The following is a 53,732-nucleotide window of genomic DNA, read 5'->3' as shown; positions in this document are numbered from 1 at the left end:
CGGCCCCACGAGGAGGACGTCGGCCTCGGGGAGGGAGTGGTCGAGACCGGTGAGGGTCTCGGAGCGGAACACGGCATCCATGCCGCGCTCCTTCGCGCCCGCTCGCAGCCGGTGGGCCAGGAACGTGCTCGACGCGCCTGCACCGCAGACGATCAGGATCTTCCGCACCTCGTTCGCCTCCTCGCGTCCGGGTCGTGATTCATCCAAGCATCCCCTCGGAGGGGCGGCACCCTCCAGCAGACAATCTTCCGCGGGGGCGGAAGACGGCCCCTTCCGCCCGCGGCGCGGGGGCTCCCGGGCGCGTCGCCGGGGTGATTGACTGACGGGACGTACGACTCGCCGCCCGCGTCCTGCGGGCCCGCGGCAGGGTCGTGGCGCTCCCGGCGCCCGCCCCGACCGCACGCCTGGAGCCTGATGCCTGACAACCGCGAACGACTGCTGGAGTACCTCTCCCGCGCCGACGGCTGGGTGACGGCGCACGAGCTCGCCGACAGGCTCGGAGTCACCACCCGCAGCGTCCGGAGCTACGTCACCGCGGTGAAGGCGCAGGCCGCCCCGCTGGAGCCGGTCGAGTCCTCCGCGAACGGCTACCGGCTCGCGCGCGAGGCGTACGCGGCGTACCTGGAGGCGCAGCGCAGCCGCGACATCGAGCCCGACACCCCGCGCGACCGGCTGTACAGCATCGTCCGCCGCCTGGTCGACTCCGACGAGGGCCTGGACGTCTTCGCCCTCGCCGACGCGCTGTCGGTGAGCGAGTCGACCGTCGACGCCGATCTGCGCCGGGTGAAGGCCCTCGCCGACGAGGCCGGCCTCGGGCTGGTCCGGCGCGGCCCGTCGGTGCGCCTCGAGGGCAGCGAGGAGGCCCGCCGCCGCCTGATCTCGCGGATGTTCCGCGACGAGAGCGCGCAGGGTGTCTTCACGCTCGACGACGTCCAGCGCGAGTTCGCCTCCCCCGGCCTCGGCGCCTTCAAGACCGAGCTGCTGGCCGAGCTCGAGACCCGCGGCTACTACATCAACGACTACGGCGTGAACAGCGTCCTCCTCCACATCGCGATCGCCGTCGACCGCGTCGCCCGGGGCATCGGGGACCCCTCCGGCTCCCGCCCCTCCCCCGCGATCCACGGCGAGCTCGCGGCCCTGCTGGCGGAGCTGGTGGAACGGCACTTCGCGACGCGCCTGACCGACGCCGAGCTCGCCCAGCTCGCGATCCTGATGACGACGCGGGTGGCGACGCCCGGGCAGAACGAGCCGGTCGCCGCCGTGGTCGAGAACTACCTCGACCCGGAGGACCTCGCCGTCGTCCGCGAGCTCGTCGCCGACGTCAACCGCGAGTACCTGGTCGACCTCGACGACGAGGGCTTCATCGTCCGCCTCGCCCTGCACGTGCGCAACCTGATCGCCCGGGCCGCCGAGGGCGGCTACTCCCGCAACCCGCTCACCCGCTCGATCAAGACCAGCTACCCGATGACCTACGAGATCGCCGTGTTCCTGGCGAGCGGGCTGCAGCGCCGGCGGGGCGTCGTGGTCAACGAGGACGAGATCGCCTACATCGCCCTCCACGTCGGCTCGTTCCTCGAGCGGGTGTCCCGGCGGGAGGAGCGTCTGTCCTGCGTGATCGTCTGCCCCAACTACTACGACCTCGCTCACATGCTGCGCCTGCGCGTCGAGCGCTCGCTCGGCACCGAGGTGGAGGTGCGCTCGCTGATCACGCGGAGCGACGTCGACTGGGACCGGCTCACCGCCGACCTCGTGATCACCACGATCGACGAGCGCCCCGCGTCAGACGACGTCGTGGTCGTGCAGCCGTTCCTCACCGACCACGACGTCGAGACGGTGCGCCGGGCCATCGCCCGCGTCCGCCGGCACCGCCGCCGCGCGCAGATCAAGGACGAGCTGCTGCAGTTCTTCGACGAGGAGCTGTTCTTCCGCAACGTGCACGCGCGCGACGAGGCGGCGATGATCCGGATGCTGGGCGAGCGGATGATCGCCGGCGGCATCATCGACGAGGACTACGTCGACGGCGCCATCGAGCGCGAGCGGATGAGCTCCACGGCGTTCACCGACAACCTCGCGGTCCCGCACGCGATGGCGATGAGCGCCCGCCGCACCTCCATCGCGATCGTCGTGAACGACACCGCGATGGAGTGGGGCGAGCAGCGGGTGAACGTGATCGCGATGATCGCGTTCGCCTCGGCCGGCCGCAGCACCTTCCAGTCGGTGTTCGACCAGTTCGTCGAGGTGTTCGCCGACCGGGCGGAGGTGCAGCGCCTCATCCGGCGCTCCACGGACTTCGGCGGCTTCATCGAGGAGCTGGTGCGGGTGATCGACAGCTAGCCGACACCCGCACTCCGGGTGGAGCCGGAGGGCGCTGTCGTCCTCCCGCTCCCGCGCTTCGTGGGCGCCCGACGCACCCCCGCCGGGCGCGAGAGGCCACGAGGAGCCTCCTCCGCATCGGATCGGAGGAGCTCCGCGTTGGGGCCTCTAGGCGAAGGGCGTCGGCACGATCCCGTAGGGGGCGAGGCCGGCCGCGCCGCCGTCGGCGAGCGTGGTGACCCAGATGCCGTCGTGGTGCACGGCGACGGAGTGCTCCCAGTGGGCGGCCATGCTGCTGTCCTCGGTCGCGACCGTCCACTCGTCCTCGCGGACGAAGGTCTCGGCGCTGCCCGCGGTGACCATCGGCTCGATCGCGACGACGAGTCCCGGCTTCACCTCGGGGCCGCGCTGGCGCACCCGGTAGTTGAAGACCGGCGGAGCCTCGTGCATGGTGCGCCCGATGCCGTGGCCGATGTAGTCGGTGAGGATGCCGTAGACGCGGCCCGAGCGCTCGGCCTCGTCCTCGATGTACTCCTCGATCGCCGCGCCGACCTCGTTGAGATGGCGGGCGGAGGCGAGGGCGGCGATCCCCCGCCACAGGGATCCCTCGGTCACCCGCGAGAGCTCGGCGCGTGCCGCGACCTCCTCCGGGCGGGAGGGATCGGGCAGGACCACCGTCATCGCGGAGTCGCCGTTCCAGCCGTCGATCTCGGCGCCGCTGTCGATGGAGACCAGGTCGCCCGGCTCGAGCACGCGCCCGCCGGGGATGCCGTGGACCACCTCGTCGTTGACCGAGGCGCAGATCGTGTGCCGGTAGCCCGGGACGAGCTGGAAGTTCGAGTGGCCGCCGAGTGCGACGATCGCCGACTCGGCGATCGCGTCGAGCTCGAGCGTGGTGACGCCCGGGCGGATCGCCGCGCGGACCGCATCGAGCGAGGCGGCCGTGGCGAGGCCCGGAGCGAGCATCGACCGCAGCTGCGCGGGCGTCTTGTAGAGCGAGGAGCGGAACGCCACGGCTCAGGCGGCCGGGGTGTCGAGGCGGCCCACGCGGTGGCCCTCGAGGGCGACGACGATCCGCTCGGTCACCTCGTCGACCGGCCCGAGGCCGTCGACCACGACCACGAGCCCGCGGGCCGCATAGACGTCGATGAGCGGAGCGGTCTGCTCCTCGTAGAGCGCGAGTCGGCGCCGGATGACGTCCTCGGTGTCGTCGCTGCGCCCCTGCTCGAGCGAGCGCTTGAGCAGGCGGCCGACGACCTCGTCGGGATCGGCCGTCAGCTGGACGACCGCGTCGAGCCGGTTGTCGTCCGCGGCGAGGATGCGGTCGAGCTCGTCGACCTGCTCCGTGGTGCGCGGGTAGCCGTCGAGCAGGAACCCGGTCGACGCGTCCGCCTCCTGGAGGCGGTCGTGCACGATCGCGTTGGTCAGCTCGTCCGGCACGTAGCGCCCGTTGTCGAGGTAGGCCTTCGCCTGGAGACCGAGCTCGGTCTCGTTGGCGACGTTCGCGCGGAAGATGTCCCCGGTCGAGATGGCGGGCACCCGGAGGATGTCGCTCAGCCGAGCGGCCTGGGTCCCCTTGCCTGCGCCGGGAGGGCCGATCAGCAGGAGACGGAAGCCGATCGGATGCGACGTCATCGGAGGAGTCCTTCGTAGTGGCGCTGCTGCAGCTGGGAGTCGATCTGCTTCACCGTCTCCAGGCCGACTCCGACGATGATCAGGATGGACGTGCCGCCGAAGGGGAAGTTCTGGTTCGCACCGACCAGCGCGAGGGCCACGAGGGGCACGAGCGCGATGAGGCCGAGGTAGACCGATCCGGGCAGCGTCACCCGGGTGAGCACGTAGTTGAGGTACTCGGCGGTCGGGCGGCCGGCGCGGATGCCGGGGATGAAGCCGCCGTAGCGCTTCATGTTGTCGGCGACCTCGTCCGGGTTGAAGGTGATCGCGACGTAGAAGTAGGTGAAGCCCACGATCAGGAGGAAGTACAGCGCCATGTAGAGCGGGTGATCGCCCTTGGTGAGGTAGTTCGTGATCCAGGTGACCCAGACCGGGGCCTCCTGGCCAGCGGCGGGCTGGTTGAACTGCGCGATGAGCGCGGGCAGGTACAGCAGCGACGAGGCGAAGATGACGGGCACGACGCCGGCCATGTTGACCTTGATCGGGATGTAGGTGTTGTTGCCGCCGTAGGTGCGGCGGCCGACCATCCGCTTGGCGTACTGCACGGGGATCCGCCGCTGCGACTGCTCCACGAAGACCACGGCGACCACGAGCACGAGGCCCACGCCGAGGACGAGGAGGAAGGTCTCGAAGCCGCGCGACTGCGCGATCGACCACAGGGAGGTGGGGAACTGGGCGGCGATCGAGGTGAAGATCAGCAGCGACATGCCGTTGCCGATGCCGCGCTCGGTGATGAGCTCGCCCATCCACATGATGATCCCGGTGCCCGCAGTCATGGTGATGACCATGAGGAGGATGGAGTACCACTCGTCGGTGATGATGAGCGCCGAGCACTCCGGGACGCCGGAGTTGCCGAAGAGGGCGCCCGAGCGGGCGACGGTGATCAGCGTCGTCGACTGGAGGACGCCGAGCGCGATGGTGAGGTACCGCGTGTACTGGGTGAGCTTGCCCTGACCGGACTGCCCCTCCTTGTACAGGGTCTCGAAGTGAGGGATGACCACGCGCAGCAGCTGCACGATGATCGACGCCGTGATGTACGGCATGATCCCGAGCGCGAAGATCGACAGCTGGAGCAGTGCTCCACCGCTGAAGAGGTTCACGAGCTCGTAGAGACCCGAGGTGCCCTGGTTGCCGGCGAGACAGGCCTGCACGGCGCTGAAGTCGACGAACGGAGCAGGGATGAAGGATCCCAGCCGGAAGATCGCCACGATCGCGAGGGTGAAGCCGATCTTGCGGCGGAGGTCGGGGGTGCGGAAGATCCGCGCAACGGCGCCAAACACTACCTAAGGTCTCCTGCTCAATTCTGTGGTGCGGGATACAGGTCGAGCTTGCCACGCGCTCCCGGAGGGAGTCGGCGTGGCAAGCTCGACCGACAAGCTGCTGGTGCTACTTGATGGATCCGCCCGCAGCGACGATCTTCTGCTCGGCAGAGCTGGAGACCTTGTCGACCGCGACGTTCAGCTTAACCGCAATGTCGCCGTCCCCGAGGACTTTGACCTTCTCGTTCTTGCGGACAGCACCCTTGGCGACCAGGTCGCCGATGGTGACGTCGCCGCCCTGGGGGTAGAGCTCCGCGAGAGCGGACAGGTTCACGACCTGGTACTCGACCCGGAACGGGTTCTTGAAGCCGCGGAGCTTCGGGGTGCGCATGTGCAGCGGCATCTGCCCACCCTCGAAGCCGACGCGCACCTGGTAGCGGGCCTTGGTGCCCTTGGTGCCGCGACCAGCGGTCTTTCCCTTGGAGCCCTCACCGCGACCCACGCGGGTCTTGGCCTTCTTGGCTCCGGCAGCGGGGCGGAGGTGGTGGACCTTGAGCACGTGCTCCTTGGTCGCCGGCGCCGCCGCGCCCTTCGTGGTGGTCGCCTGCGCGGGAGTCGTGGACTCCGCGGCGGCGGCCTTCTTCGTCTCAGCCATTAGTCAATCTCCTCGACCTTCACCAGGTGGGCGACGGTCTTCACGTATCCGCGGTTCTGGGCGTTGTCCTCGCGGACGACGCTCTGACCGATCTTCCTGAGGCCGAGCGAGCGCAGCGTGTCGCGCTGGTACTGCTTCTCGCTGACCTTCGACTTGATCTGGGTCACCTTGAGCTGGGCCATCAGGCACCTGCCTTCGCGTTGGACGCGGCGGCGAGGGCGTCGGCCTCGGCACGGACGAGACGTGCCGGCGCGACCTGGTCGAAGTCGAGACCACGACGAGCGGCGACGGCGCGCGGCTCCTCGAGCTGCTTCAGAGCCTCGACGGTCGCGTGGACGATGTTAATGGTGTTCGACGAGCCGAGCGACTTGCTCAGGACGTCGTGGATGCCGGCGCACTCGAGGACGGCGCGGACGGGACCGCCGGCGATGACACCGGTACCCGCGGCGGCGGGGCGCAGGAGCACCACACCGGCGGCGGCCTCACCCTGGACGGGGTGCGGGATGGTCGAGGCGACGCGGGGGACGCGGAAGAAGTTCTTCTTCGCCTCCTCGACGCCCTTGGAGATGGCGGTCGGGACCTCGCGGGCCTTGCCGTAGCCGACGCCCACCAGTCCGTTGCCGTCTCCGACGACCACGAGCGCGGTGAAGCTGAAGCGACGACCGCCCTTGACGACCTTCGACACGCGGTTGATGGTCACGACGCGCTCGAGGAACTGGCTCTTCTCGGCGTCACGGCCACCGCGGTCGCGGCCACCCTGGTTGCGGTCGCGGCCGCCGCGGCGGGGCTCACGAGCCTCCTGCTGCGGCTGCGTGGACGCAGCGGTCTCGACGGGGGCCTCCGACACAGCGGCGACCTCGGGTTCCTTGTTCTCTGCGGCGCTCACAGGTTGAGCCCTGCCTCTCGTGCTCCATCGGCGATCGCGGCGACGCGACCGGCGTACTTGTTGCCTCCGCGGTCGAAGACGACCGCCTCGACACCGGCGTTCTTGGCGCGCTCGGCGACGAGCTCGCCGACCTTGCGGGCCTTGGCGGTCTTGTCGCCGTCGAACACGCGCAGGTCGGCCTCGAGGGTCGACGCCGACGCGAGGGTGCGGCCCTGAGCGTCGTCGACGACCTGCACGAAGACGTGGCGGGCCGAGCGGTTGACGACGAGGCGGGGGCGCTCGGCGGATCCGACGACCTTCTTGCGCAGACGGTCGTGACGACGACCGCGCGCAGCGGACTTGCTCTTTCCTCTGGTTCCGAGTCCCATGATCACTTACCGCTCTTTCCGGCCTTGCGGCGAACGACCTCGCCGGCGTAGCGCACGCCCTTGCCCTTGTAGGGCTCGGGCTTGCGGATCTTACGAATGTTGGCGGCCACCTCACCGACGGCCTGCTTCGAGATGCCGTGCACGGTGAGCTTGTTGTTGCCCTCGACCGTGAACGAGATGCCCGCGGGCGGGGTGACGACGACCGGGTGCGAGAAGCCGAGCGCGAACTCGATGTCCGAGCCCTTCGCCAGCACGCGGTAACCGGTTCCGACGACCTCGAGGCCCTTGGAGTAGCCCTGCGTGACACCGATGATGTCGTTCGCGATGAGCGTGCGGGTGAGGCCGTGGAGCGAGCGCGACTCGCGCTCGTCATCGGGACGCGAGACCAGCACCTGGCCGTTCTCGACGGACACCTGGATGGGGCTGGCGACCGAGACGGTCAGCTCGCCCTTGGGGCCCTTGACGGTCACAGCGGATCCGGCGACGGAGACGTCGACGCCCGCCGGGATCTCGATGGGGAGTCTTCCAATACGCGACATGAGGGGTTACCACACGTAGGCGAGGACTTCCCCACCCACGCCCTTCTTCTCGGCCTGGCGGTCGGTCAGGAGACCGCTCGAGGTGGACAGGATGGCGACGCCGAGGCCGCCGAGCACGGTGGGGATCTCGGCCGACTTCGCGTACACGCGGAGTCCGGGCTTCGAGACCCGCTTGATGCCGGCGATCGAGCGCTCGCGGTTCGGGCCGTACTTGAGGGAGATGGAGAGCGTCGTGCCGACGCGCGCCTCCTCGACCTTCCAGTCGGCGATGTAGCCCTCGGTCTTGAGGATCTCGGCGATGTTCGCCTTGAGCTTCGAGCCCGGGAGGGTGATGGAGTCGTGGTGCGCGGAGTTCGCGTTACGGATTCTGGTCAGCAGATCTGCGACCGGATCAGTCATGGTCATGGCTGATGGTGCCTTTCTCGCCTGGTTTCGGCACCCTTTACAAGAGTGACGACCTGTGGTGTGGGACGGCGCCGACGACGTCGACGCCCATGCGGCCGCGCGAACGCAGGCCAACGAGCCATGCTACATGGCCGAGGTCCTGCGGTCGAGGGCCGATCGTGCACGGGATCCGGGGATCCCGCGTGGCGCCCGCCGCCCGCTCCGGACGGACCGGTCCGGCGGCGGACGCACGACGAGGCCGGAGGGCGGTTCTCACCGTCCCCCGGCCTCGAGGCTTGCTGCTTACGCGTTGTCCGACGACTTGAACGGGAAGCCGAGCTGCTTGAGCAGCGCGCGACCCTCGTCGTCGGTCTTGGCGGTGGTCACGACGGTCACGTCGAAGCCGCGGACGCGGTCGATGCGGTCCTGGTCGATCTCGTGGAAGATCGACTGCTCCGTGATGCCGAAGGTGTAGTTGCCGTTGCCGTCGAACTGGCGGTCCGACAGCCCGCGGAAGTCGCGGATGCGGGGCAGCGCCACCGAGAGCAGGCGGTCCAGGAACTCCCAGGCGCGGTCGCCCCGGAGGGTGACGTGAGCGCCGATGGCCTGACCCTCGCGCAGCTTGAACTGCGCGATGGACTTGCGGGCCTTGGTGACCTGCGGCTTCTGACCGGTGATGGCGGTGAGGTCCTTGACCGCGCCGTCGATGATCTTGCCGTCGCGGGCGGCCTCACCGACACCGGTGTTGACGACGACCTTGACCAGGCCGGGGACCTGGTGGACGTTGCCGAAGCCGAACTGCTCCTTGAGAGCGGGGATGATGTCGGCCTGGTACTTGGCCTTGAGCCGCGGCTGAACCTTCGCAGCCACTGCGGTGGTGTCAGTCATTACAGTTCCTCACCCGACGCCTTCGCGTAGCGCACGCGAACGGTCTTGGTCACGCCGTCCTTGGTGACGGCCACGTTGCGGTGGCCGACCCGGGTCGGCTTCTTGGTCTTCGGGTCGACGAGCGCGACGTTGGAGATGTGGATCGAGGCCTCGACGGTCTCGATGCCGCCCTCCTTCGAGCCGCGCTGCGTCTGGCCGACGCGGACGTGCTTCTTGACGAAGTTCACGCCCTCGACGACGACGCGGTTGCGCTCGACCAGCACCTCGAGGACCTTGCCCTGCTTGCCGCGGTCTCCGCCGCGGGCCTGGGTAGCGCCCGAGATGACCTGGACGAGGTCACCCTTCTTGATCTTGGCCATGACTAGATAACCTCCGGTGCCAGCGAGACGATCTTCATGAACTTCTTGTCGCGGAGCTCGCGACCGACCGGTCCGAAGATGCGGGTGCCACGGGGGTCCCCGTCGTTCTTGAGGATGACGGCGGCGTTCTCGTCGAACTTGATGTACGAGCCGTCGGCGCGACGGGTCTGCTTGATGGTGCGGACGATGACGGCCTTGACCACGTCGCCCTTCTTCACGTTGCCACCGGGGATCGCGTCCTTGACGGTGGCGACGATGATGTCACCGAGGCCCGCGTAGCGGCGGCCGGAGCCTCCGAGGACGCGGATGGTGAGGAGCATCTTGGCGCCGGTGTTGTCGGCGACCTTGACTCGGGATTCTTGCTGAAGCATGTGTCTCTCCTGCTAACTCAAGTAGGCCGCGGCCTACTTGGCCTTCTCGAGGATCTCGACCAGGCGCCAGCGCTTGGTGGCGCTGAGGGGACGGGTCTCGCTGATGACGACGGAGTCGCCGATGCCGGCGGAGTTCAGCTCGTCGTGGACCTTGACCTTGGACGTACGGCGGATGACCTTGCCGTACAGCGGGTGCTTCACCCGGTCCTCGACCTCGACGACGATGGTCTTGTCCATCTTGTCGCTGGTGACGTAGCCGCGACGGGTCTTGCGGTATCCGCGAGCGCCCGCCTCCTTCACGTCGTGGGCGGCCGACTCGTGGCCGGCGCTGTCATTGACGGTTGCCATTACTTGGCCTCCTCGTTCGACTCGGTCGCCTCGACCTCGGCCTTGGCGGCCTTCTTGGTCTTCGGCTTCTTCTCCGCCTTGGCCGGGGCCTCGACGGGTGCGGGGGTGGCGCGGATGCCCAGCTCGCGCTCACGGATGACCGTGTAGATGCGGGCGATGTCGCGCTTGACGGCACGCAGGCGGCCGTTGGTGTCCAGCTGACCGGTGGCCGACTGGAAGCGGAGGTTGAACAGCTCCTCCTTGGCCTTCTTCAGCTCGGTGACGAGACGCTCGTCCTCGTAGGTGTCGAGCTCGGCGGGGGCGAGCTCCTTGGATCCGATCGCCATTACGCGTCTCCCTCCTCGCGCTTGATGATGCGTGCCTTGAGGGGCAGCTTGTGGATGGCACGGGTCATGGCCTCGCGAGCGAGCTGCTCGTCGACGCCGGCGACCTCGAAGAGGACGCGACCCGGCTTGACGTTCGCGACCCACCACTCCGGCGAGCCCTTACCGGAACCCATGCGGGTCTCGGCGGGCTTCTTGGTGAGCGGACGGTCGGGGTAGATGTTGATCCACACCTTTCCGCCGCGCTTGATGTGACGCGTCATCGCGATACGAGCGGACTCGATCTGACGGTTGGTCACGTAGGCGGGGGTGAGGGCCTGGATGCCGAACTCACCGAACGACACCTTGGTGCCACCGGTGGCCTGGCCGGACCGGCCCGGGTGGTGCTGCTTGCGGTGCTTGACTCGACGCGGAATCAACATGGTTATGCCTCAACTCCTGCTGCGACGGGCGCCTCGCTCTGCTGGCGGGGTGCACGGCGCGGACGGTCGCTGCGCTCGGGGCGCGACGACTTGCTGTTCGCCTGCTCGCGGGCGAGCTCCTTGTTGGTGATGTCGCCCTTGTAGATCCAGACCTTCACGCCGATGCGGCCGAAGGTGGTCTTCGCCTCGTAGAAGCCGTAGTCGATGTTCGCGCGGAGGGTGTGCAGCGGCACGCGTCCCTCGCGGTAGAACTCCGAGCGGCTCATCTCGGCGCCGCCGAGGCGGCCGGAGACCTGGATGCGGACGCCCTTGGCGCCGGCGCGCTGGGCGCCCTGCAGGCCCTTGCGCATCGCGCGGCGGAAGGCCACGCGGGCGGAGAGCTGCTCGGCGATGCCCTGGGCGACCAGCTGAGCCTCGGCCTCGGGGTTCTTGACCTCGAGGATGTTCAGCTGGATCTGCTTGCCCGTGAGCTTCTCGAGGTCGGCGCGGATGCGCTCGGCCTCGGCGCCGCGGCGGCCGATCACGATGCCCGGGCGGGCGGTGTGGATGTCGACGCGGACGCGGTCACGGGTGCGCTCGATCTCGATGCGGGCGACGCCCGCACGGTCGAGCTGCGTGGCGAGGAGTCGGCGGATCTTGACGTCCTCGGCGAGGTAGTCGCTGTACCGCTGGCCCTTCTTGGTGCTGTCGGAGAACCAGCGCGACACGTGGTCGGTGGTGATTCCCAGACGGAAACCGTAGGGGTTTACTTTCTGACCCATTACTTGGTCCCCTCCTCAGGAGTGGCCAGCACGACGGTGATGTGGCTGGTGCGCTTGTTGATGCGGAAGGCACGACCCTGAGCACGGGGCTGGAATCGCTTGAGGGTGGTTCCCTCATCGACGAAGGCGCGGGACACGATCAGGTCCTGGTCGTCGAGGTACTCGTTCGAGGCATCGGCCTTGACGCGAGCGTTGGCCATCGCCGAGGCGACGAGCTTGTAGACGGGCTCGGACGCACCCTGCGGCGCGAACTTCAGGATGGCCAGTGCCTCCTGAGCCTGCTTCCCGCGGATCAGGTTCACGACACGGCGAGCCTTCTGGGGGGTGACGCGGATGTGTCGCACGCGTGCGATCGACTCCACCATTTCTCTCCTCCTTCTCGTCGCCGCGTCAGCGGCGACGGCCCTTCTTGTCGTCCTTCTCGTGACCGCGGAAGGTCCGAGTGGGGGCGAACTCGCCGAGCTTGTGGCCGACCATGGTCTCGGTCACGAACACGGGGATGTGCTTGCGACCGTCGTGGACCGCGATGGTGTGACCCAGCATCGCCGGGATGATCATCGAACGGCGCGACCAGGTCTTGATGACGTTCTTGTTGCCGGCTTCGTTGGCCGTGAACACCTTGCGGAGCAGGTGGTCGTCAACGAAGGGGCCCTTCTTGAGACTGCGAGGCATCTTCTACAACTCCTACTTGCGCTTCTTACCGGCGGTGCGGCGGCGAACGATGAGCTTGTCGCTCTCCTTGTTGGGGCGACGGGTGCGTCCCTCGGACTGACCCCACGGGCTGACCGGGTGGCGTCCACCGGAGGTCTTGCCCTCTCCACCACCGTGCGGGTGGTCGACCGGGTTCATCGCGACACCGCGGACAGTCGGGCGGACGCCCTTCCAGCGCATGCGGCCGGCCTTGCCCCAGTTGATGTTCGACTGCTCGGCGTTGCCGACCTCGCCGATCGTGGCGCGGCAGCGCGCGTCGACGTTGCGGATCTCGCCCGACGGCAGGCGGAGCTGCGCGTAGGGGCCGTCCTTGGCGACGAGGCGGACCGAGGTGCCGGCCGAGCGGGCGAGCTTGGCGCCGCCTCCCGGCTTGATCTCGATGGCGTGGATGACCGTACCGGTCGGAATGTTGCGCAGCGGCAGGTTGTTGCCGGGCTTGATGTCGGCGCCGGCGCCCGACTCCACGACGTCGCCCTGCGAGAGCTTGTTCGGGGCCAGGATGTAGCGCTTGGTGCCGTCCACGAAGTGGAGCAGCGCGATGCGCGCCGTGCGGTTGGGGTCGTACTCGATGTGAGCGACCTTGGCGTTGACGCCGTCCTTGTCGTTGCGACGGAAGTCGATCAGACGGTACTGGCGCTTGTGGCCACCGCCGATGTGACGCGTCGTGATGCGGCCGGAGTTGTTGCGGCCACCGGTCTTGGACAGCGGGCGCAGGAGCGACTTCTCGGGCGTCGAGCGGGTGATCTCGGCGAAGTCGGCAACGCTGGAGCCGCGGCGACCGGGGGTCGTGGGCTTGTACTTACGAATAGCCATTGTCTGTTTCCTCTACGCTTCTTCGGCTCAGCCGACGCTCGTGAAGATGTCGATGGAGCCGGACTTCAGCGTGACGATCGCGCGCTTGGTGTCCTTGCGCTTGCCGGTGCCGAACTTCGTGCGGCGGGTCTTGCCCTGGCGGTTCAGCGTGTTGATCGACGCGACCTCGACGCCGAAGATCTTCTCGATGGCGAGCTTGATCTCGGTCTTGTTCGAACGCGGGTCGACCACGAAGGTGTACTTGCCCTCGTCGATCAGGCCGTAGGACTTCTCCGAGACCACCGGGGAGATGATGACGTCGCGGGGGTCCTTGTTGAACGCGGCGGACTGGCTCATGCGTTCACCTCTTCCTTGTTGGACTCGACGCCCGACTTGGCCGCGATGAACGCGTCGAGCGCGCCCTTCGAGAACACGATGTCGTCGGAGACGAGCACGTCGTACGCGTTGAGCTGGTCGGCCGGCAGGATGTGCACGAACGGCACGTTGCGGAGCGAGAGCTCGGCGATGTAGTCGTCGCGCTCGAGCACCACGAGGACGTTGCGCGACACCGAGAGGGCGTCGAGCAGGACGAGGACGTCCTTGGTCCGGGGGGTGTCGCCGAGGGCGAGGGACTCGACCACGTGGATGCGGGCACCGCGGGCGCGGTCCGAGAGAGCACCGAGCAGAGCCGCGGCGATCATCTTCTTGGGGGTGCGCTGCGCGTAGCTGCGGGGGGTCGGTCCGTGGACCACGCCACCGCCGGTCATGTGCGGGGCGCGGATCGAGCCCTGACGAGCGCGACCGGTTCCCTTCTGCTTGAACGGCTTGCGACCGGCTCCGGAGACCTCACCGCGGTTCTTCGTCTTGTGGGTTCCCTGGCGCGCCGCGGCGAGCTGGGCCACGACGACCTGGTGGATGAGGGGGATGTTGGTCTGGACGTCGAAGAGCGCGGCGGGGAGCTCGACCGAGCCCGCCTTCTGGCCCTTGACGTCGATGATGTCGACAGAGGTAGCCATGGAACTACGCTCCCTTCACGGCGTTGCGAACGAACACGAGGCGACCGCGGGCACCGGGGACGGCGCCCTTGACGAGCAGCAGGCCCTTCTCGGCGTCGACGGAGTGCACCTTGAGGTTGAGCACGGTGACGCGCTCGCCACCCATGCGACCGGCCATGCGCATGCCCTTGAAGACACGGCTGGGGGTCGAGGAGGCGCCGATGGAGCCGGGCTTGCGGTGGTTGCGGTGCGAACCGTGCGAAGCCGAGACGCCCTTGAAGTTGTGGCGCTTCATGACACCGGCGAAGCCCTTGCCCTTGCTGGTGCCGACGACGTCGACCTTGGTGCCGGCCTCGAAGACGGCGTCCACGGTCAGCTCCTGGCCGGCCGAGTAGTCGGCGGCGTCGGAGGTGCGGACCTCGGTGAGGTGGCGGCGGGGGGTGACGCCCGCGGCGTCGAAGTGACCGGCGGCGGGCTTGTTCACCTTGCGCGGGTCGATCGCACCGGCGGCGAGCTGGACGGCGGTGTAGCCGTCCTTCTCCTCCGTGCGGACCTGGGTCACGACGTTGGGGCTGATCTCGATGACGGTGACCGGCACGAGCTTGTTGTTCTCGTCCCAGACCTGGGTCATTCCGAGCTTGGTGCCGAGGAGGCCCTTGCTGGTCTTCAGCGTGGGGGAAACAGTGACAGACATGGTGGCACTCCTCCTTAGAGCTTGATCTCGATGTTGACGTCGGCCGGCAGGTCGAGGCGCATGAGCGAGTCGACGGCCTTGGGCGTCGGGTCGATGATGTCGATGAGGCGCTTGTGGGTGCGCATCTCGAAGTGCTCGCGGCTGTCCTTGTACTTGTGGGGAGAACGGATCACGCAGACCACGTTCTTCTCGGTCGGCAGCGGCACGGGGCCGACCACCGTTGCACCGGCACGGGTGACCGTGTCGACGATCTTGCGCGCCGACGTGTCGATGACCTCGTGGTCGTACGACTTCAGTCGGATGCGGATCTTCTGTCCCGCCATGTGTGATCTCTCACTCTCTTGTTATTGCGTCGTACGCGACTCCCCCGGCCGGAGCCGGACTCGTCTCGCATTGGACGCGCTCGCGAAGGAACTCCGGTGACCCGGAAAAGTGCAACCAGTGTTCTTCTGTCAAAAGCACCGCACCCCTGGGGCGCTCCGATCGGCGTACAGAACGCACGACGCACGGAGAACCCGTTGAGATGTCGGTTGTTGTCGTTCTGCTACCCGCCGCCTCGACGTCGCATCCGCGTGGCCGCCCTCTCGGGTCGAGCCTCCGCGATGCCGTCTCGGCACTGCCTGGCAGTGTCCCCCTCCGAGCAGCACGCCGCCCGAGAGGAAATTTTGAACTAGAAGAGTCTCCCACAGATGCCCCACCCCTGCAACCCGGGCGTGTCGCGCCGGAGGGCTCCTCCGCGAGCACGTCGTGACGGCCCTGGGGAGCCGGTCGTTCCGAGCAGCAGCGCGGGTCGGAGCGCCTCCCCCGCTACTCGAAGAGCAGTGCCCGGACGGCGGTCTCGGCCGACGCGGGGCGCGACGCGTCGATGGTCTCGCCGGCGCGGAAGTGGTCCAGCAGCCGCGGGTCGACGTAGCTGGCGCGGGCGACCGTCGGCGTGTTCCCGAGCACGTCCGAGGCGTCGCGCATCGCCTGGGCGATCGCGGAGTTCCGAGCGCGCTGCGTGGCCTGCGGGCCCGACTTCGCCAGGCTCAGCGCGGCCGCGACCGTGCCGTGCAGAGTGCGGAAGTCCTTCGCCGTGAAGTCGTCGCCGGCGCGCTCGCGCACGTAGTCGTTGATCTCGGGCGCCGAGATCGGCCGCCACTCCCGCCCGTCCTTCCAGGCGAGCAGGCGGGCGTTCGGCCCGCGACGCTTGAGAGCACGGACGACGCGCGAGAGGTCGTGGTCGAGGATCTCGCTCGTCCACGCCTGATGGCTCTTCCCGGGGAAGGCGAGGGCGACCCGGTCCCCGTGGGTCGTGGCGTGCGCGCACAGGAGCGTCGAGAGGCCGATGCTGCCGTGCTCCTTCGCGTACCTCTCGCTGCCGACGCGGAGCGATCCGGTGTCGAGCATCCGGAAGGCGGTGGCCAGCGCGCGCTCGCGGCTTGGGCCGTCCGAGCGGAGGGCGATGGTCACGGCCCGGCGCGCCCCGGGCAGGGCCTCCGCGAGCCGCAGCGCCCGGTCGAACTTGATCCGGTCCTTCTGCTCGCGCCAGGTCGGATGGTAGATGTACTGGCGGCGGCCGGCGGAGTCGACGCCGGTGGCCTGGATGTGCCCGTTGGGATACGGGGCGATCCAGACGTCCGTCCAGGCCGGCGGGATGCCGAGACGGTCGAAGCGCGCGCGCAGCTCCTTGTCGGCGACGGTCGCGCCCTTCGGGTCGCGGTAGCTGAAGCCGGAGCCCGCGCGCACCCGGGTGTAGCCGCGCCCGCTCGAATCGGTCCTGCGGAGTCGTTGCGCGCGAGTGTCAGCCATCGATCCGACGATAGGACGGCGGATCCGAGGCCCGCACCCGCTTGACGGCGGGGAGGAGCAGTCGGACGGCAGCCGCTACTCGTTGCCGATCCGCTTGTCGGCCTGGCGCTTCAGGTCCTCGATGCGGTCGTCGTACTTGCCGTTGGTGAGGCGGCTGGCGATCTCGCCCGCCTTCTCGAGGGTCTGGTCGGAGACCTGCTCGGCCTTCTCGCTCCGCAACGCGTCCTGGGCCTTCCGGCTGTTGAGCAGTTCGCCGGCCTGGCGTCCGAGCTTCCCGAGATCCACGATGATGCCTCCTTGTAAACGCGCACAGGGCGGCGCGTGCCTCAGTGTGGCGCTCCCGGCTGGGGGAACGGTGCGGGCGCGCCGGTCAGCCGGCCAGTGCGATCACCTGCTCCGCTGCGTCTGCCAGGGCGCGGCCGTAGGAGGGACCGTGACCGGCGGCGTGGACGGCGAGCGGGTGCAGCTGGTGGAGTGGCACCCGCTCCTCGTAGCCGGCCCCCAGCGGATGCTGCTCGCGGTAGCCCTCGAGGACGGCGTCGAGGTGCGGAGCACCGAAGAGGGCCAGCATCGCCAGATCGGTCTCGCGGTGTCCCCCGTGAGCGGCGGGGTCGATCAGGACGGCGCCGTCCGCCGACCAGAGCACGTTGCCGGTCCAGAGGTCCCCGTGGATCCTGGCGGGCCCCGCACCGTCGTCGAAGGCTCCGGTCGCCACCCGGTCCAGAGCCTGCTCGACGAGCCGCGACTCGGCTGCCGTGAGGTTGCCCGCCTCCACGGCGGGGCCGAGGAACGGCCGCACCCGCTGCTCCGCGTAGAAGCGCCCCCACGAGTCGTCCGGGCGGCACGGCATCCCGCGGCGGCCGATGTAGGCGGGGCCGGTCCATCCCGGGGGCGGCGCTCCGAAGGCCGCGGCTCCGGCGTCGTGCGTCCGGGCGAGCGCGGCGCCGAAGGCCCGAGCCGACTCGGCGGAGGGTCGCGCGGAGCGGATCTCCTCCAGCTCGATGCGCCCGGGCGACACCCTCTCCACCCCGACACAGCGCGCACCGCCGTCCGCCGCGCGCAGCCAGTCCAGGCCGGCCGCCTCCCACTCGAAGAACTGCGGGAGGGCACGGGGGTCGCTCTTCACGAAGGGCATGCGGCCACGCTAGCCGGGCGTCCCCGGGAACGACGAGAGGGGCCGCCCGCCGAAGCGGACGACCCCTCTCGAGAGATCGGTAGGACGGACCTACTTGATGATCTTGGTGACCGTACCGGCACCCACGGTGCGTCCACCCTCACGGATGGCGAAGCCGAGGCCCTCCTCCATGGCGATCGGCTGGATCAGCGCGACCGTCATGTCGGTGGTGTCGCCGGGCATGACCATCTCGGTGCCCTCGGGCAGCGTGATGACGCCGGTGACGTCGGTGGTGCGGAAGTAGAACTGCGGACGGTAGTTCGCGTAGAACGGGTTGTGACGCCCACCCTCATCCTTGGACAGGATGTACGCGGTGCCCTCGAAGTCCGTGTGCGGCGTGACCGAACCCGGCTTGACGACGACCTGGCCGCGCTCGACGTCCTCGCGCTTGGTGCCGCGGAGGAGCAGACCGCAGTTCTCGCCGGCCCAGGCCTCGTCGAGCTGCTTGTGGAACATCTCGATTCCGGTGACCGTGGTCTTCTGCGTCGGGCGGATGCCGACGATCTCGACCTCGGAGTTCAGAGCGAGGGTTCCACGCTCCGCACGGCCGGTGACGACGGTTCCACGACCGGTGATCGTGAAGACGTCCTCGATCGGCATGAGGAACGGCTTGTCCTTGTCGCGCACCGGGTCCGGGATGGACTCGTCGACCGCGTCCATCAGGTCGAGGATCGACTGGGTCCAGGTGTCGTCGCCCTCGAGGGCCTTGAGGCCGGAGACGCGCACGACGGGGGCGTCGTCGCCGGGGAAGCCCTGCGACGAGAGGAGCTCGCGGACCTCGAGCTCGACGAGCTCCAGGATCTCCTCGTCGTCCACCATGTCGGCCTTGTTCAGCGCGACGAGGAGGTAGGGGACGCCGACCTGCTTGGCGAGGAGGACGTGCTCACGGGTCTGAGCCATCGGGCCGTCGGTGGCGGCGACCACGAGGATCGCGCCGTCCATCTGGGCCGCGCCGGTGATCATGTTCTTGATGTAGTCGGCGTGACCCGGGGCGTCGACGTGCGCGTAGTGGCGCTTCGGCGTCTCGTACTCGACGTGCGAGATGTTGATCGTGATGCCGCGCTGGCGCTCCTCGGGAGCGGAGTCGATCGACGCGAAGTCACGCTGGACGTTGGTCGCGGACGGGAACTTGTCCGCCAGAACCTTCGAGATCGCCGCGGTGAGCGTGGTCTTTCCGTGGTCGACGTGACCGATGGTTCCGATGTTGACGTGCGGCTTGGTCCGCTCGAACTTGGCCTTAGCCACTGTGGGTCCTCCTCAGGACTTAGGTGCAAGCATCCGCATCCGGGCGGCCGCACGGGGCGGCACGAGGACAGGAGGACTTGCGGGGGTTTTGTGTACGTATGTTACCGGCAGTGGTCGTGCGGCCGTCCCGCTGCGACAGGGGGCGCGCTGCACTCGGCAGCAAACCCGCACGACACTACCAGGCCGCCGCCGTTCCGGGGAACGGCGACGGCCCAGGGGCGGAGCTACTCGCCCTTGTTCTTCTGGACGATCTCCTCGGCCACGGCCTTGGGGACCTCGGCGTAGGTCTCGAACGTCATCGAGTAGACGGCGCGGCCCGAGGTCTTCGAGCGCAGGTCTCCGATGTAGCCGAACATCTCGGACAGCGGGACGTTGGCCCGGATGACCTTGATGCCGGTGGCGTCCTCCATCGACTGGATCATCCCGCGACGCGAGTTGATGTCGCCGATGACGTCGCCCATGTACTCCTCGGGAGTACGGACCTCGACGGCCATGAGCGGCTCGAGGAGGACCGGCTGCGCCTTGCGCGAGGCCTCCTTGAACGCGATCGAGCCGGCGATCTTGAACGCCATCTCGGAGGAGTCGACGTCGTGCGCCGCTCCGTCGACCAGGGTCGCCTTCACGCCGACCATGGGGTAGCCGGCGAGCACGCCGACCTGCATGGCGTCGCGGATGCCCGCGTCGACGGAGGGGATGTACTCGCGCGGGACGCGGCCACCGGTGACGCCGTTGACGAACTCGTAGGTCTTGTCGGCCTCGACCTCCATCGGCTCGATGGTGATCTGGACCTTCGCGAACTGGCCGGAGCCACCCGTCTGCTTCTTGTGGGTGTAGTCGTACTTCTCGACCGTGCGGCGGATCGTCTCGCGGTACGCGACCTGGGGCTTGCCCACGTTGGCCTCGACGTTGAACTCGCGCTTCATGCGGTCGACCAGGATGTCGAGGTGCAGCTCGCCCATTCCCTTGATGACCGTCTGACCGGTCTCCTGGTTCTGCTCGGTGCGGAAGGTGGGGTCCTCCTCCGCGAGCTTCTGGATCGCGGTGCCGAGCTTCTCCTGGTCCGCCTTCGTCTTGGGCTCGATGGCGACCTCGATGACGGGCTCCGGGAAGGTCATCGACTCGAGCACGACCTGCGCGGCCGGGTCGCTCAGGGTGTCACCGGTGGTGGTGTCCTTGAGGCCGATGACGGCGTAGATGTGGCCGGCGGTGACCGAGTCGACCGGGTTCTCCTTGTTGGAGTGCATCTGGAAGATCTTGCCGATGCGCTCCTTCTTGCCCTTGGTCGAGTTGATGACCTGGGCGCCGGAGTCGAGCTTGCCCGAGTAGACGCGGACGTAGGTCAGGCGGCCGAAGAACGGGTGCACGGCGACCTTGAACGCGAGCGCCGAGAAGGGCTCGGTCGAGTCCGCGTGGCGCATGATGACCTTCTCCTCGTCGCGGACGTCGTGCGCCTCGATGGCGGGGACGTCGAGCGGGGAGGGGAGGTAGTCCACGACAGCGTCGAGCATCGGCTGGACGCCGCGGTTCTTGAACGCCGAGCCGCAGAGCACCGGGTAGATCTCGGAGTTGACGGTCATCTTGCGGATGGCGCCCTTGATCTCCGCGACGGTGAGCTCCTCGCCGCCGAAGTACTTCTCGAGCAGCTCGTCGGAGGTCTCCGCGACGGTCTCGAGGAGCTTCTCGCGGTACTCCGCCGCCTTGTCGGCGAGGTCGGCCGGGATCTCCTCGATCTCGTACTTCGCGCCGAGCGCGACGTCGCCCTTCGAGTCGCCGCGCCAGGTGAGCGCGCGCATCTCGACCAGGTCGACGACGCCCTCGAAGGAGGACTCCGCGCCGATGGGCAGCTGGATGACCAGCGGCTTCGCGCCGAGGCGCTTGATGATCGTGTCGACCGTGTAGTAGAAGTCGGCGCCGAGCTTGTCCATCTTGTTGACGAAGCAGATGCGCGGGACGTCGTACTTGTCGGCCTGACGCCAGACGGTCTCGGACTGGGGCTCGACGCCCTCCTTGCCGTCGAAGACGGCGACGGCGCCGTCGAGGACGCGGAGCGAGCGCTCGACCTCGACCGTGAAGTCGACGTGACCGGGGGTGTCGATGATGTTGATCTGGTTCTTGTTCCAGAAGCAGGTCGTCGCGGCGGACGTGATCGTGATGCCGCGCTCCTGCTCCTGCGCCATCCAGTCCATCGTCGCGGCGCCGTCGTGGACCTCGCCGATCTTGTGCGTGATACCCGTGTAGAACAGGATGCGCTCGGTGGTGGTGGTCTTGCCGGCATCGATGTGGGCCATGATGCCGATGTTGCGGACCTTGTTCAGGTCGGTGAGCACATCTTGTGCCACGGAGTTCCTCCGATAGGTGATGGAGCCAGCGCACCGGGTTCATGGCCGAATGGCTGGGATTCTGGTGGTGGCGGTCGCCCGGTCGCGGGGATCGGGCGATCCGCCGCCGGGACCGGGCCCGCAGCGGTGACGCCGCGGGCCCGGTGGTCGCGGTCGCCCGGAGGCGGCCGCGGGGTGCGCTACCAGCGGTAGTGCGCGAAGGCCTTGTTCGACTCGGCCATCTTGTGGGTGTCCTCGCGACGCTTGACAGCGGCGCCCAGACCGTTCGACGCGTCGAGGATCTCGTTCATGAGACGCTCGGTCATCGTCTTCTCGCGACGGGCCTTCGCGTAGCTGGTGAGCCAGCGGAGCGCGAGGGTGTTGGCGCGGTGGGGCTTGACCTCGACCGGGACCTGGTAGGTCGAGCCGCCGACGCGGCGGCTGCGGACCTCGAGGGTCGGGCGGACGTTGTCGAGCGCCTTCTTGAGGGTGACGACCGCGTCCTGGCCGTTCTTGCCGGCGACGCCCTCGAGGGCACCGTAGACGATGCGCTCGGCGAGGCCCTTCTTGCCGTCCAGGAGGATCTTGTTGACGAGCTGGCTGACGATGGGGGCGCCGTAGACGGGGTCTGCGACGACGGGGCGCTTGGGAGCGGGGCCCTTACGAGGCATTACTTCTTCTCCATCTTCGCGCCGTACCGGCTGCGAGCCTGCTTGCGGTTCTTGACGGCCTGGGTGTCCAGGGCGCCGCGAACGATCTTGTAGCGGACACCGGGGAGGTCCTTGACGCGACCGCCGCGCACGAGCACCATCGAGTGCTCCTGCAGGTTGTGGCCCTCGCCGGGGATGTAGGCGGTGACCTCGGTGCCGTTGGAGAGCTTCACGCGGGCCACCTTGCGGAGGGCCGAGTTCGGCTTCTTGGGCGTGGTCGTGTAGACGCGCGTGCAGACGCCGCGCTGCTGGGGGTTGGCCTTCAGGGCGGGCGCCTTGGTCTTGGTGACCTTCGGCGTGCGTCCCTTGCGGACCAACTGCTGAATCGTTGGCACTGGTTTTGCTCCTTGAATGCTGCACGGTGACAGCGGATCGATGGTCGACATTCGGCCCTCCCGTCTCCGGGAACGGCCGAGTTCATCTGGACCCGACGCACCCCGCGGCCCCGCGAGCGGGACCGGGAGGGTGAGGGGTATGCCGTGGGGGCCGCCCGATCGGACGAACCCGCGGATCCTCGCGGACCCGGTGGAGCGAAGTGCGGCGACCGCATCGACCCGGAGGCACGACACGAGCGCACGGCAAAGCGCACACCCGAAGAATATTACGGGGAGTGACGGGGCCGGTCAACCGAGCGGCGTTCGCCCTGGGAGATGCCGCAGCGCCGCGACGAGCCGCGCCGGGACTCCGCCCTCACTCCCGCTCGTCGCCCTCCCAGCCCCAGTGAGGGCTGCGGCCGCCGGCGTCGCGACGGGCCAGGAGCAGGAGGAACACGAGCTGGACGGCCGCCGCGAGCACGCCGGTCGCGATCGCGAAGACAGTGGGGGCGTGGTCGAGGATCCAGCCGAGGATCTCCCCCGGCTCCTGGCGGCCGAGCCCGTAGAGCGCTCCGCCGGTGAGGAGGAAGAGCAGGTAGACGACGACCCCGGTCAGAAGCGACGGGCCGAGGACGCGGTTAACGGCGGGACGGGCGGCGAGGGTCACCATCGCGACCAGCACGGCGACGACGCAGACCGCCACCGACACCGGCCCCAGCAGCGGACCGGCGTCGCGCTCGGGCACGACGTCCTGGTCCAGCAGGAGGCTGAGGACCCCGAACGCGCAGACGACCAGGGCGAGGTAGAGGAACGCGGCGAAGCCGGCCAGCGCGAGGCCGTAGCCCAGGCCGGCTCCGCGGCCCTGCCCCTGCCCCTCCGGAGTCACGACTGCGCGGCCGCTTCGCGCTCGGCGTTGCGGCGCTTGACGCCCCGGGCACGGCCCGCGATCGCGGCGCCGCCCCAGACGCTCGCCTCCCGGCCGAGGACGCCGGCGGCGAGGACCGCCGCGAGGACGGCGGGATCGCGGACGTAGTCGAGCGCGAGGGAGCGGTCGATCGGCAGGGCGAGCGGTCCGACGGCGCTCCAGCCGCCGACCAGCGCGGCCGCGGCCGTGAGGAGGGCGACGAGGAAGCCGCCGAGGACGTAGGCCCACCAGCCCGCGCGGTTCACGACCAGCACGATCAGCGCCAGGCCGACCAGGAACGCGGCCACCGGGGCGAGGAAGAGCGCGGTCGGTGCCGCGTCCAGCGCGAGGGCGACCGGGTCGCCGCCGACGCGGTCGCCGAGGAGGCGGATCGCCGTCAGGGCGACGAGGTACAGGACGGCGAAGACCGCGGTCGTCAGGAGGGCGAGCGCGAGGCCCGCGAGACGGTTGCCGGAGCGCCGGACCGGCTCGGGCTCGGCCTCGACCGGCCCGAGGGCGCTGGGGGCGGACGCCGCGACGGCCGGGGCGACGGGCTCGACGGTCGGCTGCCGGCCCGTCACGGGTTCGGGCCAGACGTACTCCCGGGTCGGCTGGGGTCCGGTTCCGCCGGACGTCTCGGTCGCGGAGGGGATCCGCGTGGTCTCGGCGTCGCTGCTCCAGGTCACCCGGACAGCATAGGCACGCCTTCCGCCGCGCCCGGTGCGCCGCGCGGCTCCCCGTCGACGGGGGACAGCGCCGACCGTCTACTCGAGCGGGTGGAGGAGGCGGTGCAGGAACTGCCGGGTGCGCGCCTCGCGCGGCTCCCGGAGGATCTGCGCAGGGGCGCCCCGCTCGACGACCACGCCGTCGGCCATGAAGACGACCTCCGAGGCCACCTGCCGGGCGAACTCGAGCTCGTGCGTCACGACGAGCATGGTCCAGCCCTCCCCCGCCAGCTCCCGCATCAGCGAGAGCACGTCGCCGACCAGCTCCGGGTCCAGCGCCGAGGTGGGCTCGTCGAAGAGGAGCAGATCGGGCCGCAGCGCGAGCGCCCGGACGATGCCCACGCGCTGCTGCTGACCGCCGGAGAGCTCAAAGGGGTAGGCGCTCCCCCGGCCGCCGAGGCCGACGCGCTCGAGCAGGCGCTCCGCCTCCGGGACCACCTCGGACGCGGAACGGCGCTGCACTCGCAGCGGCCCCTCCGTCACGTTCTGGAGGACGGTCAGGTGCGGGAAGAGGTTGAAGTGCTGGAAGACCATCGCGGAGTGGTCGCGCAGCCCGGTCAGCGCCTTCCGTCCGACGCCGCGGTCGAAGTCGAGGACGCTGCCGTCGGCGAGCTCGACCACCCCGCCGTCCGGCACCTCGAGGCTGTTCAGCGAGCGCAGGACGGTGGTCTTGCCCGAGCCGGACGGCCCGATCAGGGCGACGACCTCGCCGCGGTGGACCTCCAGGTCGATGCCGCGCAGCACCTCCACCCCGCCGAACGACTTGCGGAGGCCGCGGGCCTTGAGCACGGGCCGGGCGTCGGTCGGAGTGTCAGCGGGCGACATAGCGGTCCAATCGCTTCTCGAGCAGGCCCTGGCCGCTGGAGAGCACCAGGCAGATGAGCCAGTAGATCAGAGCGGCCTCGAGGTAGAGGAGCATGAACTCGCTCGACGCGGTGGCGATCTTCTGCGCCTGCCGGAAGAGCTCGGTCACCAGGATGAGGGAGGCCAGCGAGGTGTCCTTCACCAGCGAGATGAAGGTGTTCGACAGCGGCGGGACGGAGACGCGCGCGGCCTGCGGGAGGATGATGCGCCGCAGCGAGAGCGAGCGGCTCATGCCGATCGTGTGCGCCGCCTCCCACTGCCCCTTCGGGACGCTGAGGATCGCCGCGCGGATCACCTCCGCCGCGTAGCCGCCCACGTTGAGGGCGAACGCGATGGTGGCGCTGGGCCAGGGGTCGATCTTCAGTCCGAGGCTCGGCAGCCCGTAGAAGATCACGAACAGCTGCACCAGGAGCGGCGTGCCCCGGATGACGGAGATGTAGGCACGCGCGATCCAGGAGAGGATCCGCACCCGGGAGAGCCGCATCAGGGCGACCGCCAGCGCGAGCACGAGCCCGATGGCGAAGCTCGCCAGCGCGAGCGGGATCGTCCCGACGATGCCCCCGGAGAGGATCGGCCAGAACGACCGGAGGACGAGGTCCATTGTGTTCTCCCGCCTTCGCGGGAGGATCCGCGGTCGGCTCGATCGGGTGGTGGCGTCGGGGGCGGATCGTGTCCGCCTCCTGGGGAATGCTGGCACGCTTCGCGCCGGGGCGGGCGCCCTTGCAGGCGGACCCGCGGCCTGAGCCGCTCCGCCGCTCCCCCGCGACGGGACCGCTCACGCACGAGACGGCCCCTCCCGGAAGGGGAGGAGCCGTCTCGGGGTGGGGCTACTGGGAGACGTCGGCTCCGAAGTAGCGCTCGGAGATGGAGGCGAGGGTGCCGTCCTCGCGCAGCTCGTCGAGGGCGGAGTCGACGGCCTCGACGAGGTCGTCCGAGCCCTTCGGGAAGGTGAAGGCGCTCTCGGAGGTGTCGTCGGTGGTGACGGCGACCTTGAGGCCCGCGGCCTGGTCGGGGTAGGTCGTGGACCAGTCGAGCCAGGTGAGGCGGTCGTTCACGGTCGCGTCGACGCGGCCCTGCTCGACGAGGGCGATGGCCTGCGCCCAGCCCTCGACGCCCTCGACCTCGGCGCCGTTCTCCTGCGCGACGGTGTACCAGTTGCTCGAGAGCGACTGCGCGGTGGTCTTGCCGGAGAGGCCGGCGAGGTCGGTGATCGAGGTGTCGCTCGAGGGGACGATCACGACGCCGGGGCTGACCGAGTACGGCTCCGAGAAGTCGTACTTCGCCTCGCGCTCGTCGTTGATCGAGACCTGGTTCGCGATCACGTCGAAGCGCGCTCCGTCCAGGCCCGCGAACATCGCGTCCCACTGCGTCTCCTGGAAGTCGGGTTCGACGCCCAGCTTCTCGGCCACGGCGGTGATCACGTCGACGTCGTAGCCGGTGAGAGCTCCCGTCCCGCCGTCGGCGTGGAAGGAGAAGGGCGGGTAGGTGCCCTCGGTGCCGATGGTGAGCTTCCCCGACTCCTCGACCTCGGCCAGGGTCAGGCCGGAGCTCGCGGAGGCGGTGCCCTCGCCGCTCGAGCCGTAGACCACGTCGTCGGTCGAGGCGGGCGCGCAGCCGGCGAGGACCAGGGCGGCGGCGGCGGCGGTCGTGCCGAGCAGGACGCGCAGAGAGGTGCGGGCGGAGAGGGTCACGGTGTTGTCCTTCGGTGCATCACGGAGTCGTGGCGGTCCCGCTGCGCCGGATGCGGCGCGGGGATCGACGAGGGGACGGGTCGTCCCGGGGCGGACCGCTGCTCGGCGGAACCGCCCGGAGTGACGATAACCAGTGGAGGGGGCGGCCCTATTCCCGGATGTCGCCGTGTGACGCCGGGAGTCCGGCCAGGAAGTGCTCGGCACCGGCGACCTCGTCGCTCGTGAGGCCCGTCGCCGACTCCGGACGCACCAGGTGGAAGGGGGTGCTCTGCTCGCGGGCCCAGTCGTACGCGTCCTCGTGGAGGTTGTCGTCGATCCACACCACGGCGTCGATCGCGCCGCGCTCGGCGGCCGCCTCCAGCCACACCGCGACGGGCTGGAGCTTGCCCGTCCGGCCCGGGAACCGCGGGTCGCGCGGGAGGCCGCCGTCGAAGGCGATCGCTTCCGTGCCCGCCGGCAGCCCGAGGTCCTGGGCGAGGACCCGCGTCAAGCGCGGCGGCCAGGTCGTGGCCCACACGATCGTGCCGACCGCGGCCAGGCGGGAGACGAGCGCCGCCCGCTCCGGCTCGAGCTCCAGGCGGTGCGAGCCCGAGGCGCGATCGCTGCGGACGGAGGGGTTCAGGACGCCGTCGACGTCGAGCAGGATCAGGGCGGCCATGCCTGTCACCGTAGCGGCGGCGGGGCGGATCGCGCGAGGAGCGCTAGCGTGACGGGATGCCTCCGTCCCTCCTGCTGCCGGGAGGCCGCACAGCCGTGCTGGGGCCGGATCCCGTGCGACCGGAGGCGCTGCTGCTCACGGTCGACGGCGCGGAGCAGTCGCTGATCGATCCGGGCGATCCCCGGGCTCTGCACCTCGAGTACCTCGCGCGCCTCGGCGCGGTGGTCGACGCCGCCGCCCCGCCCGGCGAGCCGCTGCGCGTGCTGCACCTCGGAGCCGGAGCCCTGGCCCTGGCCCGGTACGTCGCCGCGACCCGGCCGGGCTCCGAGCAGCTCGCGGTGGAGAGCGCGGCGGGACTCGTGGAGTTCGTGCTCGAGCACGCGCCGCTCCCCCGCGGCGCGCGCGTCCGGCTCCTCACGGCCGACGCCGCAGGGCCCCTGCCGCCCTGGAGCGCCGACCTCGTCGTGCTCGACGTCTACGACGGGGACGAGATCCCGGAGGCGTTCTACCGCCCGTCCGTCCTCGCTCCGCTCGCCGCCCGGGTCGGCGCCGACGGGCTCCTCGCGGTCAACGTCGCCGACGACGCCGACCACCGGAGGCTGGACCGCCTGCGCGGGGTCGTCCGGGAGCTGCTCCCGGTCACCGCAGCGGTCGGATCGACGGCCTTCGTCGAGGGGCGCACCGGCGGGAACGCGATCCTGCTCGCCTCAGGCTCGGCGCTCGCCGACCACGTCGCCGGCCGCCTGCTGCGCGCCGGCCCGCACCCGGTCTCCGCCGCGGCGGATGGCGACGTCGTGGTCGCCGAGGTGGCGGTAGAAGTCGACCCGTGAGTCGAGAGTGACGCCGGTCTCGAGGTACTTGGCGCGGATCCGCTTGATGTAGGTGCGGACGGTGTGCTCGGCGACGCTGAGGTCGACCGCGACGGTGCGGACCGCGGCACCCGCTCCGTAGGCGCGCATCACACGGCTCTCCTGCGGGCTCAGCACCGGGCGGCGCTCCTCGCGCCCGTGCACGAGCCGGTGGCGGGCGGTGTCCGAGATCCAGGTGCGGCCGGAGGCGACCGAGACGACCGCCGCCGCGAGCTCGCTGGGGTCGTCGCCCTTCCAGACGTACGCCGCCCTCTCCCGTCGCAGCACGGCCCGCACCGGCTCCAGGGAGTCGGAGGAGGAGAGCACGACGAGGCCGACGGTCCGGGCCGCCGCACGCTCGAGGGTGTCGGCCACCTCCTCGCCGGGCACGCCGTCCAGGTCGAGGACCGCGATGCGGTCGACGCCCTCCTCGTCGTGCGAGAACTGCGGCAGCAGCTGCGCGAGCAGCGCCTGCAGCGCGGCGCGCTCGATCGCTGGTCCGTCGACAACGGCCAGCGTGAACCGATCGAATCCGGTCACGGGGGTCCCCTAGCAGGGGCAGGTTCGGGTCCGCCCCGGCTGCACCGTAGCGGTCCGCGACGTCGTCGTGCACGTGATGGGACATTTCGTCTCAGTGGGAGGACGCCCCCAGAGCGCTCCGGATCGGCTCACGGAGCGCGTGGAGGACCACCCGCGGCACCGTCTCCGGCTAGTGTCCCTCTCCATGGACGACAGCGCAGAGGGCTCCCGGCGGGCCCGGAGGATCCCCGCGGAGCAGGTCCGCAGCCGCATGATCGCCACGGCGCGCGACGTCGTCTCCGACCACGGCCTCACGGTGAGCTTCGCGCACCTGCCCATGGAGGAGTACATCCGCCTGGCCGGCGTGCCGCGCAGCTCCGTCTACCGGATCTGGAGCACGCGCGAGGAGTTCGTGGCCGACCTCGTCGGCGAGGTCTTCGTGCGGGACCGGTACGCGGAGGGCGCCGATCCCGAGGCCCAGCAGGAGATGCGCGAGGTCTACGAGCGCTCCACCGATCTGCTCTCCACGGCCGCCGGCCGCCGCCGGGTCGCCTGGGAGACCATCCGCATCGGCGCGCGGGCCAATGCCGAGTCGCTCCGCCGCTCCGCCGACTGGTCCTCGTACAACGCGCTGCTCGCCTGCACCTTCTCGATGGAGGAGGGGCCTGCACGCGACGCCGTGCGCGCCACGGCGAAGCGGATCGAGGGCATGCTCACTCGCCGGATGCGCGACTTCTACGAGGAGACCCTGCAGGTCTTCGGCGGGACGATGCGCCCGGGATTCACGACGCTCCAGCTCGCCCACCTCACCGCGATCGTGATCGACGGGCTCGCGCACCGCGGCCGTCTCCTCGACGACGACCTCGACGCTCCGGTGACCGCCCCCGGCCTCGACGGCGAGCCGGTCGAGTGGACCCTGGCGGCCTGGACGATCCGCTCGATCGTCGACGGGATGCTGGAGCCGGTCGTGGAGGACTGAGCGGACCCCGCGACCCGGATCACTCGTCCGGTTCGGTGAACCCGTCGATCAGCAGCAGCACCGACACCACCGCGAGCGACGGTCCGTCGGGATCGGCCGGGTCGAGCGGGCCGGTCACCAGCTCCGGTGCCGCGATCCGCGCGATGCACAGCCCCTCGATCAGGGCCGAGACGGCGGAGGCGAGAGCGGAGGCGCCGCGGTCCGGGCGCAGCCGGAGCCCCGCCTCGGCGAGGGTGTGCTCGTAGTACTTCGCCATGTTGTCGATGAAGTGCAGCTGGCGGGACCGCAGAGCGGATCCGATGGCGGTCCGTGCCGGCTCTTCGTGCGATCCCACCGCGCCGGCGAGAGCGATGAAGTTGCGCCAGTGCTGCGACGAGAAGACGTTGTCGACGTTCGCGTCGACGGCGACCCGGACGGAGGCGGTCAGGGCCTCGCGGCGCTGCGCCGGGGTCGGCTCGGGGTCGAGGCTGCGGTGGAGGTGGGAGTTCCCGGCCCGCAGGGACGGCTGGTCGAGGCGGGTGGCGAGGACCCTCTCCGGGATCGCGGCGATCAGCTCGTCGTAGAACGACTGGCGGGTGGGCCAGATCCGGTACACGGTGCTGCGCGGAACACCCGCCGAGCGGATGACGTCCTCGAGGGGCAGGTGGGCGACTCCGACGCGCAGGCCCTCGGCGCGGACGACTGCGAGAGCGGCGTCCAGCAGGCGGGTGCGGACCTGCTCGCGGGTCAGGCGGGGAGGACGCGCCGACTCCTCCGCATCGAGGGGGTCGTCGCTCATCAGGCCTCCGGCGCCGGGATGCACGGAGGGAGTCTCCGACATCTGCTGTCCAGCCGAGCGTACCCGGAGGGAGGGCGGAACGTGAGAGGAGATCGGGGACGGGCGCGGCCCGCGCATGCGGCTCGGGTGCCGCGCGGGCCGCGCTGCCTGTCCCCCAGGCGGCCTCCCCATGGGCCGGTTCGACCGTATGCTTCCCGACAGACGTCCGTCAACTCACGCGACATGATGTCTCCTCGGCGGCGTCCGCCGACCGGTCACGAGAACCGCCTCCGGGACTCCTCCGCCGCCGGGAGCGGCCTCGCCGCGGTCTGCGCTCGAGAGGCGTGCGGAGCGGACAGCTCGCCCGCGACGACGTCCGACACGACGCCGGTGGCGTGCTCGACGAGGTCGACGTTCCGGGTCAGCCGCGCGTGGTGGCACGGGCTCGCGTCGACGTCGACCACGAGCTTCGCGAAGCGCAGAGCGTCGCCGAGCCGCGCGAACGGCGAGAGCTCGGCGACGAGGGACGGCACGTCCGCTGCGGCGAGGTAGGTGTAGCGGCAGGTCGAGACCACGTAGTCGTCGACCCCGGCCGTCGCCGATCCGGTCGCGACCATGATGTCGCCGAGGTCGACCGGGGCGCTGGCCAGGCCGAGCGCCACCGCGGCGGTCACCTGGATATCACCCACCAGCGCCGTCACGTGCACGCCGGCGGGCCAGGGCGGCAGGGAGCCGAGCTCGGTCGACCCCGTCCGCAGTCCCTTGCCCGCCGCCGAGGCGAGGGCGTCGATCATCGGCACTCCCGTGCACTCCCCCGCGTGCTCGGCGTCCTCCGAGACGGCGTCCCCGCAGGAGGCGAGCATCGCCGAGACGCTCAGCCGGCTCTGCGGGTCCAGTCCTGCGATCACCGCGGGGCTGACCTGACCGGAGTCGTCGACCATCCGTCCGAGGCGCTCCGCGACGTCGGATCCCGTGTTCGGGGTGCCGAAGGTGAGGACGGACGAGACCATCGAGGCGACGGCGGTCCCGTCGACCGAGCCGCTCAGCGCCTGGCGGGCGGCGAGCCCTCCCATCGAGTGCGCGACGACGACGGCGCGGTGCCCGGTCGCGGAGACGAGGCAGGCGATCGAGGAGGCGAGCGCGTCGCTGATCCCCGGGTCGGTGACCCAGCGCGCGGCGAGCCGGCGGTAGTCGAAGGTGTAGACCGCGGCGCCGTCGATCTGCTGCAGCCGGCCGAGGAGGGACGGCTCGGGAGCGTCGAGCGGAGCGGTCGCCGACTCCGACGACACCATGTCGACGAGATGGGAGAAGGCCCCTGTGCGGTCGGCGTCGTGCGTCGCCGTGCCCAGCCAGCCGTGCAGCATCACGATGGGGACCAGGGCGGCGGCGGAGCGCGGCCGGACGTCGTCGCCCGTGAGCACGGGAGCCAGCTCCGCGACGCCGCAGGACGAGGGTGCGACCGCCTCGGCCGCCTCCGCCCGCTCCGCGGGCACCACGACGACGCCGACCACCACGAGCAGTGCGGCCAGCACGACGATCACGAGTCTCATCCGCGCGTTTCCTCACGTGCCGCGACCAGGACGGGGAACGGGTACAGGCTCGACCCGACGAGCACGCATCGAGTCAATCACCCCGCTCCTGCGGGGGAGGACGCTCGTCGCGAACGGGCGGCCCCCCGTGCGGGTGACCGCGGGCCGGGGACGACGAAGGCCCCGCCGGTGTCCCGACGGGGCCTTCGATCGTTCAGCTCACCTGGATCAGCTGTAGTTGCCCGGCTCGTAGCCGTCGCTCGAGAACGAGTCGAAGTCGACGAACGAGAGGTCGGCGTCGCTGAACGCGGCGTCGTCGGCGAAGATGCGGTTGGGGTACCGCTCGGCCTTCGCCTCCTCGGTCGCCTCGACCGACACGTTCCGGTACTTGGGCAGACCGGTTCCCGCCGGGATCAGCTTTCCGATGATCACGTTCTCCTTCAGGCCCATCAGCGGGTCGCGCTTGCCCTCCATGGCCGCCTGCGTCAGGACGCGGGTGGTCTCCTGGAAGGACGCGGCCGACAGCCACGACTCGGTCGCGAGCGAGGCCTTGGTGATGCCCATGACCTCCTGGCGGGCGGACGCGGTCCGCTTGCCCTCGGTCAGAGCCGCACGGTTGACCTCGCTGTAGCGCGAGCGGTCGACGAGCTCGCCCGGCAGCAGCTCCGTGTCGCCGTGGTCGACCACGGTGACCTTGCGGAGCATCTGACGCACGATGACCTCGATGTGCTTGTCGTGGATCGGCACACCCTGCGAGCGGTAGACGCCCTGGACGCCGCCCACCAGGTGCTTCTGGACCTCGCGGACGCCCAGCACGCGCAGGACCTCCTTGGGGTCGACCGTTCCGACGTGCAGCTGCTGCCCGAGCTCGACGTGCTGGCCGTCCTCGATGAGGAGCTGCGAGCGCTTGAGCACCGGGTAGATGACCGCCTCGTCGCCGTTGTCCGGCTGGAGGATGACGCGGCGGGCACGGTCGGTGTCCTCGATGGTGATCCGGCCGGCGGCCTCCGCGATCGGCGACGCGCCCTTGGGGGTGCGGGCCTCGAAGAGCTCCTGCACGCGGGGAAGACCCTGCGTGATGTCGTCGGCCGAGGCCGATCCACCGGTGTGGAAGGTGCGCATCGTGAGCTGCGTGCCGGGCTCGCCGATCGACTGGGCCGCGATGATGCCGACGGCCTCTCCGATGTCGACGAGCTTGCCGGTGGCGAGCGAGCGGCCGTAGCAGGCCGCGCAGACGCCGACGGCGGACTCGCAGGTCAGGACGGAGCGCACCTTGATGTGGCGCACGCCCGCTCCGACCAGCTTCTCGATGAGCACGTCGCCCACGTCCTCGCCGGCCTCGGCGACGAGCTCGCCGGCCTCGTTCGACGCCGGAGTGGCGAGCGAACGGGCGTAGACGGAGTTCTCGACGTTGGAGTCCTTGATCCAGGCGCCGGTGGCGTCCTGGAGCATGATCGGCAGGTCGAGGCCCTTCGAGGTGCCGCAGTCCTCCTCGCGGATGATGACGTCCTGCGAGACGTCGACGAGTCGACGCGTCAGGTAGCCCGAGTCCGCGGTGCGGAGCGCGGTGTCGGCCAGGCCCTTGCGGGCACCGTGCGTGGCGATGAAGTACTCGGCGACCGACAGGCCCTCGCGGTACGAGGAGATGATCGGTCGGGCGATGATCTCGCCCTTCGGGTTGTTCACCAGGCCTCGCATGCCGGCGATGTTGCGCACCTGCAGCCAGTTGCCGCGGGCACCGGAGGTGACCATGCGGTTGATGGTGTTGTCCGTCGGGAAGTTCGCGCGCATGGCCTTGGCGACCTCGTCGGTCGCCTCGGTCCAGATCTTCACGAGCTCCTGGCGGCGCTCGGCCTGAGTGGTCAGACCCTTGTCGTACTCGGACTCGACCTTCGCGGCCTTCTTCTCGTAGCCCGCGATGATCTCGGGCTTCGACGGAGGCGTGAGGATGTCGGACAGCGCCACGGTGACACCCGAGCGGGTGGCCCAGTAGAAGCCGGCGTCCTTGATCCGGTCGAGCGAGGCGGCGACCTCCACCTTCGGGTAGCGCTCCGCGAGGTCGTTGACGATCCCGGAGATGGTCGTCTTGTCGGCGACCTGCTCGAAGTAGGGGTAGTCGACCGGCAGCGCCTCGTTGAAGAGGGCGCGGCCGAGCGTGGTCTCGAGGAGGACCGGCGCGGTGACCTTGCCGTTCTCGTCGATCTCGACGCCCTCGGGTGCCTGACCCTGCGCGAAGTACACGTCCGACATGCGGATCCTGACCTTCGAGTTCAGGTGCAGCGAGCCCTGGTCCTTCGCGAGGATCGCCTCCGAGACGGAGGAGAACGCGCGGCCCTCGCCGGCGGCGCCCTCGCGGATCGTCGTCAGGTGGTGGAGGCCGATGATCATGTCCTGCGTGGGCAGGGTGACCGGACGGCCGTCCGAGGGCTTGAGGATGTTGTTCGACGCGAGCATCAGGATGCGCGCCTCGGCCTGGGCCTCGACGGACAGCGGCAGGTGGACGGCCATCTGGTCGCCGTCGAAGTCCGCGTTGAACGCGGCGCAGACGAGCGGGTGCAGCTGGATCGCCTTGCCCTCGACCAGCTGGGGCTCGAAGGCCTGGATGCCGAGACGGTGCAGCGTGGGCGCGCGGTTCAGCAGGACGGGGCGCTCGCGGATGATCTCCTCGAGCACGTCCCACACCTGCGGGCGCGAGCGCTCCACCATGCGCTTGGCGGCCTTGATGTTCTGCGCGTGCGACAGGTCGATCAGGCGCTTGATCACGAACGGCTTGAACAGCTCCAGCGCCATCTGCTTGGGCAGACCGCACTGGTGCAGCTTGAGCTGCGGGCCGACGATGATGACCGAGCGGCCCGAGTAGTCGACGCGCTTGCCCAGCAGGTTCTGGCGGAAGCGACCCTGCTTTCCCTTGAGCATGTCGCTCAGGGACTTCAGGGCGCGGTTGCCGGTTCCGGTGACGGGGCGGCCGCGGCGGCCGTTGTCGAAGAGGGCGTCGACCGCCTCCTGGAGCATGCGCTTCTCGTTGTTCACGATGATCTCGGGGGCACCGAGGTCGAGCAGGCGACGGAGTCGGTTGTTGCGGTTGATCACGCGACGGTAGAGGTCGTTCAGGTCGCTGGTCGCGAACCGGCCTCCGTCGAGCTGCACCATCGGGCGCAGCTCCGGCGGGATGACCGGGACGACGTCGAGGACCATCGCGGCCGGCGAGTTGCCGGTGGCGAGGAAAGAGTTGACGACGCGCAGGCGCTTGATGGCGCGGATCTTCTTCTGACCCTTGCCCTCGGCGATCTGCAGGTGCAGCGTCTCGGCCTCGGCCTGGAGGTCGAACTGCTCGAGGCGCTTCTTGATCGCCTCGGCGCCCATGTAGGCCTCGAAGTAGACGCCGTACCGGTCGACGAGCTCGTTGAAGACCGCGTCCTCGGGCTTGAGGTCGCCGACCTTGAGGGTGCGGAACTGCTCCCACACGCTCTCGAGCCGCGCGATGTCCTCGTCGAAGGACTTGCGGATCTGGCCCATCTCCTTCTCGGCGCCGTCCTTGGTGCGGCGCTTCTGGTCGCTCTTGGCGCCCTCCGCCTCCAGGGCGGCGAGGTCGGTCTCCAGGCGCGCCAGACGGTCCGCGATGCGGGAGTCGCGCTGGTCCGAGAGGGTCTTGATCTCGAGCCGGAGCTCGTTCTCGAGCCCGGGCATGTCGGCGTGACGGCCGTCGTCGTCCACGTCGATGATCATGTACGCCGCGAAGTAGATGACCTTCTCGAGGTCCTTCGGCGCCATGTCCAGCAGGTATCCGAGGCGCGAGGGGACGCCCTTGAAGTACCAGATGTGGGTGACGGGGGCGGCGAGCTCGATGTGGCCCATCCGCTCGCGGCGGACCGAGGACTTGGTGACCTCGACGCCGCAGCGCTCGCAGACGATGCCCTTGAAGCGGACTCGCTTGTACTTGCCGCAGGAGCACTCCCAGTCGCGAGAGGGTCCGAAGATCTGCTCGCCGAACAGGCCGTCCTTCTCGGGCTTCAGGGTGCGGTAGTTGATGGTCTCGGGCTTCTTCACTTCACCGTGCGACCAGCGACGGATGTCATCGGCCGTTGCGAGGCCGATGCGCAGCTCATCGAAAGTGGTTACGTCGAGCAATGTTTTCTCCTTGTCGGAAAACAGGGTGTCTCGTCAGAGACGGGAGGTCGTCAGATGCTGGCGCGGATCAGATGTCGTCGACGGAGGACGACTCGAACCGGGAGGAGATGTTGATGCCGAGCTCTTCCGCGGCGCGGTAGACCTCGTCATCGGTGTCGCGCAGGCTGACCGCGGTGCCGTCGGCCGAGAGGACCTCGACGTTCAGGCACAGGGACTGCATCTCCTTGATGAGGACCTTGAAGGACTCCGGGATGCCGGGCTCCTGGATGTTCTCGCCCTTGACGATGGCCTCGTACACCTTCACGCGGCCGAGGATGTCGTCCGACTTGATGGTGAGGAGCTCCTGGAGGGCGTAGGCGGCGCCGTAGGCCTCGAGGGCCCACACCTCCATCTCGCCGAAGCGCTGGCCGCCGAACTGCGCCTTACCACCGAGCGGCTGCTGGGTGATCATCGAGTACGGGCCCGTCGAGCGCGCGTGGATCTTGTCGTCGACGAGGTGGTGCAGCTTCAGGATGTACATGTAGCCGACCGAGACCGGGTCCGGGAAGGGCTCCCCGGAGCGGCCGTCGAACAGCTGCGTCTTGCCGGACGAGCCGATCAGGCGCTCTCCGTCGCGCGTCGGGGTGGTGGAGTCGAGGAGCCCTGCGAGCTCCTCCTCCGCCGCACCGTCGAAGACGGGGGTCGCGACCTTGGTGCCGGGCGCCGCCTCGCGGGCGTGCTCGGGCAGGCGCGCGGCCCACTCCGGCTGACCCTCGACCTTCCAGCCCTGCTTCGCGATCCACCCGAGGTGGATCTCGAGGACCTGGCCGAAGTTCATGCGGCCGGGGACGCCGAGCGGGTTGAGGACGATGTCGACCGGGGTGCCGTCGGCGAGGAACGGCATGTCCTCGACCGGCAGGATCTTCGAGATGACGCCCTTGTTGCCGTGGCGGCCGGCGAGCTTGTCGCCCTCGGTGATCTTGCGCTTCTGGGCGATGTAGACGACCACGCGCTGGTTGACGCCCGAGCCGAGCTCGTCGTCGCCGTCCTGCGCGTCGAACACCTTGACGCCGATGATCGTGCCCTGCTCGCCGTGGGGCACCTTCAGCGACGTGTCGCGGACCTCGCGGCTCTTCTCGTTGAAGATCGCGCGGAGAAGGCGCTCCTCGGCCGAGAGCTCGGTCTCGCCCTTGGGCGTGACCTTGCCGACGAGGATGTCGCCGGGGCGGACCTCGGCGCCGATGCGGATGATGCCGCGCTCGTCCAGGTCGGCCAGGAGCTCGGGGCTGACGTTGGGGAGGTCGCGGGTGATCTCCTCCTTGCCGAGCTTGGTGTCGCGGGCGTCGACCTCGTACTCCTCGATGTGGATCGAGGAGAGGACGTCGTCCTTCACCAGGTTCTGGCTGAGGATGATCGCGTCCTCGAAGTTGTGGCCCTCCCACGGCATGAACGCGACGAGCAGGTTCTTGCCCAGCGCGAGCTCGCCGTTCTCGGTGGCGGGGCCGTCGGCGACGACCTCGCCGACCTCGATGCGCTCGCCGGCCGAGACGACCACGCGGTTGTTGTACGAGGTGCCCTGGTTGGAGCGGTCGAACTTGCGGAGGAAGTAGGTCTGCGTGCCGCCCTCGTCCAGCTGGACGGTGACGGAGTCGGCGGAGACCTCCTGGACGACACCGGCCTTGTCGGCGGTGATGACGTCGCCGGCGTCGATGGCCGCGAAGCCCTCCATGCCGGTTCCGACGACGGGCGACTCGCTGCGCAGCAGCGGGACGGCCTGACGCTGCATGTTCGCGCCCATGAGCGCGCGGTTCGCGTCGTCGTGCTCGAGGAACGGGATCAGCGAGGTCGCGACCGAGACCATCTGGCGCGGCGAGACGTCCATGTAGTGGACGCGCTCGGCGTCGACGAGCTCGACCTCTCCGCCCTTGGGGCGGACCAGGACCTTGCCCTCCGCGAAGCGGAAGTCCTTCGTGAGGGGGGCGTTCGCCTGGGCGACCAGGTACTCGTCCTCCTCGGACGCGGTGAGGTAGTCGATCTGCGAGGTGACGGTGCCGTCGACGACCTTGCGGTACGGGGTCTCGATGAATCCGAAGGAGTTGATGCGCGCGAAGGACGCGAGCGATCCGATCAGGCCGATGTTCGGGCCTTCCGGGGTCTCGATCGGGCACATGCGGCCGTAGTGCGAGGGGTGGACGTCGCGGACCTCGACGCCGGCGCGCTCACGGGAGAGTCCGCCGGGGCCGAGCGCCGACAGGCGGCGCTTGTGGGTCAGACCCGCGAGCGGGTTGTTCTGGTCCATGAACTGCGACAGCTGGCTGGTCCCGAAGAACTCCTTGATCGCGGCGACGACGGGGCGCACGTTGATCAGGGTCTGCGGGGTGATCGCCTCGATGTCCTGCGTGGTCATGCGCTCGCGGACGACGCGCTCCATGCGGGACAGTCCGGTGCGGACCTGGTTCTGGATCAGCTCGCCGACCGCGCGGATGCGGCGGTTGCCGAAGTGGTCGATGTCGTCGACGTCGAGACGCAGCTCGACCGGCTCGCCGTCGCGCACGCCGGGGAGGGCGGTGCGGCCGTCGTGCAGGGCGACCAGGTACTTGATGGTCGCGATGATGTCCTCGACCGTGAGCACCGAGTCGGACAGCGCCTTGTCGATGCCGAGCTTGCGGTTGATCTTGTAGCGGCCGACCTTCGCGAGGTCGTAGCGCTTGGAGTTGAAGTAGAAGTTGTCCAGCAGCGCGCGGGCGGCCTCGGCGGCGACCTGCTCGCCCGGACGGAGCTTGCGGTAGATGTCGCGGAGGGCGTCCTCCTTGGTGAGGATGTTGTCCTTCTCGAGGGTCAGCTCGATCGACTCGTAGCCGGCGAACTGCTCGAGGATCTCCTCGCTCGTCAGGCCGAGGGCCTTGAGGAACACGGTGACCGACTGCTTGCGCTTGCGGTCGATGCGCACGCCGACCTGGTCGCGCTTGTCGATCTCGAACTCGAGCCAGGCGCCGCGGCTCGGGATGACGCGGGCGGAGTAGATGTCCTTGTCGGACGTCTTCTCCTGCTGGCGCTCGAAGTAGACGCCGGGGCTGCGCACGAGCTGGGACACGACGACACGCTCGGTGCCGTTGATGATGAACGTGCCCTTCTCGGTCATCAGCGGGAAGTCGCCCATGAAGACCGTCTGGGTCTTGATCTCACCCGTGAGGTGGTTCATGAACTCGGCCTCGACGTACAGCGGAGCGGCATAGGTCTTGCCGCGCTCCTTGCACTCCTCGATCGTGTACTTCTCGGGCTCGAGGTACGGGTTCGTGAAGCTCAGCTGCATCGTCTCGCTGAGGTCCTCGATCGGGGAGATCTCCTCGAAGATCTCGTCGAGGCCGGAGTTGGCGGGGAGGTCCTCCCGGCCGGCGGCCTTCGCCTCGGCGACGCGGGTCTTCCACGCCTCCGAGCCGACGAGCCAGTCGAAGCTCTCGGTCTGCAGCGCGAGCAGATCCGGAACGGTCAGGGTGTCGCTGATCTTGGCGAACGAGAGACGCGAAGCTCCGCGTCCGTTCTTGGGTGAGGTGGTGGTCGCGGTGGACGCAGCAGCCAAGGAAGGAACCTCCGTAGACCCTCGCGGGTCTCAATCTGTGGGATGTGTGGAGTGGGCTCCCGCCGGACGGGCCGCCACCCCTGCCCGCACGCCGTGCGGACCGAGGCGACTCGGTCTTGGGGGCGGGGCTAGAGTGTGGCAACGGCATCCACCATCTGATGCCGGGTTCCGGTGACCTGCCGACCGCGATATGAGGGCATGGGTACTCGGGAGCGCAAAGTACGAATATAGCCGCATCGCGCCACGCCGCGCAAGTGCGGATGCTTGCGCCGCCCCGCGGGGTCCGGTATACGAGGCCACGGCCTCCCGGATCGATCCGACGGGGCCGGGCGCGGAGACCCGCCGTCCCGCCGCCGCGGCAGACTGGTCGGATGCAGGAACGCACCGGCCGCCGACGCGGAGACGACTCCGAGCACCCCCGCGCCGTGCTCGCCAGCGGGTACACCGCGCGGATCGAGCCCGACCGCCACTCGCCCGAGGCGGCGACCCTGGTCGTCGACGGCACTCCGCAGTCGCACGTCGACCTCGCGGATCCGACGCACCTCTCGTTCGAGTACGTCCGCCGGATCGGCCACGCGATCGACCTCGTCGCCCCCGAGGGCGAGAGCGTCACGGCGCTCCACCTGGGCGCCGGAGCGCTGACCCTCCCCCGCTACGTCGCCGCGACCCGGCCGGGCTCGCGCCAGCAGGTCGTCGAGATCGAGGGCGCTCTGGTCGAGCTGGTGCGCGAGGCGCTCCCGCTCCCCCGCGGGGCGCAGATCCGCATCCGCCAGGGCGACGCCCGCGAGGTGCTCGGCAAGCTGCCGCCCGGGCTGCGCGGCACGGTCGACGTGGTCGTCGTCGACATCTTCTCGGGCGCGCGCACTCCCGCGCACGTGACCAGCGCCGAGTTCTACGGGGCGATCGCGCCGCTGCTCGCCCCCGGCGGCCTGGTCGCGGTGAACGTGGCCGACGGCGGCGCGCTCGCCTTCGCCCGCGCCCAGGCCGCGACGCTCGCCTCCGTCTTCGCGCACACCGCGATCATGACCGACACCCAGATGCTCAAGGCCAAGCGCTTCGGGAACGTGGTGATGCTCGCCTCGGCCGATCCGCTGCCGCTCGACGGCCTGCCGCGGCGCCTCGCCTCCGACCTCGCGCCCTCCAAGCTGGTGCAGGGGCGGGAGCTCGAGAACTTCATCGCCGGCGCCCTCGTCGTCACGGACGAGACCGCCACCCCGTCGCCGCTGCCGGCGCGGAGCATCTTCCAGGTGCGACGGGGCTGACCCGGGCCGCGCGTCGGGGCGCCGTCCGGGGACCCGCCGGTACACTCGACGCCGGGGTCAGCGACCCCGACCGTCCTCTCGTCCGCCGCGCGCGACGATCCGGATCCGCACTCCACGAGGAAGCATCGCCCTGAGCATCATCATCCGCCACGACCCCGCGACCCTCCACGAGGAGATCGACGTCGACGCCGCCCAGGAGCGCCTGGAGGAGATCGGCGCGCTGCGCAGCCTCGCCGCGCTCACCGAGAAGGCGGAGCTGCTGCGCCTGCTCGGGCGCGTCGACGAGGCGTGGGACCTCGCGAACGAGGCCGTCCGCCGCACCCGCTTCTCCGGCGACCGCGCCGAGCTGCTCACCGCCCGCGTCCGCCGCGCCCGCCTCATGCAGCTGCGGGGCCGCACCGACGAGGCCCTCTCGGAGCTCGCGCTCTGCGTCGAGGAGGCGCGCACGCACGAGTGGCACCTCGAGCACTCCTTCGCGCTCAAGCACCGCGGCCTCACCTTCTTCGAGCTGGGCGAGTACGGCCGGGCGATGCGCGACTTCGACGCCGCGACCGCCCTCGGCGAGCGCGTCGGGGTCCCCGAGGAGGAGCTCGAGGTCGCCCGCCTGGGCTACGCCGCCGCCTCCGAGTTCCAGGACGGGACCGACCGCGAGGCCCGCACCGACGGCACCGCCCGCGGCCGCCGCCGCGCCGACGGCGACGAGTCCTAGGCAGCGCCACCGGTGGCCGACCTCGAGGACGTGGCCCGCTGGGCCGACGCGCTGATCGAGGAGCACCTCGACCCCTCCTGGTCCTTCGCGCTCGACCACGCGCGCACCCGCGGCGGCGCCTGCCACTGGACGCGCCGCCGGATCACGGTCTCGCGCCACCTCGCAGCCCGCTGGAGCGACGAGGAGGTCCGGCAGACCCTCCTGCACGAGGTCGCTCACGCGCTCGCGGGGCCCGACGCCGGGCACGGACCGCAGTGGCGGCGGATCGCGGCGCGGCTCGGCTACACGGGATCGCGCACCCACAGCAACCCGACCGCGGACGAGCTCGCGCCGTGGGTCGGCACCTGCCCGGGCGGACACCTCTTCTACCGCCATCGCCGGCCCACCCGGCCCCTGGCCTGCGGCCGCTGCGCGCGCCGGTTCGAGCCCGCGAACGCGATCCAGTGGCGGCGCCGACCGGTCCCGGCGCCGTGACCCCGGACGAGGCCCCGCACGGCGGGCGCACGCCGGTCGCCGGGCAGTGGCTCCCCGAGGCCGACGGCCGGCGCTGGTGGTTCGACTCCGGAAGCCTCGCACTCGACTTCGCCACGACCGGAGCACTGCCTCCGGGAGCGGCCGAGCACCTCGACTCCGATGCCGCCCTGGCCGCCTGGCTCGCCGAGCGCTTCGAGGCGGTCGGCCCCGAGAGCCGGGACGCGCGCCTCGACGACGCGCTGATGCTCCGAGGCGCGATCGCCCGGCTGGCCGTCGCGGCCGAGGCCGGCACCGCGCTCGACCCGCGCGACGTCGACGTGGTCAACCTGGTCGCGGCGATGCCCGACATCCCACCGGTGCTGGGCGGAGGGTCGCGGCAGGCAGGACGGCTCCATGCGGCGGGCAGGCAGGCGCTCGCGTCCATCGCCCGGGAGGCCGTGGGGCTGCTGGGCCCGGCCGTGGCCGGACGGCTGAGGCGCTGCGCGGATCCGGAGTGCCGGATGCTCTACCTCGACACGTCCCGCGCCGGCTCGCGCCGCTGGTGCTCGATGCAGCGTTGCGGGAACCGGTCGAAGGTCCGGGCGTACCGGGCGCGCGCCGCCGCCCCGCGCGGCTGACGCACCGCCGCGGCACCGGGAGCGGCACCGCGGCGGGACGGGTCAGTCGGAGACGCGGACCGAGCGGTCGAAGGCGACGTAGCCCGAGAAGTCCTTGCCGACGCGGTCGAACGCCGTCGGGTAGGGGTGCGGGTACGACCAGGCCTTGTCCTTCTGCAGGCCGTCGCCGGTCTGCACCGAGAAGTACTGGCACTCGCCCTTCCACGGGCAGGTGTAGGGCGTGGGGCTCTCGACGAGCACGCCCTCGGCGATGCTCGACGGCGGGAAGTACCAGTTGCCCTCGATCGAGATCAGGTCGGAGTCGGGGGCGTCGGCGAGGACGACGTCGTTGAGGACGGCTTTCATGCGGGCCAGCTTTCGGTCGGGGCGGGGGGGCGGAGGGACCGCCTCCGCCGAACGCTACGCCGAGGGCGGGCGAGTGGTCGAGGCGGCGGCTCGGATCCGCAGGGGCTTGTGCGCTCCGCGGACGCCCTGCACCGCTCGGAGGCCGCGCCCGCCGGAGCGGCGGGTCAGCGGAGGACCGACACCTCGTCGACGGCGTCGACCCGGGCGGCGGCGCGGACCTCGTCCGCCCGCCCCTCGGCGGCGAGCAGGCGGCCGGACTCGGACGCGGTGAGCAGGTGCGCGCACGCCCGGCGCAGGCCCTCGTAGGACGCGCAGGCCACCGCGGCCTCGGGCGAGACGTGGTCGATGCCCAGTCCGATGAGCGCGTCGACGACGGCGCCGGCCGCCAGCTGGTCCTCCATCGCGAACCGCGCCGCTCCGCTGTCATCAATGTCGCCGAGGGCGACCACGTTGACGCTGGTGCGCCCGCCGTTCTCGTGCTGGCGCTCCAGGATCCAGCGGGCGACGGCCGAGCGGTCGGCCAGGCCCGCGCGGACGACGCGGCCCTCCACTCCCCCGAGGTCGGGGCTCTCGCCTCCGGGCAGAGCGTCGACGAGCACCGTGACGTGGGCGGGGGCGAGCACGCGGAGGGCGCGGGCCCCCCACTCGAAGCGGATCTGGTAGGTCGACTGGTCGACGGAGGCGGCGGGAGCGGTCACCCTGACACGGTAGCGAGCACCGGAGGCGCATACACGTCCGGGGCTCCGCGCGCACCCGGTTCCCGCGCAGGGGCGGGCGGAGGAGGATGTCCCTCGTGAAGGTGATGCTCAAGCACGTGCTCGACACCGACGCCGACTCCGCCTGGCGCGCCCTGCAGAGTCCGGCCGTGTTCCGGGAGGTGATGTCCCCGCTCCTGACCGCCGCGTCGCTGGACGAGGGCGGCTTCCGCCCGACCTGGGGGCTCGGCTCCCACGAGGTCGCGATGGACGCCCTCGGGATCGTGCCGATGGGCGCGCAGGAGATCGACCTCTCCTACCGCCGCGTCCCCTCGATGCCCGACGTGCGGATCCTGCGCGACAGCGGCGGACCGCTCACCGGCTCGCTCCGCCTCATCACCGCGTGGGACCACCGCATGGCCGTCGCCCCGCTCCCCGACGGGCGCACGCTCTTCCGCGACCGCCTCGAGTTCTCGGCGGGCCTCGCCTCGGCCGCGCTCTGGCCGTCGATGTGGGCGTTCTGGCAGTGGCGCGGCATCCGCATCCGCTCCCTCGCCCCGTCCTGGCGCCACGATGTCGGTGCCGACACCCGCCCGCGCGGGGAGTCCGCCGCATGAGCCCCGACGGTGTCGCCGAGGAGGAGACCGAGCTGTCGCGCTCGGAGCTCCTGCGCCTCCAGTGGCCCTCCGCCGACGAGGAGGAGCAGGACGACGACGGCGTCTCGCCCCGCCGCCGCCTCACGAACGCGGTCGAGGTGTCGGACTGGCGCCGCCACGTCCAGGCCCTCTACGCGGAGGTGCGCCGGCTCTCGAACGTGGACCTGCTCGCCGCGCACGCGTCCTGGATCCGCGGGCGCAACGCGCTCTTCGCGCAGCACCCCTCCACCCCCCTCCTCCCGGCCGACCGTGCGCACTTCCGCTCGCTGCCGATCGCGCCCTACGACGCGGCCTGGCGCTTCGAGCTCGAGGTGGCCCCCGCCGAGGAGGCGCGGCGGATGGACGTGGAGACCGGCACCGACGGCACCGTCCCCTTCGAGCTGATCGGCACGGTCGAGGTGCCGGACGCCGGCAGCCTCGACGTCTGGCGCCTCGCGTCCTACGGCGGAGGCCTGTTCCTGCCGGTCAAGGACGCCCTCGCGGGGACACCCGGCGGCACCTACGGCGGTGGCCGCTACCTCCTGGACACCGTGAAGGGCGCCGACCTCGGTCCGGGCTCCGCCCCGGGGACGCTGGTCCTCGACTTCAACTTCGCCTACAACCCCTCCTGCGCCTACGACCCGGCCTGGGCCTGCCCGCTCGCCCAGGCGGGCAACCGGCTGCCGGTCGAGGTGCCGGTCGGCGAGCGCTACCGGGGCTGACACCGACCCTGGACGTTCTCGGAGGGGCGGCCGATAGCCTCCGGGCGGCGCCGTCGTGCGCCGGAAAGCAGGAAAGCCGCATGCCCCGTCCCGTCCTCCTCGTCACCGGAACCTCCACCGGCATCGGCCGCGCCACAGCGATCGAGGCCGCGCGCGCGGGCTGGCGGGTGGTCGCCACGGTGCGGGATCCGGAGCGGGCGGAGGGCCTGCGCGCCGCCGCCGCCGAGGCCCGCGTCGAGCTCGACCTGCGGGCGCTCGACGTGACCGACGCGGACTCCGTCGCCGGCTGCCTCCGCGCCGTGGAGGAGGAGCTCGGCGGTCTCGACGCCCTCGTGAACAACGCCGGAGCCGGCCACCTCGGCACCCTCGAGCTGGAGGATCCGGAGGAGCTGCGCCGCGTGATGGAGGTCAACTTCTTCGGCACCGTCGCGGTCACCCGCGCCGCGCTGCCGATGCTGCGCTCGTCCCGCGGCCGCATCGTCACCGTCTCGAGCGTCGGCGGCGCGATCGGGCAGCCGTTCAACGAGGACTACTGCGCGGCGAAGTTCGCGGTCGAGGGGTTCTTCGAGGCGCTCGCCCCGGTCGCCGCCTCCGTCGGCGTCCACGTGTCGCTGATCGAGCCGGGAGCGGTCCGCAGCAGCTTCGTCGAGAACGTCGGCATCGACGCGGCGGCGATGCTCGCGCAGGCCGGCCCCTACGCGCCGGCGCTCGGCGCCTACCTCGACCGCGCCGCGTCGTCCTTCTCCTCGACCCACGCGCAGGACCCGTCCGACGTCGCCGCCGTCATCCTGAAGACCCTGCGCGACCCGGAGCCGGCCTTCCGCGTGCAGACCTCGGACTGGGCGGGCGACTTCGTCGGGACCAAGCTGAGCGACCGCGACGGCTCCCGCGTGCAGGCCGCGATGCGCGGATGGATCGGCATCCACTAGAGTGGGATGGTGCGAGCGCAGCGACTGCGCTCCCCCGCGTCGTAGAACGCCCCTTGTCCCCTAGGACTCTGACCGTCGAGGATCCGTCCCGACCATCTGGCGCACGTGCATGAGGCCCCCGGCCGCGCGCACCGAATCGTACGGCGAACGGATGTGACCACCGTCACCTTCGCCCGAACGCCGATCACCCGCGCCCCGGCCACCGCCCGCGCGTCCTCGATCGGCATGATGCCCCCGAAAGGCACCACTCCATGTCGAACACCCCCCTCTCCTTCAGCGCCCTCGGCGTGCCGGCCCCCCTCGTGGCCGCGCTCACCGCGAGCGGCATCACCGAGCCCTTCCCGATCCAGGTCGACACGCTGCCCGACACCCTCGGCGGACGCGACGTCCTCGGCCGCGGCAAGACCGGCTCCGGCAAGACCCTCGCCTTCTCCATCCCGATGATCGCCCGACTCGGCGGCTCGCTCGCCGGCGGACGCCGCCGCCCCGGCCGCCCGCTCGGACTCGTCCTCGCGCCGACCCGCGAGCTCGCCACGCAGATCACCGCCGCGATGCAGCCCCTCGCCGACGCGTACGGCATCGTCACCACCACGATCTTCGGAGGCGTCTCGCAGCAGCGCCAGGTCGCCGCGCTCAAGCAGGGCGTCGACATCGTCGTGGCCTGCCCGGGCCGCCTCGAGGACCTGATGAAGCAGGGCTTCGTGAACCTCGACGCCGTCGAGATCACCGTGCTCGACGAGGCCGACCACATGGCCGACCTCGGCTTCCTGCCGGTCGTCACGCGCATCCTCGACAAGACCCCCCGCGGCGGGCAGCGCCTGCTGTTCTCCGCGACGCTCGACAACGGCGTGGACAAGCTGGTCAAGAAGTACCTCCAGAACGAGGTGCTCCACTCGGTCGACGAGGCCAACTCGCCGGTCGCGCTGATGACCCACCACGTGTTCGAGGTCGACGGCCTCGACGCCAAGAACGCTCTCGTGAAGACGCTCGCGTCCGGCACCGGCCGCCGCATCCTCTTCATGCGCACCAAGCACCACGCGAAGAAGCTCGCCAAGCAGCTCACCGGCCAGGGCATCCCCGCGGTCGACCTGCACGGCAACCTCTCGCAGGTCGCCCGCGACCGGAACCTCGCCGCGTTCGGCGCCGGCACCGTCAAGGTCCTCGTCGCCACCGACGTCGCCGCCCGCGGTGTGCACGTCGACGACGTCGAGCTCGTCATCCACGTCGACCCGCCGATGGAGCACAAGGCGTACCTGCACCGCTCGGGCCGCACCGCCCGCGCCGGCAGCGAGGGAGACGTCGTCACCGTCGTCCTGCCCACGCAGCGCAGCGACGTGAAGACCCTCCTCCGCAAGGCCGCGATCCAGGTCGCGCCCCAGCAGGTGACGGCCGACTCGGCCGCCGTCGCGAAGCTCGTCGGCGACGTCGCTCCGTACGTCACCCCCAGCGCCGTCGTCGAGCCCGTCCGGGGCCAGTCGCAGGGCGGACGCTCGCAGGGCGCCAACGCGCAGCGCAAGCGCGCGGCCCGCACCGAGGGCACCGCCGCACCCCGCGGCGGACGCTCGACGGGTGCCGCGACCGGCGGAGGCGACCGCCCCCGCCGCGACCGCACCGCCGCCGAGGGACCCGCCCGCGGCGGCGCCCGCGGCGGCCGCAGCCGCTCGGCCGCCGGCGCCCCCTCGACCTCGGGCGGATCGCGCTCGTTCTACAGCACCGCGACCGGCGGAGCAGCCTCGGCCGCTCCCGCCCGCGAGTCCGCCGGCGGCGGCGCCCGCCGCGGCGGCCGCCGCGCGCAGGGCTGAATCGTTTTGTGCGCCGCGGAGCGGCGCACCGCGGTCGACTTCAAGGACGGTCGCGGCGCGCAGAGCGTGTCGCGACCGGCTAGGTCCGATCCGCTCACACGCGGATCGACCGTTCGCCTCGTGGGCAGCCGCGGAGCGGCGCACCGCGGTCGGCTTCAAGCACGGTTGCGACGCGCAGAGCGTGTCGCGACCGGCTAGGTCCGATCCGCTCACACGCGGATCGACCGTTCGCCTCGCGGGGAGCCGCGGAACGGCGCACCGCGGTCGGCTTCAAGCACGGTTGCGATACGCAGAGCGTGTCGCGACCGGTTAGGCCGATCCGCTCGCACGCGGATCGACCGTTCGCCTCGCGGGGAGCGGCTGGTCCGGGGGCTGGGTGATCGGTGATCGCACGTCAACGCTCGTCCTGATCAGGACGCCGACATCACGAAGGGCCGGGGCCCGCGACTACTGGTCGCGGGCCCCGGCCCTTCGTCGTTCCCGCTTCACCTCTTCGAGCGGAGTCCCGCGCAGGGAGCTCCGGAAGTCCTCACCGCGTCCTGATCAGGCGATCCCCTGCTGCGCCGTCGTCGGGCAGGGGCGCCGCCTCTCCTCGCCCGGTCACAGAGGTCCCGTGGATGCCGGATCCACGAGCCGAACGGCCGAGTCGCGTGCCGACGGATCGGTCCAGGCGGACGCACGATGCTCCAGCCGGCCTGCTGTCCCTGCGAGCCGACCGCGGCGCGCCGCTATCGGCGCAGGAAGCACCGCGGCCGATCCGCGCCGCTAGGACAGGCGGCCGACGGAAGCGAGCGCGGCGCGGATCAGAGCGCCCCGCCCGCCCTCCATCTCGGCGGAGATCGCGTCGGAGCAGGCCTCGCCGGGGGTCATCCAGGTGAGCTCGAGGGCGTCCTGGCGGGGGTCGCAGGTGCCGGTGACGGGCACGACGTAGGCGAGGGAGACCGCGTGCTGGCGGTCGTCGGTGAACGGTCCCATGCCGGGCATCGGGAAGTACTCGGCGACGTGGAAGGGGAGCGGGCTCGCGGGGAGGAGGGGGAAGGCCATGGGGCCGAGATCCTTCTCGAGGTGGCGGAACAGCGCGTCGCGCAGCGTCTCGCCGTACATCACGCGGCCCGAGACGATCGTGCGGGTGATCTGGCCGGAGGGGGTCGCGCGCAGGAGCACGCCGACCTCGGTGACCTGCCCGAGCCCGTCGACCCGGACGGGCACGGCCTCCACGTACAGCAGCGGGAGCCGCCGGCGGATCTCGGCGAGTTCGTCGTCGGACAGCCACCCGGAGTTCGGGTCAGGGGTGCGCACGCTCATGCAGCCATTCTCACCCTTCGCGGCTGGTGTTCCGACCGGCGGCGGCGATCCCGCACTCAGGGGGATGATGGTGCGATGGGAATCGACGCGAACGCGGTGCTGTGGTCCTCCTCCGAGCGCGACCGCGTCGGCAGGCCCCTCCTGGTGCTGCTGCACGGCTACGGCTCGCACGAGGGGGACCTGTTCTCGCTCGGCGCCTACCTGCCGCTGGAGCCGGTCCTCGCGTCCCTCCGGGCGCCTCTCGCCCTGGGCGGCGGGGCGAACGCGTGGTGGCCGCTCCGGGTGCCGCTGGTGCCTGATGAGCCGCGGGCCGATCCCGAGGCCGTCGAGGCGGCGGCGGCGGGGGTGATCGAGTGGCTCGACGCTCTGGGGCACCCGGGTCCGGTGGGGCTGCTGGGCTTCTCCCAGGGCGCCGCGCTGGCGGTGCAGCTGCTTCGGCGCGCGCCGGGCCGCTTCGCCTTCGCGGTCGCTCTGTCCGGGTTCGTGGTCCCGCTCGCCGAGGGCGACGACGCGGACGAGCGACTCGCCCGCGAGCGTCCTCCGGTGTTCTGGGGCCGCGGGACGCTCGACACGGTGATCCCGGAGGAGCTCGTGCGGGACGCGGCGGCCTGGTTCCCGGAGCACACGGCGCTCGACGCCCGGGTCTACGAGGGCGTCGCCCACGGAGTCGGGCAGGCCGAGCTCGCCGACATCGGCACGTTCGTGCGTCTCGGCTTCGCCTGACGGGCGGACTCCCCCGCGTCAAGGGCTCGCCCCCGGGCCGCGGCCCCGGCAATGTCGGAGGTGGCAGGGAGGATGGGTGCATGCCGGACGTCCTCGAGCGCTTCTCCCCCGCCACGCGCGCGTGGTTCGAGGGCGCGTTCCCGGCGCCGACCGCCGCCCAGGAGGGCGCCTGGTCGGCCATCTCGAGTGGAGCGCATGCCCTCGTGGTCGCTCCCACCGGCTCCGGCAAGACGCTCTCGGCCTTCCTCTGGGCGATCGACCGGCTCGTGCAGGGCCCGCCGCCGGAGGATCCGCAGCACCGCACGCGCGTGCTCTACGTCTCGCCGCTGAAGGCTCTCGGCGTCGACGTCGAGCGCAACCTCCGCTCGCCGCTCGTCGGCGTCACCCAGACGGCGCTGCGGCTGAGCGCCGAGGGCATCGGCAGCGCGCCGGCCACGGTCACCGTCGGGGTGCGGTCGGGAGACACGCCCGCCGCCGAGCGGCGCGTGCTGCAGAAGACGCCGCCGGACATCCTGATCACGACCCCCGAGTCGCTCTACCTCATGCTCACCTCGGCGGCGCGCGAGTCGCTCCGCGGCGTCGAGACGGTCATCGTCGACGAGGTCCACGCGGTCGCGTCGACCAAGCGCGGGGCGCACCTCGCCGTCTCCCTCGAGCGGCTCGACGCCCTGCTCCCGAAGCCGGTGCAGCGCATCGGCCTCTCGGCGACGGTGCGCCCGCGCGAGGAGGTGGCCCGGTTCCTCGCCGGCCGCTCCCCGGTCGCGATCGTGGCTCCGGCGTCCGAGAAGCAGTGGGACCTCAGCGTCGTCGTCCCGGTCGAGGACATGTCCGAGCTGGGGACGGCGGCTCCGCAGGACGGATCGACGATGGGGGCCACCGGTCCGCAGAGCGGGTCGATCTGGCCGCACGTCGAGGAGTCGATCGTCGACCGGGTCCTCGCGCACACCTCCTCCATCGTCTTCGCGAACTCCCGCCGTCTCGCCGAGCGGCTGACCGCCCGGCTCAACGAGATCTACGCCGAGCGCCGCGAGCTCGCCGCGGAGCGGGCGCGCGAGGCGGGCGAGCCCGTCGCCGTCGGGGCCCTGCTCGCCGAGGCGGCCTCCTCCTCCGTCCGCCGCTCCCCGGCCGAGGCGATGGGAGCGGCCGGGGGCACGAGCGGCAGCGGGCAGTCCGCGCCCGACGAGGAGCCGCTGCTCGCCCGCGCCCACCACGGCTCGGTGAGCAAGGAGCAGCGCGCGATCATCGAGGACGACCTGAAGTCCGGCCGCCTGCGCTGCGTGGTCGCGACCTCGAGCCTCGAGCTGGGGATCGACATGGGCGCGGTCGACCTCGTCGTCCAGGTCGAGACGCCGCCCTCGGTCGCGAGCGCCCTGCAGCGCGTGGGTCGAGCCGGCCACCAGGTCGGCGAGGTCTCGCGCGGGTCCTTCTACCCCAAGCACCGGGCCGACCTGCTCCACTCCGCCGTGACGACGGAGCGGATGCGCTCGGGCCTGATCGAGGCGATCGCCGTCCCCGCGAACCCGCTCGACATCCTCGCGCAGCAGACCGTCGCCGCGACCGCCCTCGAGAGCCTCGACGTGGACGACTGGTTCGACACCGTCCGCCGCAGCGCCCCCTTCGTGTCCCTGCCCCGCTCCGCCTACGAGGCGACCCTCGACCTCCTCTCGGGCCGCTACCCCTCCGACCAGTTCGCGGAGCTGCGGCCGCGCCTCGTCTGGGACCGCGACGCGAACACGCTCACCGGCCGGCCCGGCGCCCAGCGCCTCGCCGTCACCAGCGGCGGCACCATCCCCGACCGCGGGCTCTTCGGCGTGTTCATGGTCGGCGAGCCGGGCTCGACCGGCAACCGCGTCGGAGAGCTCGACGAGGAGATGGTCTACGAGTCCCGCGTCGGCGACGTCTTCGCGCTCGGAGCCACCAGCTGGCGCATCCAGGAGATCACCTACGACCGCGTGATCGTGACGCCGGCGTTCGGCGAGCCCGGGCGCCTCCCGTTCTGGAAGGGCGACTCGCAGGGGCGCCCCGCCGAGCTCGGCGAGGCGATCGGGGCGTTCACCCGCGAGGTGGGCGCCGCCGCCCCCGAGACGGCCCGCGAGCGCTGCACGGCGGCCGGGCTCGACGAGTACGCGACCAACAACCTCCTCTCCTTCCTCGACGAGCAGCGCCTGGCCACCGGGCAGATCCCGGACGACCGCACCCTCGTGCTCGAGCGCTTCCGCGACGAGCTGGGCGACTGGCGGCTGGTGCTGCACTCCCCGTACGGGATGCAGGTGCACTCGCCGTGGGCGCTCGCCATCGGCGCTCGCGTCCGCGAGCGGCACGGCGTCGACGGAGCGGCGATGGCCGGGGACGACGGCATCGTCGTGCGGATCCCCGACACCGAGTCGGAGCCGCCGGGCTCCGAGCTGTTCCTGTTCGAACGCGAGGAGCTGGAGCAGCTGGTCACGAGCGAGGTCGGCGGCTCCGCCCTCTTCGCCGCCCGGTTCCGCGAGTGCGCGGCACGGGCGCTCCTGCTCCCGAGGTACAACCCGGGCAAGCGCTCCCCGCTCTGGCAGCAGCGGCAGCGGGCGGCGCAGCTCCTCGACGTCGCCCGCACCTACCCGACCTTCCCGATCATCCTCGAGACCGTCCGCGAGTGCCTCCAGGACGTCTACGACCTGCCCGCGCTGCTCCGGCTCGCCGCACGGCTGGACGGGCGCGAGCTGCGGATCCTCGAGGTCGAGACGCCGACCGCCAGTCCGTTCGCGCGGTCCATGCTCTTCGGCTACGTCGCGGCCTTCATGTACGAGGGCGACAGCCCGCTCGCCGAGCGCCGTGCCGCGGCGCTCTCGGTCGACGCGACGCTCCTCGGCGAGCTGCTCGGCCGGGCGGAGCTGCGCGAGCTGCTCGACCCGGCCGTCCTCGCGCAGATCGAGCGCGAGCTGCAGCGCGTCGAGCCCGAGCGCCGCCTCCGCGGGCTCGAGGGCGCCGCCGACCTGCTCCGGCTGCTCGGCCCGCTGACGCTCGACGAGCTCGGGGAGCGCCTGGTCGACGAATCGGTCGCCTCGGCGGACGTCGCGAAGGCGCCCGCGATCGAGCGCGCGGTGCTCGAGGCCGACGTGGCCGCGCTCGTGAAGGCCAAGCGCGTCCTGCCCGTGGGCCTCGGCGGTGAGCAGCGGTACGCCGCGATGGAGGACGCCTCCCGGCTCCGCGACGCTCTCGGCGTGCCCCTGCCGATCGGCGTCCCCGTCGCCTTCATCGACCCGGTCCGCGATCCGCTCGGCGACCTCGTCGCCCGCTACGCGCGCACCCACGGCCCCTTCACCGCCGCCGCCGTCGCCACCCGCCTGGGCCTCGGAGTCGCGGTCGTCACCGACACCCTGCGCCGCCTCGCGGGCGAGCGCCGCGTCTCGGAGGGCGAGTTCCGCCCCACCGGCACCGGGACCGAGTGGTGCGATGCCGAGGTGCTGCGCCGCCTGCGCAGCCGCTCTCTCGCCGCGCTCCGCAAGGAGGTGGAGCCGGTGGATGCGGCCGCGTACGCCCGCTTCCTCCCCGCCTGGCAGCACGTCGGCGGCTCGCTCCGCGGCATCGACGGCGTGGCCTCCGTGATCGACCAGCTGGCCGGCGCGCCCATCCCCGCGTCCGCCTGGGAGTCGCTGATCCTGCCCGCCCGGGTGCGCGACTACTCCCCCGCGATGCTCGACGAGCTCACCGCGACCGGCGAGGTCCTCTGGGCCGGCGCGGGCACCCTGCCCGGCAACGACGGCTGGGTGAGCCTCCATCTCGCCGACACGGCAGGGCTGACCCTCCCCGTCCCCGCCGCCGAGTCCGTGACCCTGACCGAGCTCCAGCAGGAGATCGTCGGCGTGCTCGGCTCGGGCGGCGGCTACTTCTTCCGCCAGCTCTCCGACGCGGTCGGCTCCACCGACGACGCGGGCCTCGTCGAGGCCCTGTGGGAGCTGGTCTGGGCCGGGCTCGTCACGAACGACACCCTGGCGCCGCTGCGCACCCTCGTCGGCTCGACCGGCGGCGCCAGGGTGTCGTTCGTGACGAGCCCGGCCCAGACCAGCTCCCACAGGG

57 protein-coding genes are annotated in these 53,732 nt (G+C 70.9%); 12 read left to right on the top strand and 45 right to left on the bottom strand.

The features are described from left to right. A partial coding sequence (locus C5B92_RS13360) for a PTS sugar transporter subunit IIB (RefSeq protein ID WP_374952935.1) occupies positions 1-207 on the bottom strand: 207 nt, incomplete at its 3' end. 207 nt (positions 208-414) lie between these two features. Here C5B92_RS13360 and C5B92_RS13355 point away from each other — a divergent pair. Then, complete coding sequence (locus C5B92_RS13355) at positions 415-2,334, top strand: BglG family transcription antiterminator (RefSeq protein WP_104350481.1); 1,920 nt, start codon at positions 415-417, stop codon at positions 2,332-2,334. Between the two features lie 147 nt (positions 2,335-2,481). On the opposite strand, the gene map is transcribed toward C5B92_RS13355, so the two are convergent. The 37 genes from map to C5B92_RS13170 form a co-directional block, all read right to left on the bottom strand. After that, a complete protein-coding gene (gene map / locus C5B92_RS13350) occupies positions 2,482-3,327 on the bottom strand; it encodes a type I methionyl aminopeptidase (protein ID WP_104255704.1) in 846 nt (281 codons plus the stop codon). Between the two features lie 3 nt (positions 3,328-3,330). Beyond that, positions 3,331-3,948: an adenylate kinase gene (locus tag C5B92_RS13345; protein ID WP_181028829.1), complete on the bottom strand. Its 618-nt coding sequence runs from the start codon at positions 3,946-3,948 to the stop codon at positions 3,331-3,333. Further along, a complete protein-coding gene (gene secY, locus C5B92_RS13340) occupies positions 3,945-5,267 on the bottom strand; it encodes a preprotein translocase subunit SecY (RefSeq protein WP_104224557.1) in 1,323 nt (440 codons plus the stop codon). Before secY ends, C5B92_RS13345 begins: the two co-directional genes overlap by 4 nt. Positions 5,268-5,373: 106 nt before the next feature. Continuing rightward, a complete protein-coding gene (rplO, locus tag C5B92_RS13335; RefSeq protein ID WP_104226755.1) occupies positions 5,374-5,901 on the bottom strand; it encodes a 50S ribosomal protein L15 in 528 nt (175 codons plus the stop codon). Continuing rightward, a complete protein-coding gene (gene rpmD, locus C5B92_RS13330) occupies positions 5,901-6,083 on the bottom strand; it encodes a 50S ribosomal protein L30 (RefSeq protein ID WP_181024623.1) in 183 nt (60 codons plus the stop codon). Before rpmD ends, rplO begins: the two co-directional genes overlap by 1 nt. Further along, on the bottom strand, positions 6,083-6,787 hold the full coding sequence (rpsE, locus tag C5B92_RS13325; protein WP_104224559.1) for a 30S ribosomal protein S5: 705 nt from the start codon (positions 6,785-6,787) through the stop codon (positions 6,083-6,085). The genes rpmD and rpsE overlap by 1 nt, the downstream gene beginning before the upstream one ends. Beyond that, positions 6,784-7,155, bottom strand: a complete 372-nt coding sequence (gene rplR, locus C5B92_RS13320) for a 50S ribosomal protein L18 (protein WP_056037296.1) — start codon at positions 7,153-7,155, stop codon at positions 6,784-6,786. Before rplR ends, rpsE begins: the two co-directional genes overlap by 4 nt. Before the next feature lie 2 nt (positions 7,156-7,157). Next, entirely contained in the window at positions 7,158-7,694 is a 537-nt protein-coding gene (gene rplF, locus C5B92_RS13315; protein ID WP_104224560.1) for a 50S ribosomal protein L6, read from the bottom strand. Between the two features lie 6 nt (positions 7,695-7,700). Further along, entirely contained in the window at positions 7,701-8,099 is a 399-nt protein-coding gene (gene rpsH, locus C5B92_RS13310; protein WP_068209423.1) for a 30S ribosomal protein S8, read from the bottom strand. A gap of 282 nt (positions 8,100-8,381) precedes the next feature. Then, positions 8,382-8,966 (bottom strand): 50S ribosomal protein L5, encoded by a 585-nt coding sequence (rplE, locus tag C5B92_RS13305; RefSeq protein WP_068209425.1) that lies wholly within the window; start codon positions 8,964-8,966, stop codon positions 8,382-8,384. Continuing rightward, positions 8,966-9,325 carry a 50S ribosomal protein L24 gene (rplX, locus tag C5B92_RS13300; protein WP_104224561.1) on the bottom strand — a complete coding sequence of 120 codons (360 nt, stop codon included), beginning with the start codon at positions 9,323-9,325 and terminating at the stop codon, positions 8,966-8,968. The genes rplE and rplX overlap by 1 nt, the downstream gene beginning before the upstream one ends. A gap of 2 nt (positions 9,326-9,327) precedes the next feature. Further along, positions 9,328-9,696, bottom strand: a complete 369-nt coding sequence (rplN, locus tag C5B92_RS13295; protein WP_104224562.1) for a 50S ribosomal protein L14 — start codon at positions 9,694-9,696, stop codon at positions 9,328-9,330. 33 nt (positions 9,697-9,729) lie between these two features. Then, the gene (gene rpsQ / locus C5B92_RS13290) at positions 9,730-10,044 is read right to left on the bottom strand and encodes a 30S ribosomal protein S17 (protein WP_104224563.1); all 315 of its coding nucleotides are present in this window, start codon (positions 10,042-10,044) and stop codon (positions 9,730-9,732) included. Next, on the bottom strand, positions 10,044-10,370 hold the full coding sequence (rpmC, locus tag C5B92_RS13285) for a 50S ribosomal protein L29 (RefSeq protein WP_104224564.1): 327 nt from the start codon (positions 10,368-10,370) through the stop codon (positions 10,044-10,046). Before rpmC ends, rpsQ begins: the two co-directional genes overlap by 1 nt. Next, a complete protein-coding gene (gene rplP, locus C5B92_RS13280; protein ID WP_068209436.1) occupies positions 10,370-10,789 on the bottom strand; it encodes a 50S ribosomal protein L16 in 420 nt (139 codons plus the stop codon). The genes rpmC and rplP overlap by 1 nt, the downstream gene beginning before the upstream one ends. A 2-nt stretch (positions 10,790-10,791) precedes the next feature. Next, positions 10,792-11,550, bottom strand: coding sequence for a 30S ribosomal protein S3 (gene rpsC, locus C5B92_RS13275; protein ID WP_068209439.1), 759 nt, complete (start codon positions 11,548-11,550; stop codon positions 10,792-10,794). Next, complete coding sequence (rplV, locus tag C5B92_RS13270) at positions 11,550-11,915, bottom strand: 50S ribosomal protein L22 (protein ID WP_077221988.1); 366 nt, start codon at positions 11,913-11,915, stop codon at positions 11,550-11,552. The genes rpsC and rplV overlap by 1 nt, the downstream gene beginning before the upstream one ends. Before the next feature lie 25 nt (positions 11,916-11,940). Then, positions 11,941-12,222 carry a 30S ribosomal protein S19 gene (gene rpsS, locus C5B92_RS13265; RefSeq protein ID WP_055787078.1) on the bottom strand — a complete coding sequence of 94 codons (282 nt, stop codon included), beginning with the start codon at positions 12,220-12,222 and terminating at the stop codon, positions 11,941-11,943. A gap of 12 nt (positions 12,223-12,234) precedes the next feature. Continuing rightward, positions 12,235-13,074: a 50S ribosomal protein L2 gene (gene rplB, locus C5B92_RS13260; RefSeq protein ID WP_068251462.1), complete on the bottom strand. Its 840-nt coding sequence runs from the start codon at positions 13,072-13,074 to the stop codon at positions 12,235-12,237. 27 nt (positions 13,075-13,101) lie between these two features. Then, positions 13,102-13,410: a 50S ribosomal protein L23 gene (gene rplW, locus C5B92_RS13255; protein WP_068209445.1), complete on the bottom strand. Its 309-nt coding sequence runs from the start codon at positions 13,408-13,410 to the stop codon at positions 13,102-13,104. Next, complete coding sequence (rplD, locus tag C5B92_RS13250) at positions 13,407-14,069, bottom strand: 50S ribosomal protein L4 (protein WP_104224565.1); 663 nt, start codon at positions 14,067-14,069, stop codon at positions 13,407-13,409. The genes rplW and rplD overlap by 4 nt, the downstream gene beginning before the upstream one ends. Positions 14,070-14,073: 4 nt before the next feature. Then, positions 14,074-14,742: a 50S ribosomal protein L3 gene (gene rplC / locus C5B92_RS13245; protein WP_104224566.1), complete on the bottom strand. Its 669-nt coding sequence runs from the start codon at positions 14,740-14,742 to the stop codon at positions 14,074-14,076. Positions 14,743-14,756: 14 nt separating this feature from the next. After that, positions 14,757-15,065: a 30S ribosomal protein S10 gene (gene rpsJ / locus C5B92_RS13240; protein WP_005050520.1), complete on the bottom strand. Its 309-nt coding sequence runs from the start codon at positions 15,063-15,065 to the stop codon at positions 14,757-14,759. 484 nt (positions 15,066-15,549) lie between these two features. Next, a complete protein-coding gene (locus tag C5B92_RS13235; protein WP_104247600.1) occupies positions 15,550-16,533 on the bottom strand; it encodes a DNA topoisomerase IB in 984 nt (327 codons plus the stop codon). A gap of 75 nt (positions 16,534-16,608) precedes the next feature. Then, entirely contained in the window at positions 16,609-16,818 is a 210-nt protein-coding gene (locus C5B92_RS13230; protein WP_159939075.1) for an antitoxin, read from the bottom strand. Positions 16,819-16,903: 85 nt separating this feature from the next. Continuing rightward, positions 16,904-17,668, bottom strand: coding sequence for a fructosamine kinase family protein (locus C5B92_RS13225; RefSeq protein ID WP_104255703.1), 765 nt, complete (start codon positions 17,666-17,668; stop codon positions 16,904-16,906). 90 nt (positions 17,669-17,758) lie between these two features. Next, positions 17,759-18,952 carry an elongation factor Tu gene (gene tuf, locus C5B92_RS13220; RefSeq protein ID WP_104224570.1) on the bottom strand — a complete coding sequence of 398 codons (1,194 nt, stop codon included), beginning with the start codon at positions 18,950-18,952 and terminating at the stop codon, positions 17,759-17,761. Between the two features lie 224 nt (positions 18,953-19,176). After that, a complete protein-coding gene (gene fusA / locus C5B92_RS13215) occupies positions 19,177-21,291 on the bottom strand; it encodes an elongation factor G (RefSeq protein WP_104224571.1) in 2,115 nt (704 codons plus the stop codon). A 179-nt stretch (positions 21,292-21,470) separates the two neighbouring features. Then, entirely contained in the window at positions 21,471-21,941 is a 471-nt protein-coding gene (gene rpsG, locus C5B92_RS13210) for a 30S ribosomal protein S7 (protein WP_068251443.1), read from the bottom strand. Beyond that, a complete protein-coding gene (gene rpsL / locus C5B92_RS13205) occupies positions 21,941-22,315 on the bottom strand; it encodes a 30S ribosomal protein S12 (RefSeq protein ID WP_011186743.1) in 375 nt (124 codons plus the stop codon). The genes rpsG and rpsL overlap by 1 nt, the downstream gene beginning before the upstream one ends. Before the next feature lie 355 nt (positions 22,316-22,670). Further along, positions 22,671-23,180 carry a DUF6121 family protein gene (locus C5B92_RS13200; RefSeq protein WP_104350480.1) on the bottom strand — a complete coding sequence of 170 codons (510 nt, stop codon included), beginning with the start codon at positions 23,178-23,180 and terminating at the stop codon, positions 22,671-22,673. Further along, a complete protein-coding gene (locus C5B92_RS16960; RefSeq protein WP_146079319.1) occupies positions 23,177-23,884 on the bottom strand; it encodes a hypothetical protein in 708 nt (235 codons plus the stop codon). Before C5B92_RS16960 ends, C5B92_RS13200 begins: the two co-directional genes overlap by 4 nt. A 78-nt stretch (positions 23,885-23,962) precedes the next feature. Continuing rightward, positions 23,963-24,748: an amino acid ABC transporter ATP-binding protein gene (locus C5B92_RS13190; RefSeq protein WP_104255701.1), complete on the bottom strand. Its 786-nt coding sequence runs from the start codon at positions 24,746-24,748 to the stop codon at positions 23,963-23,965. Then, on the bottom strand, positions 24,735-25,388 hold the full coding sequence (locus C5B92_RS13185) for an amino acid ABC transporter permease (RefSeq protein WP_104224574.1): 654 nt from the start codon (positions 25,386-25,388) through the stop codon (positions 24,735-24,737). Before C5B92_RS13185 ends, C5B92_RS13190 begins: the two co-directional genes overlap by 14 nt. 226 nt (positions 25,389-25,614) lie before the next feature. After that, positions 25,615-26,478: an amino acid ABC transporter substrate-binding protein gene (locus tag C5B92_RS13180; protein ID WP_374952934.1), complete on the bottom strand. Its 864-nt coding sequence runs from the start codon at positions 26,476-26,478 to the stop codon at positions 25,615-25,617. A gap of 148 nt (positions 26,479-26,626) precedes the next feature. After that, on the bottom strand, positions 26,627-27,136 hold the full coding sequence (locus tag C5B92_RS13175) for an HAD domain-containing protein (RefSeq protein WP_104255700.1): 510 nt from the start codon (positions 27,134-27,136) through the stop codon (positions 26,627-26,629). Positions 27,137-27,843: 707 nt separating this feature from the next. Then, positions 27,844-28,524, bottom strand: coding sequence for a LuxR C-terminal-related transcriptional regulator (locus C5B92_RS13170; protein ID WP_104255699.1), 681 nt, complete (start codon positions 28,522-28,524; stop codon positions 27,844-27,846). A gap of 184 nt (positions 28,525-28,708) precedes the next feature. Here C5B92_RS13170 and C5B92_RS13165 point away from each other — a divergent pair, with 184 nt between their 5' ends. Next, positions 28,709-29,482, top strand: coding sequence for a TetR/AcrR family transcriptional regulator (locus tag C5B92_RS13165; protein ID WP_146079318.1), 774 nt, complete (start codon positions 28,709-28,711; stop codon positions 29,480-29,482). A gap of 19 nt (positions 29,483-29,501) precedes the next feature. Here the strand turns inward: C5B92_RS13165 and C5B92_RS13160 are convergent, their stop codons facing one another. The 4 genes from C5B92_RS13160 to rpoB form a co-directional block, all read right to left on the bottom strand. After that, positions 29,502-30,260, bottom strand: a complete 759-nt coding sequence (locus C5B92_RS13160) for a TetR/AcrR family transcriptional regulator (RefSeq protein WP_146083162.1) — start codon at positions 30,258-30,260, stop codon at positions 29,502-29,504. Positions 30,261-30,514: 254 nt separating this feature from the next. Further along, positions 30,515-31,789, bottom strand: coding sequence for a triacylglycerol lipase (locus C5B92_RS13155; RefSeq protein WP_104255696.1), 1,275 nt, complete (start codon positions 31,787-31,789; stop codon positions 30,515-30,517). A gap of 207 nt (positions 31,790-31,996) precedes the next feature. Continuing rightward, entirely contained in the window at positions 31,997-35,896 is a 3,900-nt protein-coding gene (locus C5B92_RS13150; protein WP_104224580.1) for a DNA-directed RNA polymerase subunit beta', read from the bottom strand. Positions 35,897-35,963: 67 nt separating this feature from the next. Then, positions 35,964-39,455 (bottom strand): DNA-directed RNA polymerase subunit beta, encoded by a 3,492-nt coding sequence (gene rpoB, locus C5B92_RS13145; RefSeq protein WP_104224581.1) that lies wholly within the window; start codon positions 39,453-39,455, stop codon positions 35,964-35,966. A 371-nt stretch (positions 39,456-39,826) separates the two neighbouring features. On the opposite strand from rpoB, the gene C5B92_RS13140 reads away from it, so the two are divergent. From C5B92_RS13140 to C5B92_RS13125, 4 genes are all read left to right on the top strand, one after another. Then, positions 39,827-40,717, top strand: a complete 891-nt coding sequence (locus C5B92_RS13140) for a spermidine synthase (protein WP_104255695.1) — start codon at positions 39,827-39,829, stop codon at positions 40,715-40,717. 379 nt (positions 40,718-41,096) lie between these two features. Next, positions 41,097-41,426 (top strand): hypothetical protein, encoded by a 330-nt coding sequence (locus C5B92_RS17375; protein ID WP_181027192.1) that lies wholly within the window; start codon positions 41,097-41,099, stop codon positions 41,424-41,426. Between the two features lie 12 nt (positions 41,427-41,438). After that, complete coding sequence (locus C5B92_RS13130) at positions 41,439-41,900, top strand: SprT-like domain-containing protein (protein WP_104250885.1); 462 nt, start codon at positions 41,439-41,441, stop codon at positions 41,898-41,900. Next, on the top strand, positions 41,870-42,517 hold the full coding sequence (locus C5B92_RS13125; RefSeq protein ID WP_258061440.1) for a CGNR zinc finger domain-containing protein: 648 nt from the start codon (positions 41,870-41,872) through the stop codon (positions 42,515-42,517). Before C5B92_RS13130 ends, C5B92_RS13125 begins: the two co-directional genes overlap by 31 nt. Before the next feature lie 42 nt (positions 42,518-42,559). On the opposite strand, the gene C5B92_RS13120 is transcribed toward C5B92_RS13125, so the two are convergent. Both C5B92_RS13120 and C5B92_RS13115 read right to left on the bottom strand, forming a co-directional pair. Beyond that, complete coding sequence (locus C5B92_RS13120; RefSeq protein ID WP_104224584.1) at positions 42,560-42,862, bottom strand: DUF427 domain-containing protein; 303 nt, start codon at positions 42,860-42,862, stop codon at positions 42,560-42,562. Positions 42,863-43,026: 164 nt separating this feature from the next. Next, a complete protein-coding gene (locus C5B92_RS13115; RefSeq protein WP_104350479.1) occupies positions 43,027-43,560 on the bottom strand; it encodes a 2-phosphosulfolactate phosphatase in 534 nt (177 codons plus the stop codon). An 86-nt stretch (positions 43,561-43,646) separates the two neighbouring features. Here C5B92_RS13115 and C5B92_RS13110 point away from each other — a divergent pair, with 86 nt between their 5' ends. From C5B92_RS13110 to C5B92_RS13095, 4 genes are all read left to right on the top strand, one after another. Beyond that, complete coding sequence (locus C5B92_RS13110; RefSeq protein WP_104238079.1) at positions 43,647-44,174, top strand: hypothetical protein; 528 nt, start codon at positions 43,647-43,649, stop codon at positions 44,172-44,174. Beyond that, on the top strand, positions 44,171-44,914 hold the full coding sequence (locus C5B92_RS13105) for a DUF1684 domain-containing protein (protein WP_104233931.1): 744 nt from the start codon (positions 44,171-44,173) through the stop codon (positions 44,912-44,914). The genes C5B92_RS13110 and C5B92_RS13105 overlap by 4 nt, the downstream gene beginning before the upstream one ends. Before the next feature lie 80 nt (positions 44,915-44,994). Next, the gene (locus C5B92_RS13100; protein WP_104308445.1) at positions 44,995-45,843 is read left to right on the top strand and encodes an SDR family oxidoreductase; all 849 of its coding nucleotides are present in this window, start codon (positions 44,995-44,997) and stop codon (positions 45,841-45,843) included. Between the two features lie 251 nt (positions 45,844-46,094). Further along, positions 46,095-47,645 carry a DEAD/DEAH box helicase gene (locus C5B92_RS13095; protein WP_104225114.1) on the top strand — a complete coding sequence of 517 codons (1,551 nt, stop codon included), beginning with the start codon at positions 46,095-46,097 and terminating at the stop codon, positions 47,643-47,645. Between the two features lie 765 nt (positions 47,646-48,410). Here C5B92_RS13095 and C5B92_RS13090 read toward each other — a convergent pair. Further along, positions 48,411-48,950 carry an NUDIX hydrolase family protein gene (locus C5B92_RS13090; protein WP_104350478.1) on the bottom strand — a complete coding sequence of 180 codons (540 nt, stop codon included), beginning with the start codon at positions 48,948-48,950 and terminating at the stop codon, positions 48,411-48,413. A 75-nt stretch (positions 48,951-49,025) separates the two neighbouring features. On the opposite strand from C5B92_RS13090, the gene C5B92_RS13085 reads away from it, so the two are divergent. Together C5B92_RS13085 and C5B92_RS13080 are read left to right on the top strand one after the other, a co-directional pair. After that, positions 49,026-49,673, top strand: coding sequence for an alpha/beta hydrolase (locus C5B92_RS13085; protein ID WP_104226771.1), 648 nt, complete (start codon positions 49,026-49,028; stop codon positions 49,671-49,673). A gap of 80 nt (positions 49,674-49,753) precedes the next feature. Next, positions 49,754-53,732 (top strand): ATP-dependent helicase (locus C5B92_RS13080; RefSeq protein WP_104350477.1); only part of this gene is annotated, 3,979 nt, incomplete at its 3' end.

The sequence above is a fragment of the Rathayibacter sp. AY1A4 genome, assembly GCF_002930955.1.
GTDB lineage: Bacteria > Actinomycetota > Actinomycetes > Actinomycetales > Microbacteriaceae > Rathayibacter.
Note: the sequence above shows the minus strand (reverse complement) of the source record. Positions and strands in the feature narration are given on the sequence as shown.

Coding starts and splice junctions, on each gene's coding strand:
- C5B92_RS13355 (WP_104350481.1), top strand. CDS start 415: ATGCCTGACAACCGCGAACGACTGCTGGAGTACCTCTCCCGCGCCGAC.
- C5B92_RS13345 (WP_181028829.1), bottom strand. CDS start 3,948: ATGACGTCGCATCCGATCGGCTTCCGTCTCCTGCTGATCGGCCCTCCC.
- rplO (WP_104226755.1), bottom strand. CDS start 5,901: ATGGCTGAGACGAAGAAGGCCGCCGCCGCGGAGTCCACGACTCCCGCG.
- rpmD (WP_181024623.1), bottom strand. CDS start 6,083: ATGGCCCAGCTCAAGGTGACCCAGATCAAGTCGAAGGTCAGCGAGAAG.
- rplR (WP_056037296.1), bottom strand. CDS start 7,155: ATGGGACTCGGAACCAGAGGAAAGAGCAAGTCCGCTGCGCGCGGTCGT.
- rplF (WP_104224560.1), bottom strand. CDS start 7,694: ATGTCGCGTATTGGAAGACTCCCCATCGAGATCCCGGCGGGCGTCGAC.
- rpsH (WP_068209423.1), bottom strand. CDS start 8,099: ATGACCATGACTGATCCGGTCGCAGATCTGCTGACCAGAATCCGTAAC.
- rplE (WP_068209425.1), bottom strand. CDS start 8,966: ATGACTGACACCACCGCAGTGGCTGCGAAGGTTCAGCCGCGGCTCAAG.
- rplX (WP_104224561.1), bottom strand. CDS start 9,325: ATGGCCAAGATCAAGAAGGGTGACCTCGTCCAGGTCATCTCGGGCGCT.
- rplN (WP_104224562.1), bottom strand. CDS start 9,696: ATGCTTCAGCAAGAATCCCGAGTCAAGGTCGCCGACAACACCGGCGCC.
- rpsQ (WP_104224563.1), bottom strand. CDS start 10,044: ATGGCAACCGTCAATGACAGCGCCGGCCACGAGTCGGCCGCCCACGAC.
- rpmC (WP_104224564.1), bottom strand. CDS start 10,370: ATGGCGATCGGATCCAAGGAGCTCGCCCCCGCCGAGCTCGACACCTAC.
- rplP (WP_068209436.1), bottom strand. CDS start 10,789: ATGTTGATTCCGCGTCGAGTCAAGCACCGCAAGCAGCACCACCCGGGC.
- rpsC (WP_068209439.1), bottom strand. CDS start 11,550: ATGGGTCAGAAAGTAAACCCCTACGGTTTCCGTCTGGGAATCACCACC.
- rplV (WP_077221988.1), bottom strand. CDS start 11,915: ATGGTGGAGTCGATCGCACGCGTGCGACACATCCGCGTCACCCCCCAG.
- rpsS (WP_055787078.1), bottom strand. CDS start 12,222: ATGCCTCGCAGTCTCAAGAAGGGCCCCTTCGTTGACGACCACCTGCTC.
- rplB (WP_068251462.1), bottom strand. CDS start 13,074: ATGGCTATTCGTAAGTACAAGCCCACGACCCCCGGTCGCCGCGGCTCC.
- rplW (WP_068209445.1), bottom strand. CDS start 13,410: ATGAGCCAGTCCGCCGCGTTCAACAAGGACCCCCGCGACGTCATCATC.
- rplD (WP_104224565.1), bottom strand. CDS start 14,069: ATGGCTACCTCTGTCGACATCATCGACGTCAAGGGCCAGAAGGCGGGC.
- rplC (WP_104224566.1), bottom strand. CDS start 14,742: ATGTCTGTCACTGTTTCCCCCACGCTGAAGACCAGCAAGGGCCTCCTC.
- rpsJ (WP_005050520.1), bottom strand. CDS start 15,065: ATGGCGGGACAGAAGATCCGCATCCGACTGAAGTCGTACGACCACGAG.
- C5B92_RS13235 (WP_104247600.1), bottom strand. CDS start 16,533: ATGGCTGACACTCGCGCGCAACGACTCCGCAGGACCGATTCGAGCGGG.
- C5B92_RS13225 (WP_104255703.1), bottom strand. CDS start 17,668: ATGCCCTTCGTGAAGAGCGACCCCCGTGCCCTCCCGCAGTTCTTCGAG.
- rpsG (WP_068251443.1), bottom strand. CDS start 21,941: ATGCCTCGTAAGGGCCCCGCTCCCAAGCGCCCCGTCGTCGCAGACCCC.
- C5B92_RS13190 (WP_104255701.1), bottom strand. CDS start 24,748: ATGTCGCCCGCTGACACTCCGACCGACGCCCGGCCCGTGCTCAAGGCC.
- C5B92_RS13185 (WP_104224574.1), bottom strand. CDS start 25,388: ATGGACCTCGTCCTCCGGTCGTTCTGGCCGATCCTCTCCGGGGGCATC.
- C5B92_RS13175 (WP_104255700.1), bottom strand. CDS start 27,136: ATGGCCGCCCTGATCCTGCTCGACGTCGACGGCGTCCTGAACCCCTCC.
- C5B92_RS13165 (WP_146079318.1), top strand. CDS start 28,709: ATGGACGACAGCGCAGAGGGCTCCCGGCGGGCCCGGAGGATCCCCGCG.
- C5B92_RS13160 (WP_146083162.1), bottom strand. CDS start 30,260: ATGAGCGACGACCCCCTCGATGCGGAGGAGTCGGCGCGTCCTCCCCGC.
- C5B92_RS13155 (WP_104255696.1), bottom strand. CDS start 31,789: ATGAGACTCGTGATCGTCGTGCTGGCCGCACTGCTCGTGGTGGTCGGC.
- C5B92_RS13140 (WP_104255695.1), top strand. CDS start 39,827: ATGCAGGAACGCACCGGCCGCCGACGCGGAGACGACTCCGAGCACCCC.
- C5B92_RS17375 (WP_181027192.1), top strand. CDS start 41,097: ATGCAGCTGCGGGGCCGCACCGACGAGGCCCTCTCGGAGCTCGCGCTC.
- C5B92_RS13120 (WP_104224584.1), bottom strand. CDS start 42,862: ATGAAAGCCGTCCTCAACGACGTCGTCCTCGCCGACGCCCCCGACTCC.
- C5B92_RS13110 (WP_104238079.1), top strand. CDS start 43,647: ATGTCCCTCGTGAAGGTGATGCTCAAGCACGTGCTCGACACCGACGCC.
- C5B92_RS13105 (WP_104233931.1), top strand. CDS start 44,171: ATGAGCCCCGACGGTGTCGCCGAGGAGGAGACCGAGCTGTCGCGCTCG.
- C5B92_RS13100 (WP_104308445.1), top strand. CDS start 44,995: ATGCCCCGTCCCGTCCTCCTCGTCACCGGAACCTCCACCGGCATCGGC.
- C5B92_RS13095 (WP_104225114.1), top strand. CDS start 46,095: ATGTCGAACACCCCCCTCTCCTTCAGCGCCCTCGGCGTGCCGGCCCCC.
- C5B92_RS13090 (WP_104350478.1), bottom strand. CDS start 48,950: ATGAGCGTGCGCACCCCTGACCCGAACTCCGGGTGGCTGTCCGACGAC.
- C5B92_RS13085 (WP_104226771.1), top strand. CDS start 49,026: ATGGGAATCGACGCGAACGCGGTGCTGTGGTCCTCCTCCGAGCGCGAC.